At 72.7% G+C, this 57,671-nt stretch carries 43 protein-coding genes, 2 tRNA genes and 1 pseudogene (2 of these 46 only partly in view); 19 read left to right on the top strand and 27 right to left on the bottom strand.

The annotated features are described in order from the left end of the window. Window positions 1-1,351 carry the 5' portion of a bifunctional tetrahydrofolate synthase/dihydrofolate synthase gene (gene folC / locus STTU_RS22325; protein WP_007827101.1) on the bottom strand. It extends 170 nt beyond the left edge of the window, so only the first 1,351 of its 1,521 coding nucleotides appear in the window; its start codon is at window positions 1,349-1,351; the stop codon falls past the left edge of the window. Window positions 1,352-1,459: 108 nt separating this feature from the next. Between folC and STTU_RS22320 the strand changes: the two genes are divergently transcribed. Then, window positions 1,460-2,470, top strand: coding sequence for a rod shape-determining protein (locus STTU_RS22320; RefSeq protein WP_199785036.1), 1,011 nt, complete (start codon window positions 1,460-1,462; stop codon window positions 2,468-2,470). Window positions 2,471-2,563: 93 nt separating this feature from the next. Further along, window positions 2,564-3,112, top strand: a complete 549-nt coding sequence (locus STTU_RS22315; RefSeq protein WP_007827097.1) for a hypothetical protein — start codon at window positions 2,564-2,566, stop codon at window positions 3,110-3,112. A gap of 308 nt (window positions 3,113-3,420) precedes the next feature. On the opposite strand, the gene STTU_RS22310 is transcribed toward STTU_RS22315, so the two are convergent. After that, window positions 3,421-6,042: a valine--tRNA ligase gene (locus tag STTU_RS22310; RefSeq protein WP_007827095.1), complete on the bottom strand. Its 2,622-nt coding sequence runs from the start codon at window positions 6,040-6,042 to the stop codon at window positions 3,421-3,423. Window positions 6,043-6,241: 199 nt separating this feature from the next. Between STTU_RS22310 and STTU_RS22305 the strand changes: the two genes are divergently transcribed. Continuing rightward, on the top strand, window positions 6,242-7,270 hold the full coding sequence (locus STTU_RS22305) for a hypothetical protein (protein WP_043256014.1): 1,029 nt from the start codon (window positions 6,242-6,244) through the stop codon (window positions 7,268-7,270). Window positions 7,271-7,353: 83 nt separating this feature from the next. On the opposite strand, the gene clpX is transcribed toward STTU_RS22305, so the two are convergent. The 5 genes from clpX to STTU_RS22280 form a co-directional block, all read right to left on the bottom strand. Beyond that, the gene (gene clpX, locus STTU_RS22300) at window positions 7,354-8,640 is read right to left on the bottom strand and encodes an ATP-dependent Clp protease ATP-binding subunit ClpX (protein WP_007827092.1); all 1,287 of its coding nucleotides are present in this window, start codon (window positions 8,638-8,640) and stop codon (window positions 7,354-7,356) included. Between the two features lie 194 nt (window positions 8,641-8,834). Beyond that, window positions 8,835-9,506: an ATP-dependent Clp protease proteolytic subunit gene (locus STTU_RS22295; RefSeq protein ID WP_007827091.1), complete on the bottom strand. Its 672-nt coding sequence runs from the start codon at window positions 9,504-9,506 to the stop codon at window positions 8,835-8,837. Window positions 9,507-9,623: 117 nt separating this feature from the next. After that, window positions 9,624-10,229, bottom strand: a complete 606-nt coding sequence (locus tag STTU_RS22290) for an ATP-dependent Clp protease proteolytic subunit (RefSeq protein WP_010271700.1) — start codon at window positions 10,227-10,229, stop codon at window positions 9,624-9,626. A 386-nt stretch (window positions 10,230-10,615) separates the two neighbouring features. Further along, window positions 10,616-12,004: a trigger factor gene (tig, locus tag STTU_RS22285; protein WP_009065295.1), complete on the bottom strand. Its 1,389-nt coding sequence runs from the start codon at window positions 12,002-12,004 to the stop codon at window positions 10,616-10,618. A 253-nt stretch (window positions 12,005-12,257) separates the two neighbouring features. Next, a tRNA-Pro gene (locus STTU_RS22280) sits at window positions 12,258-12,334 on the bottom strand. A 638-nt stretch (window positions 12,335-12,972) separates the two neighbouring features. Here STTU_RS22280 and STTU_RS22275 point away from each other — a divergent pair. Then, window positions 12,973-13,046 (top strand) — tRNA-Gly (locus tag STTU_RS22275). Window positions 13,047-13,829: 783 nt separating this feature from the next. Here the strand turns inward: STTU_RS22275 and STTU_RS22265 are convergent. Together STTU_RS22265 and STTU_RS22260 are read right to left on the bottom strand one after the other, a co-directional pair. After that, the gene (locus tag STTU_RS22265; protein ID WP_007827082.1) at window positions 13,830-14,135 is read right to left on the bottom strand and encodes a hypothetical protein; all 306 of its coding nucleotides are present in this window, start codon (window positions 14,133-14,135) and stop codon (window positions 13,830-13,832) included. Between the two features lie 143 nt (window positions 14,136-14,278). Further along, the gene (locus tag STTU_RS22260; RefSeq protein WP_009065301.1) at window positions 14,279-14,473 is read right to left on the bottom strand and encodes a hypothetical protein; all 195 of its coding nucleotides are present in this window, start codon (window positions 14,471-14,473) and stop codon (window positions 14,279-14,281) included. 594 nt (window positions 14,474-15,067) lie between these two features. Here STTU_RS22260 and STTU_RS22255 point away from each other — a divergent pair. Together STTU_RS22255 and STTU_RS22250 are read left to right on the top strand one after the other, a co-directional pair. Beyond that, window positions 15,068-16,219 (top strand): acyltransferase family protein, encoded by a 1,152-nt coding sequence (locus tag STTU_RS22255; RefSeq protein WP_007827080.1) that lies wholly within the window; start codon window positions 15,068-15,070, stop codon window positions 16,217-16,219. Window positions 16,220-16,371: 152 nt separating this feature from the next. Next, window positions 16,372-17,586 carry a cation:proton antiporter gene (locus STTU_RS22250; protein WP_007827079.1) on the top strand — a complete coding sequence of 405 codons (1,215 nt, stop codon included), beginning with the start codon at window positions 16,372-16,374 and terminating at the stop codon, window positions 17,584-17,586. Window positions 17,587-18,066: 480 nt separating this feature from the next. On the opposite strand, the gene STTU_RS22245 is transcribed toward STTU_RS22250, so the two are convergent. Further along, window positions 18,067-19,176, bottom strand: a complete 1,110-nt coding sequence (locus tag STTU_RS22245) for a PP2C family protein-serine/threonine phosphatase (RefSeq protein ID WP_007827078.1) — start codon at window positions 19,174-19,176, stop codon at window positions 18,067-18,069. Between the two features lie 230 nt (window positions 19,177-19,406). On the opposite strand from STTU_RS22245, the gene STTU_RS22240 reads away from it, so the two are divergent. After that, complete coding sequence (locus STTU_RS22240; protein ID WP_007827077.1) at window positions 19,407-20,639, top strand: GNAT family N-acetyltransferase; 1,233 nt, start codon at window positions 19,407-19,409, stop codon at window positions 20,637-20,639. A gap of 147 nt (window positions 20,640-20,786) precedes the next feature. Here STTU_RS22240 and STTU_RS22235 read toward each other — a convergent pair whose 3' ends face one another. After that, window positions 20,787-21,602: an Fpg/Nei family DNA glycosylase gene (locus tag STTU_RS22235; protein WP_007827076.1), complete on the bottom strand. Its 816-nt coding sequence runs from the start codon at window positions 21,600-21,602 to the stop codon at window positions 20,787-20,789. A 2-nt stretch (window positions 21,603-21,604) separates the two neighbouring features. After that, complete coding sequence (locus STTU_RS22230; protein WP_009065322.1) at window positions 21,605-22,096, bottom strand: ribose-5-phosphate isomerase; 492 nt, start codon at window positions 22,094-22,096, stop codon at window positions 21,605-21,607. A gap of 205 nt (window positions 22,097-22,301) precedes the next feature. On the opposite strand from STTU_RS22230, the gene STTU_RS22225 reads away from it, so the two are divergent. After that, complete coding sequence (locus STTU_RS22225; RefSeq protein ID WP_043256013.1) at window positions 22,302-23,903, top strand: amino acid permease; 1,602 nt, start codon at window positions 22,302-22,304, stop codon at window positions 23,901-23,903. 86 nt (window positions 23,904-23,989) lie between these two features. On the opposite strand, the gene STTU_RS35625 is transcribed toward STTU_RS22225, so the two are convergent. Together STTU_RS35625 and STTU_RS22215 are read right to left on the bottom strand one after the other, a co-directional pair. Further along, window positions 23,990-24,133, bottom strand: a complete 144-nt coding sequence (locus STTU_RS35625) for a zinc-binding dehydrogenase (RefSeq protein WP_234019296.1) — start codon at window positions 24,131-24,133, stop codon at window positions 23,990-23,992. A 275-nt stretch (window positions 24,134-24,408) separates the two neighbouring features. After that, window positions 24,409-24,996 (bottom strand): biotin transporter BioY, encoded by a 588-nt coding sequence (locus STTU_RS22215; protein ID WP_007827066.1) that lies wholly within the window; start codon window positions 24,994-24,996, stop codon window positions 24,409-24,411. Between the two features lie 443 nt (window positions 24,997-25,439). On the opposite strand from STTU_RS22215, the gene STTU_RS22210 reads away from it, so the two are divergent. The 3 genes from STTU_RS22210 (at window position 25,440) to STTU_RS22200 (ending at window position 28,414) form a co-directional block, all read left to right on the top strand. Beyond that, entirely contained in the window at window positions 25,440-27,020 is a 1,581-nt protein-coding gene (locus tag STTU_RS22210; RefSeq protein ID WP_199785035.1) for an amino acid permease, read from the top strand. Window positions 27,021-27,323: 303 nt separating this feature from the next. Continuing rightward, complete coding sequence (locus tag STTU_RS22205; RefSeq protein WP_007827063.1) at window positions 27,324-27,965, top strand: superoxide dismutase; 642 nt, start codon at window positions 27,324-27,326, stop codon at window positions 27,963-27,965. Window positions 27,966-28,192: 227 nt separating this feature from the next. Continuing rightward, complete coding sequence (locus STTU_RS22200; RefSeq protein WP_010271669.1) at window positions 28,193-28,414, top strand: hypothetical protein; 222 nt, start codon at window positions 28,193-28,195, stop codon at window positions 28,412-28,414. 123 nt (window positions 28,415-28,537) lie between these two features. On the opposite strand, the gene STTU_RS22195 is transcribed toward STTU_RS22200, so the two are convergent. Further along, window positions 28,538-29,185 carry a DSBA oxidoreductase gene (locus STTU_RS22195; RefSeq protein WP_007827061.1) on the bottom strand — a complete coding sequence of 216 codons (648 nt, stop codon included), beginning with the start codon at window positions 29,183-29,185 and terminating at the stop codon, window positions 28,538-28,540. A gap of 321 nt (window positions 29,186-29,506) precedes the next feature. Between STTU_RS22195 and pepN (STTU_RS22190) the strand changes: the two genes are divergently transcribed. Then, window positions 29,507-32,077 (top strand): aminopeptidase N, encoded by a 2,571-nt coding sequence (pepN, locus tag STTU_RS22190; RefSeq protein WP_043256010.1) that lies wholly within the window; start codon window positions 29,507-29,509, stop codon window positions 32,075-32,077. A 422-nt stretch (window positions 32,078-32,499) separates the two neighbouring features. After that, complete coding sequence (locus STTU_RS22185) at window positions 32,500-33,582, top strand: hypothetical protein (protein ID WP_043256008.1); 1,083 nt, start codon at window positions 32,500-32,502, stop codon at window positions 33,580-33,582. Window positions 33,583-33,963: 381 nt separating this feature from the next. On the opposite strand, the gene STTU_RS22180 is transcribed toward STTU_RS22185, so the two are convergent. Then, a complete protein-coding gene (locus STTU_RS22180; RefSeq protein ID WP_007827052.1) occupies window positions 33,964-35,763 on the bottom strand; it encodes a TIGR03767 family metallophosphoesterase in 1,800 nt (599 codons plus the stop codon). 383 nt (window positions 35,764-36,146) lie between these two features. After that, window positions 36,147-36,617 carry an NUDIX hydrolase gene (locus STTU_RS22175; protein WP_043256006.1) on the bottom strand — a complete coding sequence of 157 codons (471 nt, stop codon included), beginning with the start codon at window positions 36,615-36,617 and terminating at the stop codon, window positions 36,147-36,149. 426 nt (window positions 36,618-37,043) lie between these two features. On the opposite strand from STTU_RS22175, the gene STTU_RS22170 reads away from it, so the two are divergent. Continuing rightward, the gene (locus STTU_RS22170) at window positions 37,044-38,072 is read left to right on the top strand and encodes an aspartate-semialdehyde dehydrogenase (RefSeq protein WP_043256004.1); all 1,029 of its coding nucleotides are present in this window, start codon (window positions 37,044-37,046) and stop codon (window positions 38,070-38,072) included. 192 nt (window positions 38,073-38,264) lie between these two features. Here STTU_RS22170 and STTU_RS22165 read toward each other — a convergent pair whose 3' ends face one another. Beyond that, on the bottom strand, window positions 38,265-39,602 hold the full coding sequence (locus STTU_RS22165; RefSeq protein ID WP_043256002.1) for an FAD-dependent monooxygenase: 1,338 nt from the start codon (window positions 39,600-39,602) through the stop codon (window positions 38,265-38,267). Window positions 39,603-40,131: 529 nt separating this feature from the next. Here STTU_RS22165 and pepN (STTU_RS22160) point away from each other — a divergent pair. After that, a complete protein-coding gene (gene pepN, locus STTU_RS22160; RefSeq protein WP_007827044.1) occupies window positions 40,132-42,705 on the top strand; it encodes an aminopeptidase N in 2,574 nt (857 codons plus the stop codon). 917 nt (window positions 42,706-43,622) lie between these two features. Continuing rightward, window positions 43,623-44,636, top strand: a complete 1,014-nt coding sequence (gene pssA / locus STTU_RS22155) for a CDP-diacylglycerol--serine O-phosphatidyltransferase (RefSeq protein ID WP_007827043.1) — start codon at window positions 43,623-43,625, stop codon at window positions 44,634-44,636. A 184-nt stretch (window positions 44,637-44,820) separates the two neighbouring features. On the opposite strand, the gene STTU_RS22150 is transcribed toward pssA, so the two are convergent. From STTU_RS22150 to STTU_RS22115, 8 genes are all read right to left on the bottom strand, one after another. Beyond that, window positions 44,821-45,228 carry a PPOX class F420-dependent oxidoreductase gene (locus tag STTU_RS22150; RefSeq protein WP_007827041.1) on the bottom strand — a complete coding sequence of 136 codons (408 nt, stop codon included), beginning with the start codon at window positions 45,226-45,228 and terminating at the stop codon, window positions 44,821-44,823. Between the two features lie 476 nt (window positions 45,229-45,704). After that, entirely contained in the window at window positions 45,705-45,947 is a 243-nt protein-coding gene (locus STTU_RS22145; RefSeq protein ID WP_010272256.1) for a hypothetical protein, read from the bottom strand. A gap of 395 nt (window positions 45,948-46,342) precedes the next feature. Further along, on the bottom strand, window positions 46,343-48,445 hold the full coding sequence (malQ, locus tag STTU_RS22140; RefSeq protein ID WP_007827035.1) for a 4-alpha-glucanotransferase: 2,103 nt from the start codon (window positions 48,443-48,445) through the stop codon (window positions 46,343-46,345). A gap of 36 nt (window positions 48,446-48,481) precedes the next feature. Continuing rightward, window positions 48,482-48,820: a hypothetical protein gene (locus STTU_RS35620; protein ID WP_043256000.1), complete on the bottom strand. Its 339-nt coding sequence runs from the start codon at window positions 48,818-48,820 to the stop codon at window positions 48,482-48,484. A 349-nt stretch (window positions 48,821-49,169) separates the two neighbouring features. After that, window positions 49,170-50,120 carry an SAM-dependent methyltransferase gene (locus STTU_RS22130; RefSeq protein WP_043255998.1) on the bottom strand — a complete coding sequence of 317 codons (951 nt, stop codon included), beginning with the start codon at window positions 50,118-50,120 and terminating at the stop codon, window positions 49,170-49,172. Further along, on the bottom strand, window positions 50,117-50,764 hold the full coding sequence (locus STTU_RS22125) for a cysteine hydrolase family protein (protein WP_043255996.1): 648 nt from the start codon (window positions 50,762-50,764) through the stop codon (window positions 50,117-50,119). Before STTU_RS22125 ends, STTU_RS22130 begins: the two co-directional genes overlap by 4 nt. After that, entirely contained in the window at window positions 50,761-51,993 is a 1,233-nt protein-coding gene (locus STTU_RS22120) for an isocitrate/isopropylmalate family dehydrogenase (RefSeq protein ID WP_007827023.1), read from the bottom strand. The genes STTU_RS22125 and STTU_RS22120 overlap by 4 nt, the downstream gene beginning before the upstream one ends. Window positions 51,994-52,016: 23 nt before the next feature. Beyond that, on the bottom strand, window positions 52,017-52,550 hold the full coding sequence (locus tag STTU_RS22115; protein ID WP_007827021.1) for an EF-hand domain-containing protein: 534 nt from the start codon (window positions 52,548-52,550) through the stop codon (window positions 52,017-52,019). A 367-nt stretch (window positions 52,551-52,917) separates the two neighbouring features. Between STTU_RS22115 and STTU_RS22110 the strand changes: the two genes are divergently transcribed. After that, a complete protein-coding gene (locus STTU_RS22110; protein WP_043257652.1) occupies window positions 52,918-54,693 on the top strand; it encodes a protein kinase domain-containing protein in 1,776 nt (591 codons plus the stop codon). A gap of 53 nt (window positions 54,694-54,746) precedes the next feature. Beyond that, the gene (locus STTU_RS22105; protein WP_007827017.1) at window positions 54,747-55,775 is read left to right on the top strand and encodes an LLM class flavin-dependent oxidoreductase; all 1,029 of its coding nucleotides are present in this window, start codon (window positions 54,747-54,749) and stop codon (window positions 55,773-55,775) included. A 315-nt stretch (window positions 55,776-56,090) separates the two neighbouring features. On the opposite strand, the pseudogene STTU_RS22100 reads toward STTU_RS22105, so the two are convergent. Beyond that, a pseudogene (locus STTU_RS22100) lies at window positions 56,091-56,618 on the bottom strand (HNH endonuclease); the annotation flags it as partial. Between the two features lie 227 nt (window positions 56,619-56,845). Here STTU_RS22100 and STTU_RS22095 point away from each other — a divergent pair. Further along, window positions 56,846-57,671: the 5' portion of a mechanosensitive ion channel family protein gene (locus tag STTU_RS22095; protein WP_007827012.1), read on the top strand. 251 nt of this gene lie beyond the right edge of the window; 826 of the gene's 1,077 nt are visible here — the first part of the coding sequence; its start codon is at window positions 56,846-56,848; its stop codon lies off the right edge, out of view.

Genomic DNA, 57,671 nt, shown 5'->3' with positions numbered 1-57,671 from the left:
CGACGGCGAGCGCGGCGAGCGCGTCCGCGTCCATCGCCCGGTGGCTCGTGTTCTGCGTGATCACGACCTCGGCCATGATCGGCTCGAAGGCTTCGAGGAGCCCGCGCGCGTCCTTGCCCTCGCTCACGCCGACGACCCCGATGAGCCGCGAGAAGTCGAACGCCTCACCGATCGCCTCGGCGGTGACCCGCGCGCCCGCCGGGTTGTGCGCCGCGTCGACGACGACGGTCGGCGACTTCCGCACGGTCTCCAGGCGGCCCGGCGAGGAGACGGCCGCGAAGGCGGCGCGCACGACCTCGCCCGAGAGCGGCTCGGGCCGCTGCGAGCCGACGCCGAAGAACGCCTCGACGGCGGCGAGCGCGACCGCCGCGTTGTGCGCCTGGTGGGCGCCGTGCAGCGGGAGGAAGATCTCCTCGTACTCGCCGCCGAGCCCCCGCAGCGTCAGGAGCTGGCCGCCCACGGCGACCTGGCGCGAGACGACCCCGAACTCCATGCCCTCGCGGGCGACGGTCGCGTTCCGCTCGACGGCCTTCTTGAGGATGACCTGCGCCGCGTCCACGGGCTGCTGGGAGAGGACGACGGTCGCGTCCTGCTTGATGATCCCGGACTTCTCGACGGCGATCTCGCCCGGCGTGTTGCCGAGGCGGTCGGTGTGGTCGAGGGAGATGGGGGTGATGACGGCGACGTCCGCGTCGATGACGTTCGTCGCGTCCCAGCTGCCGCCCATGCCGACCTCGACGACGGCGACGTCGGCGGGCGCGTCGGCGAAGGCCGCGTAGGCCATGCCGGTCAGCACCTCGAAGAAGGAGAGCCGGTACTCCTGCCGGGAGTCGACCATCTCGATGTACGGCTTGAGGTCGCGGTACGTCTCGATGAAGCGCTCGGCGCTGATCGGGGCGCCGTCGAGCGAGATGCGCTCCGTGATCGACTGCACGTGCGGCGAGGTGTAGCGGCCGGTGCGCAGGTCGAAGGCGGTGAGCAGGGCCTCGATCATGCGGGCCGTGGACGTCTTGCCGTTGGTGCCCGTGATGTGGATCGACGGGTACGAGCGCTGCGGTTCGCCGAGCACGTCCATGAGCGCGGCGATCCGGCTCACCGAGGGTTCGAGCTTGGTCTCGCCCCAGCGGGTGGACAGCTCCGTCTCCACCTCGCGCAGCGCCCGGTCCACCTCCGGGTCCTCGGGCCGCGCGGGGACATCGGCCTGCGGCGGCCCGGCCTGGGCGCGCAGGGTACGGCTGCCGGCCTCGATCACCGCGAGGTCCGGGTCCCTCTCGGTCTCGGCGTCGATGATCCGGTCGAAGTGCTCGTCGTCGCCGTCGGTACGGTCGTCGTGCGGGGGCTGCTCACTCACGCCGCCAGTCTACGGAGCGCCGCGGACACTCCGGGCGGCAGCCTCGCCAGGAGTCCGCGGGGACCCCGCGGACCCGTATGACCGGATAATCAGGCACACTTGGCGATCATGGACATAGGCATTGATCTCGGCACCGCGAACACCCTTCTGTATGTGCGGGGCAAGGGCATCGTGCTGAACGAACCCTCGGTCGTCGCGGTGCGCCAGGGCCGCAAGGGCACGACTGTCGCCGTGGGCACCGAGGCGAAGGAGACGCTGGGCCGCTCCCCCGGCACGATCACGGCGGTGCGGCCCCTGGAGGCGGGCGTCATCAGCGACTTCGACGCGACCGAGGAGATGATCCGGTACTTCATCCGCAAGGCGGCGCCGCGCCGTTCGACGCGGATCAGGCTCGTCGTGTGCGTCCCGAGCGGCGTCACGCCCGTCGAGCGCCGGGCGCTCGTGCGGGCCTCGCACTCGGCGGGGGCGCGGAGCGTGTACGTGATCGAGGAGCCGATGGCCGCGGCGATCGGCGCGGGCCTGCCGGTCGGCGACGCGCGCGGCTCGATGGTCGTCGACATCGGCGGCGGTACGACGGAGGTCGCCGTCCTCTCGCTCGGCGGCCTCGTCACGGCACGCTCGCTGCGGGTCGGGGGCCATGTCCTGGACACCGCCGTGACCGACCACGTGCGCAAGAAGCACGGTCTGCTCATCGGCGAGCGCACCGCCGAGAACGTCAAGATCGCGATCGGGTCGGCCTGGCCCGTGCCCGAGGACCCCGAGCTGGAGGGGCGCACGTACGAGGTGCGGGGCCGCGAGAAGATCGCGGGGCTGCCGCGCCGGGTCGAGCTGACCGCCCCCGAGATCCGCCGGGCACTCGACGAGCCCGTGGAGGCGATGATCCGGGCGCTGCGCGAGACGCTGGAGGAGTGCCCGCCCGAGCTGGCGGGCGACCTCATGGAGCACGGGATCGTGCTGACCGGGGGCGGCGCGCTGCTCCCGGGGCTGGATCTGCGGATGTCCTCGGCGACCGGTATCCCCGTGTTCGTCGCCGACGAGCCGCTGGAGTGCGTGGCGCGGGGCTGCGGGGAGTGCGTGGACCACTTCGACACCCTGCGGGACGTGCTCCAGGAGGGGTGAGCGCGCCCTCGCGGTCCGCCACACGGGGTACGGCCTCGCCCGCCTTCGGCGCGGTCACCGGTGTAACGAGCCGATAAATAGTGCAATGCGCCTATGTGGTATGCGCAGAATCCGGGCCGGGCGGCCCGTCAGCTCGCCGGTGACCTGGCACTCCTCGCGTGGGTCACCACATGGGCCTTCGGGGCCGCGGTCCTCCATCAGCTCGCGGGCGGCATCGCCGCGCGCCTCTCGGCGGCGGGGCCGGCCTCGTGGTGGCGCCTGCTGCCGAAACCGGCGCAGGACATGCTGTCCCTCATCGACCCCGTCCAGTGGCCGCACCTCGTCACGGCGGCGGGTCTCGCGGTCTTCCTTCTCGCGAGCGTGCCCGCGATCGGCTGGTGGGTGCCGCGCCGTATGCGCTGGCACCGCCGTGCGAGCGCGGCGCACGCCCTCGCCGCCTCCGAGGACGGCCGCGAACTCCTCGCCCTGCGCGCGCTGATGCGTCCCCTGGACGACGTGGGCCGCACCGCCACCCTGACGGGCGCGACTCCCGGCCGTCTGGCCGAGGGCTGGCGCGACGCCGACCCGGCCACGCTGGAGGCGCTGGCGGGCGCGGAGCTGCGCAGGCTGGGACTGGGGGGCGCGTCCACCACCGAGCACTGAGTCCGGCGTGTCCCGATCGACCCCCGTGCCCGCGAAGGCCCGGCCCCCGCGCGGGAACGCGGGCGCCGGGCCTCCTTACTTCCGCACGCCGAAAGCCGACTCCGGACTTCCGTACGGCGGGGTGCCGGCGCTCAACCTCCGTAGGGGCCGGGTGCAGGCCCCGCACTTCCGTACCGGCCAGGCGTCGGCCCCGCCCTTCCGTGCGGCCGGGTGTCAGCCCTGACCTCCGTACCCCGTACCGGCCCGGTGCCGACCCAGCACTTCCGTACCGCCCCGGTGCCGACCCCCCACTTCCGTACGGCCGGGTGTCAGCCCTGCGGCAGCTTCTCCAGCTGCCCCGTCAGGCGCACGATGTCCTCCTCGGCCTTCCGCAGCCGTCCGCGGATCTTCTCCACGACGGGCTCCGGCGCCTTGCCGAGGAACGCCTCGTTGCCGAGCTTCCCCTCGGCCTGCGCCTTCTCCTTCTCGGCCGCGGCGAGGTCCTTCGTGAGCCGCTTCCGCTCCGCGGCGACGTCGATCGTCCCGGAGAGGTCGAGCGCGACCTGCGCGCCCTCGATCGGGAGCGTCGCGGTGGCCGTGAAGCCCTCGCCCTCGGGCTGGAGGCGCAGGAGCTGGCGGATGGCCGGTTCGTGCGCCGCGAGCGGCGTGCCGTCCAGGTCCAGGCGGGCCGGGACCCGCTGGCCGGGCTGGAGGCCCTGGTCGCCGCGGAAGCGGCGGACCTCCGTGATGACGCGCTGGAGCGTGGCGATCTCCGCCTCGGCCGCGGCGTCCCGGAAGCCGGAGTCCTTCGGCCAGTCGGTGACGACGATCGACTCGCGCCCGGTGAGCGTCGTCCACAGCGTCTCGGTGACGAAGGGGACGATCGGGTGGAGGAGGCGCAGGGTGACGTCCAGGACCTCGCCGAGCACGCGGCGCGCGTCCTCGGCCGGCCGCCCGCCCGCCTGGAAGACGGACTTCGACAGCTCCACGTACCAGTCGAAGACCTCGTCCCACGCGAAGTGGAAGAGGAGGTCGGAGAGCTTCGCGAACTGGTAGTCGTCGTAGAGCGCGTCGGCCTGCGCGGTGACCTCGCCGAGCCGCGAGAGAATCCACCGGTCGGTCGCGGAAAGCCGCTCGGCGGGCGGCAGTGCGCCCTCGACGGTGGCGCCGTTCATGAGCGCGAAGCGGGTCGCGTTCCACAGCTTGTTGGTGAAGTTGCGGGAGCCCTGGACCCACTCCTCACCGATCGGCACGTCGACGCCCGGGTTGGCGCCGCGCGCGAGCGTGAAGCGCAGCGCGTCGGAGCCGTACTTGTCCATCCAGTCGAGCGGGTCGACGGCGTTGCCGAAGGACTTCGACATCTTCTTGCCGTTCTGGTCACGGACCATGCCGTGCAGGACGATCTCGGAGAACGGCGGGGTGCCGTCCATCGCGTAGAGGCCGAACATCATCATCCGGGCGACCCAGAAGAAGAGGATGTCGTAGCCGGTGACGAGCGTGGAGTTCGGGTAGAACTTCGCGACGCTGTCGGTCTGTTCGGGCCAGCCGAGGGTCGAGAAGGGCCACAGGCCGGAGGAGAACCAGGTGTCGAGGACGTCGGTCTCCTGGTGCCAGCCCTCGCCGCTCGGCGGCTCCTCGCCGGGGCCGACGCAGACGATCTCGCCCGCGGGCCCGTACCAGACGGGGATGCGGTGGCCCCACCAGAGCTGGCGCGAGATGCACCAGTCGTGCAGGTTGTCGACCCAGTCGAAGTACCGCTTCTCCATCTCCTGCGGGTGGATCTTGACGCGTCCATCGCGGACGGCGTCGCCGGCCGCCTTCGCGAGCGGGCCGACCTTGACCCACCACTGCATCGACAGGCGCGGCTCGACGGCGGTGCCGCAGCGCGAGCAGTGCCCGACGGAGTGGACGTAGGGGCGCTTCTCGGCGACGATCCGGCCGTCCTCGCGCAGCGCGGCGACGATCGCCGAGCGGGCCTCGAAGCGGTCCAGGCCCTCGAAGGGGCCGGGGACGGTGATGATCGCGCGCTCGTTCATGACGGTGAGGGTCGGCAGCTCGTGGCGACGGCCGATCTCGAAGTCGTTGGGGTCGTGCGCCGGGGTGACCTTGACGGCACCCGTGCCGAATTCGGGGTCGACGTGCGCGTCGGCGACGACGGGGATGGAGCGGTCGGTCAGCGGCAGCTTGATGAGCTTGCCGATGAGGTGCCGGTAGCGCTCGTCGTCGGGGTGGACCGCGACGGCGGTGTCACCGAGCATCGTCTCGGCGCGGGTCGTGGCGACGACGATGGACTCGTCCCCGTCCCCGTACCGCATCGAGACGAGTTCGCCGTCGTCGTCCTGGTACTCGACCTCGATGTCGGAGATCGCGGTGAGACAGCGCGGGCACCAGTTGATGATGCGTTCGGCGCGGTAGATCAGCTCGTCGTCGTAGAGCTTCTTGAAGATGGTCTGGACGGCCTGCGAGAGGCCCTCGTCCATCGTGAAGCGCTCGCGGGACCAGTCGACGCCGTCGCCGAGGCGGCGCATCTGGCCGAGGATCTTCCCGCCGAACTCCTCCTTCCACTGCCACACGCGCGCGATGAACGCCTCGCGGCCGAGGTCGTGGCGGGACTTGCCCTCACCGGCGAGCTGCTGCTCGACCTTGTTCTGGGTCGCGATGCCCGCGTGGTCCATGCCGGGCTGCCACAGCGTCTCGAACCCCTGCATGCGCTTGCGGCGGGTGAGGGCGTCGATGAGCGTGTGCTCGAAGGCGTGGCCCAGGTGGAGGGAGCCGGTGACGTTGGGCGGCGGGATGACGATGGTGTACGGGGGCTTCTCACTCTTCGCGTCGGCCTCGAAGTAGCCGCGCTCCACCCAGCGCTCGTACAGCGGCCCCTCTACGTCGGCCGGCGTGTACTGGGTCGGCAGGTCGGAGGCGGGCGCTGGAGTCTGCTGAGAATTCTCGGTCACCCGGCCAGTTTAGAGCGGCGGGGCAACTGCCCCGTACCGGGTTTCCGGGGCGCCGCCGGGACGCTCCGGCTTGGTAACAGTGCGGTCCCCGCCCGCCCCGCGCGGACGGCTTTCGGACAGGATGGCTGCGGCACGGACTGTCGCGTACGCGACAGGCGGCGCCGGACGTCCGAAGTTCGCAGTGAGAGGGAAGCCCAGCATGAGCGAGCAGCAGCCGGGCCCCTACGGGGGCTCGCAACCGCAGCAGCCTCCGGGGGGCAACGGTCCGAACCCGTACGGGTATCCGCAGCAGGGGCCGTACGGGACACCGCAACCGGGGCCCTACGGCGCCCCGCCGCAGGGCGGGGGCCCACAGGCGCCGAACCCGTACGCGCAGGAGGGCGGCGCCCAGCCGGGGCCGTACGGGCAGCAGCCGGGACCGTACGCCCAGCAGCCGGGCCCCTACGGGCAGCATGTCCCGCAGCAGGGCCACGGCATGCCCGGCCCCCCGCAGGCCGGGGCACCGACCGGCGGCGGCAGGGGCAGGCGGAACGGGCTGATCATCGGCGGGGCCGCCGTCGTCGTGGCGCTCGCCGTGGGCGCGTACTTCGTCCTCGGCGGCTCGGACGGCGGCTCGGGGCTCCCCGACGACGGCCCGCACAAGCTGACCGCTCCGCAGGCCGTGCTCGACACGTACCGGAAGAGCAAGGACGGCGCGGGCGAGGACGACTTCTCCGAGAAGGACGTCCAGGAGATGAAGAAGTACGGGGTCGACGCGGAGGTGGACGAGGTCCTCAGCGCCGACTACCAGACCGCCGACCCGTCGACCGCGCAGACGATGGCCGACCTCAAGGACATCGACCTGCTCAGCTACGCGGGCGCCTACGGGAAGCTCAAGAACCCGGAGAAGGCGGTCGACGCGCTGTTCAAGGTGCTCACGGACCGCTCGAAGAAGAAGGGCGGCACCGAGGGTCCGACGTTCGTCGGGGCGCCCAAGGAGTTCAAGCCGGCGGGCGGCGACGGCGCGGTCTTCAAGTGCCAGCAGGCGACGAGCGAGATGGAGGGCGGCGGGCAGAACGGCGTCCCCTCGAAGATGAAGATCGCGGTCTGCGCCTGGGCCGACCACTCCACCATGGCCGTCGCGATGCCGACGAACCTCGGTGACGTGATGCTGGAGGAGGCGCCGAGCCTGCCGAAGACCGCAGCGCTGACGGCGAAGCTGCGCAAGGAAGTACGGGTCGAGAAGTAGCGGTGGTACGCGGAAGGGGGCGGGCGCCCGCTCAAGGCGCCCGCCCCCTTCTCGTCTCCGCGTTCCTGTGAACGCGGGCGGCCTCAGGCCGACTTCTGCTCGCCCGCGCCCCGGCCGCGCGCCTCGCGCGGGATGAGGGTCGGGTTGACGTTGGAGCGGACGACGTCGGCGGTGATGACGACGCGGCCGACGTCCTGGCGCGAGGGCACCTCGTACATGACCGGCTGGAGGACCTCCTCCATGATGGCGCGCAGGCCACGGGCGCCGGTCTGGCGCAGGATCGCCTGGTCGGCGATGGCCTCCAGCGCCTCGTGCTCGAACTCCAGCTCCACGCCGTCGAGTTCGAAGAGGCGCTGGTACTGCTTGACGAGCGCGTGGCGCGGCTCGACGAGGATGCGCAGGAGGGCTTCGCGGTCGAGGCTGTGCACCGAGGTGACGACGGGCAGGCGGCCGATGAACTCGGGGATCATCCCGAACTTCACGAGGTCCTCGGGCATGACCTCGCGCAGGTGGTCGCTCGACTCGATCTCGCGCTTGGAGCGGATCGTGGCGCCGAAGCCGATGCCCTTGGCGCCCGCGCGGGCCTCGATGATGCGCTCCAGACCGGAGAAGGCGCCGCCCACGATGAACAGGACGTTCGTCGTGTCGATCTGGATGAACTCCTGGTGCGGGTGCTTGCGTCCGCCCTGCGGGGGCACGGAGGCCGTGGTGCCCTCCAGGATCTTCAGGAGCGCCTGCTGCACGCCCTCGCCGCTCACGTCGCGGGTGATCGACGGGTTCTCGCTCTTGCGGGCGACCTTGTCGATCTCGTCGATGTAGATGATCCCGGTCTCGGCCTTCTTGACGTCGTAGTCGGCCGCCTGGATGAGCTTGAGGAGGATGTTCTCGACGTCCTCGCCGACGTAGCCGGCCTCGGTGAGCGCGGTCGCGTCCGCGATGGCGAACGGGACGTTGAGCATCCGGGCGAGGGTCTGGGCGAGGTGGGTCTTGCCGGAGCCGGTGGGGCCGAGCAACAGGATGTTGGACTTGGCCAGTTCGATCGCGTCGTCCCGGCCCGTGGGCCCGCCGTTCTCACCGGCCTGGACGCGCTTGTAGTGGTTGTAGACCGCGACCGAGAGGGCCTTCTTCGCCGGCTCCTGGCCGACGACGTACCCCTCCAGGAACTCGTAGATCTCGCGGGGCTTGGGCAGTTCCTCCCAGCGCACCTCCGAGGTCTCGGCGAGTTCCTCCTCGATGATCTCGTTGCAGAGATCGATGCACTCGTCGCAGATGTACACACCGGGACCTGCGATGAGCTTCTTTACCTGCTTCTGGCTCTTCCCGCAGAACGAGCACTTGAGCAGGTCGCCGCCGTCACCGATGCGTGCCACGAGGTGCTTCCCCTTCGCCTGGGAGACGCGCTCGACGCGCGGACTCCTGGTCCCTCAACTCGACGGTACCTTGCCGGGAGCCCGGTCCGGGCCCCCCTCGGCACGGATCACACGGACTGTGACCGAACCGGGAGGGGGCCCGGTACTCGGGAATCCCGCTGAAACCACCGCTCGGGCGGCGGAATCCACCACACTCAGGCGGCGGAACCCACCACCTTACGCGGGGTGGTGATCTGGTCGACAAGCCCGTAGGCGAGGGCGTCCTCGGCCGTGAGGATCTTGTCGCGCTCGATGTCGTCGCGGATCTTCTCGATCGGCGTCGTCGAGTGCTTGGCGAGCATGTCCTCCAGCTGCGTACGCATACGCATGATCTCCTTGGCCGCGATCTCCAGGTCGGAGAGCTGCTCGCGGCCGGTCTGGCTGGAGGGCTGGTGGATCAGGACGCGGGCGTTGGGCAGTGCCATCCGCTTGCCGGGGGCGCCGGCGGCGAGCAGCACGGCGGCGGCCGAGGCGGCCTGGCCCATGCACACGGTCTGGATGTCCGGCTTCACGAACTGCATCGTGTCGTAGATCGCGGTGAGCGCGGTCATCGAGCCGCCGGGGCTGTTGATGTAGATGGAGATGTCCCGGTCGGGGTCCATCGACTCCAGGCACAGGAGCTGCGCCATGACGTCGTTCGCCGAGGCGTCGTCGATCTGCACGCCGAGGAAGATCACGCGCTCCTCGAAAAGCTTCGCGTACGGGTCGTACTCGCGCACGCCCTGCGAGGTGCGCTCGACGAAGCGCGGGACGATGTAGCGGTTGTCCACCTGGGGGCCCGTGTAGAGGCCGCTGCCGGGGAAGTTGTTCATGTGTGTGTTCACCATCCTGTGGCGTTTCGGGCGGGGGGTCTCGTCAGGAGAGGCACGGACCGGGGGCGGGTCCGGGCGGGACGGAGGAGTCCCGGTGGGACCGCGCGGGCCCCGGTACCGGCGGGGCCGGGATCAGGCCCCGGTGCCGCCGCCGCCCGGGACGCCGGAGGCGACCGTGATGATCTCGTCGATGAGGCCGTAGTCCTTGGCCTCTTCGGCGGTGAACCAGCGGTCGCGGTCGCCGTCCCTGATGATCTTCTCGATCGTCTGGCCGGAGTGCCGGGCGGTGATCTCGGCCATCCGGTTCTTCGTGCGCAGCAGGTACTCGGCCTGGATCTTGATGTCCGAGGCCGTACCGCCGATTCCGGCGGAGCCCTGGTGCATGAGGATGTCGGTGTTCGGCAGGGCGAATCGCTTGCCGGGCGTGCCGCCGGTGAGGAGGAACTGGCCCATGGAGGCCGCCATGCCCATCCCGATCGTGATCACGTCGTTGGGGATGTACTGCATGGTGTCGTAGATCGCCATGCCCGCGGTCACCGAGCCGCCGGGGCTGTTGATGTAGAGGTAGATGTCCTTCGACGGGTCGGCCGCCAGGAGGAGCATCTGTGCGGTGATCTTGTTGGCGATGTCGTCGTCCACCTGCTGGCCGAGGAAGATGATCCGCTCGCCGAGCAGTCGGCTGTAGACCTGGTCGCCGAGACCACCACCACTGAAGGCTTCGCCGGCGGCGGAGGGCATCAGATTCGTCACGTATCCACCTGCTCGTCTTGACGACGGCACCGGGCCGTCTTACGTCGTCTGCTGGAGCCTGGGACCCCGGCCGCCCGCCGTGCTCGACGGGGCTTCGGGGACTCCCCTGCCCTCGTATTCAAGGACCCTAACGCGCGGGTCGGCGCAGGCCATCCCGCATTCGGAACTGTTCGCTGTGAGCGCAGGTTCCGCCGGCGGGGGACGGAGATCGGCCCGGCCCGGCGGTCGGCCCCGTCCTCGAGCGCCGGACGGGCCGGTTTCGCGGGCCGGGGCGCGCTTCGGGGCGGACGCCGGTTAGGGGCGCGCTTCGGGGCGGACGCGTGAGGGGCCCCGGGATCGGTGTGATCCCGGGGCCCCTCATGTCGTACCGGTGCTTACTTGGACTCGGCCTCGGGCTCGGCGGCGTCCTCGGCGGACTCGACGGCCTCGGTGGCCGTCTCCTCCTCGTCCTCGTCGTCGCTGAGGTCGACGACCTCACCGTTGGTGTCCTTGACCGTGGCGGCCTCGACGACCGTCGCGAGGGCCTTGCCGCGGGCGACCTCGCCCACGAGCATCGGGACCTGACCGCCCTCGACGACCGCCTGGGCGAACTGGTCGGGGCTCATGCCGGAGGAGGCGGCACGGCGCAGCAGGTGCTCGGTCAGCTCTTCCTGCGAGACGTTCAGCTTCTCGCGGGAGACGAGCTCGTCGAGGACGAACTGCGTCTTGATGCCCTTGACCGCCTGCTCCTCGGTCTCGGTCTTGAACTCCTCGGCGGTCTTGCCCTGGATCTCCAGGTACTTGTCGAGGTCCAGGCCCATCTGCGGGAGCTGGTGGTGCTCCAGGTTGTGGCTGCGGGTCTCGATCTCGTCCGCGAGCAGCTTCTCGGGGATCGGGACCTCGACCAGCTCCAGGAGCTTGTCGAGGACGCGCTCCTGGGCCTGCGTGGCCTGGTCGTACTGCTTCATGTTCTCGAGGCGCTTGCGGCTGTCTGCGCGCAGCTCCTCGAGGGTGTCGAACTCGCTCGCCATCTGGGCGAAGTCGTCGTTCAGCTCGGGAAGCTCGCGGGCCTCGACCTTGGAGACCTTGACGGCGACCTCGGCCTCCTTGCCGGCCGCGGAGCCGCCCTTCAGCTCGGAGGTGAAGGTGGCCTCGCCACCGGCCTCCAGGCCCTTGACGGCCTCGTCGATACCGTCGAGCAGCTCGCCCGAACCGATCGTGTACGAGACCTCGCTGGCGATGCCGTCCTCCAGGACCTCGCCCTCGACCTTGGCCTCCAGGTCGATCGTGACGACGTCGCCGTCCTCGGCGGCACGCTCGACGGCGGAGGTCGAGGCGAAGCGCTCGCGCAGCTCCTCGACGGCCTTGTCGACGTCCTCCTCGCTGACCTCGATCGGGTCGACCTCGACCTCGATGCCGCTGTAGTCCGGGATCTCCAGCTCGGGGCGGATGTCCACCTCGGCGGTGAAGGAGAGCAGTTCGCCGTCCTTCAGCTCCTTGATGTCCACCTCGGGCTGGCCGAGGACGTTCAGCTCACCCTCGTTGACGGCCTCGGTGTAGAACTTCGGGAGCGCGTCGTTGACGGCCTCCTCCAGCACGGCACCCCGGCCGAAGCGCTGGTCGATGACGCGGGCCGGGATCTTGCCCTTGCGGAAGCCCTTCACCGTGACCTGCTGGTTGATCTTCTTGTACGCCGCGTCGAGGCTGGACTTGAGCTCCTCGAAGGGCACCTCGACAGTGAGCCGAACCCGGGTCGGGTTCAGGGTCTCCACGGCGCTCTTCACGGTTAGGTCTCCTTGGTGGCTGACTTCTGGGTGGTGCGCGGCCACACCGTTCGTGCGGACCGGACGATGAGGGCCCGGGGGCATCCGGCACGTTCTTCGATGGGCACGACGCTCCAGGGCCGTTGAGGCTCTGGGCACGTTCACCGGAAACGCGGACACACGGGCACGCAGCTTGCATAGTAACCGTGCGCGTGAGGAGACCCGCAATGCGATCCTGCCGCTGGTACGGCAGCGATCTTGCTGCTGGTGCTGATGGTCGGGGTGGCCGGATTCGAACCGACGGCCTTCCGCTCCCAAAGCGGACGCGCTACCAAGCTGCGCCACACCCCGCTGGTGCGGATCGTAGGGTACATGGCTCGCGCCCGCGTAGCTCACGAGCGGCACGCGGGAGGGGATGTGGGGTGATGTGGGGGGTTGGGGGGTGGGGGTGGGGTGAGGGGGTGGAGGGACGTGCGGGCGGGGCGGGGGTGATGTGTGGGCGTGGGGTTGGGGCGGGTCGGGACTTGGCGTGGGGTGCGGGCGGGGCACGGGGTGACGCTCGGACGGGACGCCGGGTGATGTGCGGGCTGGACGCAGTGTGACGTGCGGAGGGAACGCGTGGACGACGTGCGAGCAAGGCACGAGCGACGTGCGGACGGGACGCGGGGCGACGTACGGAGGAAGCACGTGCGCGACGTGTGGGCGGGGACGTGGGTGGGGTGCGGGCGGAGCACGGGGTGACGCTCGGAGGGGGCACGGGTGACATGCGGACGGGACGGGGGCGACGTGCGGACGGGACGCCGGGTGACGTGCGGGCAGGACGCGGGGCGACGCGCTGAGGGAGCACGCGAGCGACCTGTGGGCGGGGCACGGGGTGAGGTGGGGCGGGTGCGGCGGACGCGCGGGAGTGGAAGGGGTGTGCGCCGGGCCCCGGCGAACCGCTACGATGCTGCCCGTGCCGTGCGGCGGAAGCCGTCACCGGACGTGATGCGGGCGTAGCTCAATGGTAGAGCCCCAGTCTTCCAAACTGGCTACGCGGGTTCGATTCCCGTCGCCCGCTCCAGGCAGGACAACAGGGCCGCCCCGGAAGTTCGCTTCCGGGGCGGCCCTGTTGTGTGTGGGAGGCATGGGCGAGTGCGGTACGGAGGTGGGCGAGTACTGCGCGGGGCGGGAAGACCGGGAGGCTCGCGGAGTGGCTCGGTGGGTACGGGCACGAGGTGACGAGGCCCCAGGATGCGGAGGTTCGCCTGACCGATGCCGCCTTGTCGCCTTCCGGCCCGCTTACCGGTCGTCGCTCATGGGCAGGCCGAGGTCCGTCCCCTTGTCGTCGGCGAACTGGCGGCCCCGGCAGTACGGGTTCACCTCGGCGAGCGTCCTGGGGGCTCCCACGTCTTCGGGTCGTCCTCGCGCGGGGCCGCCACTTCGACCCCGGGGCCCACAGCGCCAGCCACTCCTGGCAGATCCCGCAGGGCGGCAGGATCAGCACGCGCCCGTGCTCCAGGTCACGGCACACGCATACGGAGGCGACCACGTCCCGGTCCCGCGTATGTACGCCTGAACGAACGCGCCGGTCTCCTGGCACAGGGCGACCGAGCCGTGCAGCTTGTCCAGCCCGACGCCGGTAAAGACCCCGCCGTCCGCGAGCCGCACGGCCGCCGCCCCACCCGGCTCCGCCGCCGGCCACCGCCGGTCCATCAACTCCACGGCCGCGTTCACCAGCCCTCGATCGAGGTGCATGGGCGCCGACGGCAGACGGCCGCGCGGCAGAGGCCACGGGGGCCAGGAGGCGGGGTTCACCAGGGCGGGGGTCACGGACTCACCGGGGCTGGGGCGTGAGTCGGGCCCCTCAGTCCTCGGCGATCAGGTCCGGGTGTGCTGCGACGTACACGAGGTAGGCCGTGGCAGCCGCCGCGCCGAGCACGGAGAGCACAAGGCCGAGGACGGCCTTCCCCACCGCGGCCGCCGCGCGGCGGGCGGTCCGGTACTCGCGGACGCCTCGGAAGGCTCCGGCCAGCGCGAGGGGCAGCAGCACGGGCGAGGTGACGATCCAGAGCGGGCAGCAGAACCAGCCCCCGACCGAGAAGGCGCCGAGCCACAGGGACCAGGGGACCGGGGTGCTCCGGGAGGAGGGCGCGGGAGCGGGGAGTGTCACGCCCGGATCACATCAGAGCGAAGGAGCGGTCTCCCCGGGGGGCTTCACTCGGGCGCGGCCGGGCGGACGGTCTGCCCGGGGCCGGTTTGGCACGGACCGGTCTGGCGCGGACCGGTTTGGTTGGAGCCGGTCCTCGCCCCGTCTCAGAAGCTGATCTGGTTGATCGTCTGCGCTATCGAGTCGAGGAAGCGCTGGATCGAGGGCGCCATGCCGCTGGAGGCGAGGAAGAAGCCGAAGAGCACCGCGACGATGGCGGGACCGGCCTTGATGGAGCCGCCGCGGAGCAGCACCACCAGGATGACCGCCAACAGCACCACCACTGACAGCGAAATGGCCATAACTGATCACACCCTCGGTCGGTCTGCTCCCGGCCCGGGAGGTGCACAGCCGCACGCCCCCGCCAGAACCATCGTGCCACCAACAGGGCCCTCCTATGCGGCGAGTGAGGCAACGTCGGCCAAGGGGGGTCCACCGGCCCAGGCGTTCAGGCCATATGTGAGGCGGCGGACGCCTTCTGAGGTATGTGGGGCAGAACGGGGGCGCGCGAGATGACGGGCAGCGCACGCGAAGCCCCGCACGCCGGTCGCGCGCCGGTCGGAAATGAGCGGTAAAGCCCGGGAAAAAAGCGGAACGCGAGCCGCCGGAACGGCGGGGATTTTCCGGCCGCCCCGCCCGGCCCCCTGCCGCGTCCCGGCTCGCACAGGCAGAGCGCGGCGCGGGCGCGGGCGTAGGAGAAGTGACGGGGAAAGGGTGCGGAATACCGCTGGTCCGTGGGGGTGTGACGGGAGTCGCGTGGCGTTCACCCCGGGCGGGCGGAAAGTCGGGTAGACGAAGACAACGACAACAGGTGAGCCAAGAAACGAACAAAGTCGATCAGTCGCCATCTCGTATCGATCGTAGAACCGGCGGGGCGCGGCGGCACCGAGGTACCCATGCATCACGACCCCGCGGAATCCGGCCAGCTCAGCGCGGTACCGGCGGACCCGGCGGCGCGCCGCCCCCTGCCGCCCGAGTCGTCGGCCCGCCCCGTCGGACCCGATGCCGCGAAGGGAGCCGGGACAGCGGACACCGGGGGCGGAAAAGCCCGCGACCCGTTCTTCGACAACGCGAAATACCTCGCGATCGTCCTCGTCGCGCTCGCCCATTCCTGGGAACCGCTCCTCGCGTCGAGCCGCCCCCTGCGCGCGCTCTACCTCACTGTCTACGCCTTCCACATGCCGGCGTTCATCATCATCTCCGGCTACTTCTCGCGGACTTTCACGCTCGGCGCCCCGCAGGTACGGAAACTGATCACCGGGGTGGCCGTGCCCTATGTGATCTTCCAGTACGCGTACACGCTCTTCGCCCGCCTCGCGGGCCCCGAACCCGTACCGCCATGGAGCGTTATCGACCCGTGGTGGCTCAACTGGTTTCTCGTCGCGCTCTTCGCGTGGCGCCTCACGACGCCGCTGTGGCGCCTCGTGCGCTGGCCCCTCCCGCTCGCCCTCGCCTTCGCCGTCCTCGGCTCGATGTCCCCGGAGATCGGCGCTGACCTGGATCTTCAGCGTGTGCTCCAGTTCCTTCCGTACTTCGTGCTCGGTCTGCTGCTGCGCCCGCACCACTTCGCGCTCCTCGCCCACAAGTGGCCGAAGATCGTCGCTGCGCCGGTGCTGCTCACGGGCCTCTGCGCCGCCTGGTGGCTCGCCCCGCGCATGCCCTACGCGTGGCTCTACCATCGGGAAAGCGCCCAGAACCTCGGCGCACCCTGGTGGAGCGGGCCGCTCATGACCTTCGCCCTGCTCGCCGCCTCACTCGTCCTGACGGCCGCATTCCTCGCCCTCGTGCCACGCCGCACGACCTGGTGCACGCGACTCGGCGCGGGCACATTGGGCGGCTACCTGCTGCACGGCTTCCTGATCAAGGCCGTCGAGTGGGGCGGCTGGTACGACAGCGCCTTCGCGCACTCCCTCCCCGGCGCGTTGCTCTTCAGCGCGGGCGCAACACTCGTGGTGACGCTGCTGTGCACGCCTCCCGTGCGTCGCGCTTTCCGCTGGGCGCTGGAGCCCCGCCTCGACTGGGCTTTCGGTGAGGCGCGCGGAGCCTGAGCATCCACAACTCCCGCACCGGACAACGCACTTCAATCGGGCAACTCTTCCTCTTTCAACCCTTTGGTAGGGTAACTTTTGACTTTCACTTGACCATTCCTTGACTTGATGCGGAGGTCGGGCTCATCGGACACGCGGAGACCCTCATAGCGATGGGCGGCGCTTTTCTCGCCGCCGCCGTGCTCGCCCGCGCGGGCGGGCGCATCGGACTCCCCACCATCCCCCTGTTCATCCTGGCCGGCATCCTGCTCGGCCCGCACACCCCCGGAGTCGTGCTGGTCTCGGACCCGCACGACCTGGAGATGCTCAGCGCCCTCGGCCTGGTGCTGCTGCTCTTCTACCTGGGGCTCGAATTCCATCTCGACGACCTCAAGGCGGGCGGGCGGCGCATGGCGCTCGCCGGGGCCACGTACCTCGCTCTGAACGTCGGCGCCGGCCTCGGTTTCGGATTCGCCCTCGGCTGGGGCACCTCCGAGGCTCTGGTCCTCGCCGGGGTGCTCGGCATCTCGTCCTCGGCGATCGTGACGAAGGTCCTCGTCGACACAGGGCGCCTCGGCAATCCCGAGACGCGCCCGATCCTCGGCATCATCGTCGTCGAGGACATCTTCCTCGCGCTCTACCTCGCCGCCCTCCAGCCGATCCTGTCGGGTGCCGACTCGCTCGCCGCGGCGGTGCTCGACGGAGCAAAAGCGTTCGGCTTCCTGCTGCTGCTCGCGCTGGCGGCGCGCTTCGGCACGAAGCTCGTCGGCCGGCTCATGCACACGCGAGACGACGAGCTTCTCGTCATCTCCTTCCTGGGTATGGCGGTGTTCGTCGCCGGGGTCTCGGAGTGGTTCGGGGTCGCGGACGCGATCGGGGCCTTCATGGTCGGCCTGATGCTCGGCAGCACGTCGTCCGGTGCGCGTATCCGCACCCTCGTACACCCCCTGCGGGACGCCTTCGGGGCCATCTTCTTCTTCGCCTTCGGCCTGTCCATCAACCCGGGCGACCTGCCGAGCGTGCTGTGGCCCGTCCTGCTCGCGGTCCTGCTCACCTTCGCCATGAACGTCCTCGCGGGACTGCTCGCGGGCCGCATGTACCGCTTCGGCAGGGGCCCGGCCGCGAACATCGCGACCACGCTCCTCGCCCGCGGCGAGTTCGCACTGATCCTCGCCACGATGGCGGCGGGCGCCGGCCTGGACGAGCGGCTCTCGCCCTTCATCGCCGGCTACGTACTGCTGCTCGCCGTCCTCGGCCCGTTGGCAGCAGGCCGCGCGCACTGGCTCGCGCGCCTGCTGCCGAGGGCCGAGAGGGACTCCGAGGAGGAGTCCGGGACCGCGCCGCCGACCGAGCCCGTCTCTCTGGTCAAGGCCGGCGGCGCGGGGTGAGTGCGGGACGCGGGGCAGCCGACCTCGGGGGCCGCTGCGTCCCGTACTCATGGCGGTTGAGGTTGCTGCCTCTCCGGGATGAGGTGGACCCGTGAGGCAGTAGAGCCCTCGTAGGGGGAGAGACGAACCCCGTACGGATGCCGCGATCCGAGCTTGGCCAGTGGGCTTCCCCGATCGCTGAGGAAGACAGTGGCACACATCGGCGACGGCTGCGAAATCACGAAAAAACCGTTCACTCGGAGGAGTGAGCGGTTTTGTGACTTGAGCGAAGTTATCCACAGATCCGCGGAATTGGCGCGGAAGGCGGGGCGGGGTGCGGAAGACTTGTAGCAGGGGTGCCCCCCAGGGAGGGTGGGGGCTGCCCGCGTGCACCACGTGAAGACCCGCCCAAGCCCCACCCCGCCTCGACCGTCCTCACCTCGGCCTCACCCCGGCCTGTCCCCAAGCCCCACCCCGCCCCCACTCAAGCCCCCCGCTCCCCTACGCCCCCACCTGATCCCGGCAAATCAGCACCAGCGCCCGGTCATCGTTCACATCCTTGGCCACCGCCTCGATGAGGTGCCACGAAGCGCCCACGAAACCGCCCGCGACGTAGCGGTCGGCCTCGCCGGTGAGGCGGTCGATGCCCTCGGAGATCTCGCGTTCGGCGGTCTCGACGAGGCCGTCGGTGAAGAGCATGAGGACGTCGCCCGGGTTCAGGCAGCCTTTGGCCGGGTCGAACTCGGCGCCGCCGTAGACGCCGAGGAGGGGGCCTTCCGCGGTCATCTGCTCCCAGCGGCCCGTCCCGGCGTGGAGCTGGACGGCCGGCGGGTGGCCGGCGGAGTAGACCTCGTACTCGCCGGTCTCCAGGTCGAGGACCAGGTGGATCGACGTGGCGAAGCCCTCGTCCCAGTCCTGGCGGAGCAGGTAGCCGTTAGCCGCGGGCAGGAAGTCGGCCGGGGGCAGTGAGCCGAGGAGGCCGCCGAAGGCGCCGGACAGGAGGAGTGCGCGCGAGGCGGCGTCCATGCCCTTGCCGGAGACGTCGGTGAGGACGACTTCGAGGACGCGGCCCTTCTTCGTGCGCGCGGCGACGACGAAGTCGCCCGAGAAGAACTGCCCGCCGGCGGGCCGCAGCGACATCTCGCGGTGCCAGCCGCGCGGCAGGCCCGGCAGCTTGCTCTGGACCCGGATGCGTTCGCGCAGGTCGAAGAGCATCGTGCCGCCGCGCCGCCACGGCACGCCGACGCGGCTGCGGAACTGTGCGACGAGCAGGCCGATGAAGCCGCAGCCCGCGACGACGAGGATCGAGCCGGGGGTGACCCGCGCGGGCCCGTCGGTGTACGGGCCGAGGACCACCGATTCCACGATGAGGGCCGCGGCCGACCCGGCGTAGAGCCCGAGCAGGCTCGCCGGGCGCAGGACGAGGCCGCCTATCGTGATGGGCACCGCGAGCATCGCGGGATCGCACCAGACGGGGGCGACGACCGTGAGCCAGCCGATGAGCGGCACGCACAGGAGCAGCCCGGCGAGGGCGATCCAGTCCGAGCCGTCGCCCCGGAAGTAGTCGACCCCGGCCCGGCGCACGGCGATGCGGACCCGGTGGTACCGCATTCGCCACCGTGCCGCGGGGGTCTGCGCCGCAACGCGTTCGCCTGTCATTGCTCGGGACCCTACCGAGCGGCGATACCTTCGCGCACCGAGGGGTCCACTTTGTCCAGGTAGCGCACACCGCACATTTTCCGCACAGATGATCGGGCGCAGGGAGTGCACAGCGGGCGCACACGGCGCACCCACGGGAAAATGCCCTCGCGGCGCGGCGGCGGCCTTGGTAGGGAGGCGGTATGACGACCGAGGTGCGCAAGCTCGACAAGGCCCATTACCCCCAGTGGTACGACAATCTGACCCTCGCTTTCGGCGGGCTGCACGAGGCGGAGGAGGAGCGCGCGCTCTGGGACGAACTCGTCGAGTTCGCACGCGCGTTCGCCGCCTGGGACGGTGACGAGCTGATCGGCACGGCGAGCGGCTTCGCGTTCCGGATGACGGTGCCGGGCGGGGCCTCGGTCCCGGCGAACGGCGTGACGATGGTGAGCGTCGCGGACACGCACCGCAGGCGGGGCGTACTCACCGCGATGATGCGCCGTCAGCTCGACGAGGTGCGCGCGCTCGGTGAGCCGCTTTCCGTGCTCACCGCCTCCGAGGCGCCGATCTACGGTCGTTTCGGGTACGAGGCGGCCACGCGCATGGTGCGGGCACGCATCGACGCGCACCGGGTACGGGTGGCGGCGCCCGAGGGCACCGAGCGGGTCCGGGTGCGGCGGGCGGGGCTCCTGGAGTCGCTGCCCGCCTGCGAGGCGGTGTACGCGGCGCTCGTACCGGGGCGTCCCGGGCTCTTCGCGCGGCAGCCGGGCTGGGAGCGGCTGGGGGTGCTCGATCCCGAGGCGGACCGTGCGGGTTTCTCGGCGTTGCGTGTCGTGCTCGCGGAGCGGGACGGCGAGGTCGTGGGTTACACCCGCTTCCAGGTCAAGCCGGTGTGGGACGCGGCGGGTACGCCGCACGGCGAGGTGCGGGTACGGGCGCTGGAAGCGCTTGATCCGGCGGCGTACGCGGCGCTGTTGCGGCACGTGCTCGCGCTCGACCTGGTGGAGACGGTGGAGCTGAGCCGGACGCCGCTCGACGCGCCGTGGCAGACGCTCGTCAGCGACGTGCGCCGCTGCCGGCCGACGCTGCGCGAGGAGCTGTACGTGCGGCTCGTCGACGTGGGCGCGGCGCTCGCGGCGCGTACGTACCAGGTTCCGGTGGACGTCGTCGTCGAAGTGCGGGACGACTTCTGCCCGTGGAACGCGGGGCGTTGGCGGCTGCGGGGCGGTCCGGAGGGGGCGGAGTGCGTACGGACCGAGGACGCGGCCGATCTCGCGCTGTCGGTACGGGAGCTGGGCGGCGCGTACCTCGGCGGCACGTCCCTCTCGGAGTTCGCCGCGGCCGGGCGGGTGCGCGAGCTGAGGGCGGGCGCGCTGAGCCCCGCGTCGCTCGGCTTCGGCAGCCAGGTGGCGCCTTTCCTGGCGCACGGGTTCTGAGTCGCCTACGGGAGCGGGAGGGGGGCGGGGCGCACGGGTGACGCCCCCGCGTTCCGCCCCGCGCCGAGCTCCCGATACGGGCCGGCCCCGCTCCCGTAACGGGCCACCCCCGCCTGCTCCCCTTGCGGGCAGCCCCCGGCCCGTCGCCTACGCCCCGCTCCCCTGGCAGCGCGGGCACCAGAAGAGGTTGCGGCCCGCCAGTTCGCGTGTCCTGATCTCCGTGCCGCAGATCAGGCAGGGGAGGTGGGCGCGGCGGTAGACGTAGACCTCGCCGCCGTGGTCGTCGCGGCGGGGCGGGCGGCCCATCGCCTCGGGGGTGTGTTCGGGGCGGACCGTGTCGATGCGGCCGAGGCGGACGCCCTCGCGCATGAGCACGCGCAGGTCGGCCCAGAGCGCGTCCCACTCGGCGCGGCTGAGCGAGCGGCCGGGGCGAGCGGGGTCGATGCCGTGGCGGAAGAGGACTTCGGCGCGGTAGACGTTGCCGACGCCCGCGACGATCTTCTGGTCCATGAGCAGCGCGGCGATCGTCGTGCGGCTGCGGGAGATACGGGCCCAGGCGGCCTCTCCGTCGTCGGCCTCGCGGAGCGGGTCGGGGCCGAGGCGGGCGTGGACGGCGGCCTTGGCGTCGTCGTCGATCAGGGCGCAGGCGGTGGCGCCGCGCAGATCGGACCAGCCGCCGGGTCCGGTGAGGCGCAGCCGGATCGTGTCGGTGGGCGGGGGCGGGGTGCCGGGGCCCTGGGCGACCTTGCCGAAGAGGCCGAGGTGGATGTGGACCCAGCCGAGCGGGCCGAAGCCGAGGAAGAGGTGCTTGCCGTGGGCCTCGGCGCCGTCGAGGACGGCTCCGTCGAGCAGGGCGGCCGACGCGGCGAACTTGCCCTGCGGCGAGTCGGCCCGCACCGGCCGGCCGCCGAACCGCTGGTCGTGGTCGGCGGCGAGCCGGTGCAGGGTGTGGCCTTCGGGCACGGTCAGGCTTCGGGCTGCGGGTGGTGGGCCGGGACGGGGGGCAGGACGCCGCTCTTCTCGTACGCCGTGAGCATCTCGATGCGCCGGGTGTGGCGCGGCTCCTCGGAGTACGGGGTGCTGAGGAAGACCTCGACGAAGGAGGTGGCCTCGTCGGTCGAGTGCATCCGGGCGCCGACCGAGACGACGTTGGCGTTGTTGTGCTCGCGGCCGAGCTTCGCCGTCTCGACGCTCCAGGCGAGGGCGCAGCGCACGCCCTCGACCTTGTTCGCCGCGATCTGCTCGCCGTTGCCGCTGCCGCCGATGACGACGCCGAGGGCCTCGGGGTCGGCCGCGGTGCGCTCGGCGGCGCGGAGGCAGAACGGCGGGTAGTCGTCCTGGGCGTCGTAGAGGTGGGGGCCGCAGTCGACGGGCTCGTGGCCGTGCTCGGTGAGCCATTCGACGAGGTGGTTCTTGAGTTCGTAGCCCGCATGGTCGGAGCCGAGATACACGCGCATACCCAGGAGTGTGGCACGTCGGGAACGGGGTAGCCGCTCCCGGGTCCGGGTGGGGCGCGTCCCCCCGTATCCGTGCCGTCCCGGACCGTGACCAAGCCAACTGAGCGTGTCCTTGACAACAAACCGGACGCGGGGGTTCCACTAAGCGCGCGCTTTGTGGTCCTCTTCCGGGACCCACGCTCGGATGAAACGAAGGACTCAACGTATGACGCAGTCGATCAGCGAGCCCGGACACAAGGACGGCCCCGAAGGGCCGGGCGGCAACGGCGGACCGGGCGACCCGGGTGGTCCCGGCGGCGACGGGGGACCCGGCGGGCCGCGGGGCGACGGCGGCGGTCCCGAGGGAGGCGAGGGCCGTCCCGGTGGAGGCGATGGCGGCGGTCCCGCGAAGAACGCGGAGGGGCTGCAACAAGGGCTCAAGGGCCGCCACCTGTCGATGATCGCCATCGGGGGCGTGATCGGCGCGGGTCTCTTCGTGGGCTCCAGCGCCGGTATCGCCGCGGCGGGCCCCGCGATCCTGGTCTCGTACGCGCTGGTCGGGCTGCTCGTCGTCCTGGTGATGCGGATGCTCGGCGAAATGGCCGCCGCGCGGCCGTCGTCGGGCTCGTTCTCGGCGTACGCGGACATGGCGCTCGGGCGCTGGGCGGGCTTCTCGATCGGCTGGCTGTACTGGTTCTTCTGGGTCGTGGTGCTCGCGGTCGAGGCCACGGCGGGCGCCGTGATCCTCAACGGCTGGGTTCCCGGGATACCGCAGTGGGGCTGGGCGCTCATCGTGATGTTCGTGCTCACCGCGACGAACCTGGTCTCGGTCGGCTCGTACGGGGAGTTCGAGTTCTGGTTCGCGGGGATCAAGGTCGTCGCGATCGGCGCGTTCGTGATCATCGGACTGCTCGCCGTCTTCGGCATTCTGCCCGGTTCGGACAATCCTGGTTCGGGGTTCGACCACCTCACCGATACGGGCGGGTTCCTGCCCAACGGGGCGGGCTCGATCCTCACCGGCGTTCTGCTCGTCGTCTTCTCCTTCATGGGCAGTGAGATCGTCACCCTGGCCGCCGGTGAGTCCTCGAACCCGCAGAAGGCCGTGACGAAGGCGACCAACAGCGTCATCTGGCGCATCGCGATCTTCTACCTGGGCTCGATCTTCGTCGTGCTCACGCTGCTCCCCTGGAACAGCGAGTCGATCCAGGACGACGGTTCGTACGTGGCGGCGCTCGATTCCATCGGCATCCCGCACGCCGGTCAGATCATGGACATCATCGTGCTGACCGCCGTGCTCTCCTGCCTCAACTCCGGCCTCTACACCGCCTCCCGTATGGCCTTCTCGCTCGGCGGGCGCGGTGACGCGCCGAAGGCCTTCGCGCGCGTGACGCGGCGGGGCGTGCCGCAGGCCGCGATCCTCGGCTCGGTCGTCTTCGGGTTCGTCGCGGTGTGGTTCAACTACCAGTGGCCCGAGAGCGTCTTCGAGTTCCTGCTCAACTCCTCGGGCGCGGTCGCGCTCTTCGTGTGGCTCGTCATCTGCTTCTCCCAACTGCGCCTGCGCCGGAAGATCCAGCGCGAGTCGCCGGAGAAGCTCGTCGTGCGGATGTGGCTGTACCCGTATCTGACGTGGCTGACCATCGCCATGATCCTGTTCGTGGTCGTCTACATGCTGTTCGACGACGACGGCCGCGTGCAGATGCTCCTCTCGCTGCTCGTCGCGGCACTCGTGGTCGGCTTCGCGCTGATCCGCCAGCAGGTGCGCAAGAAGCAGGGGCCCGGCGCGGGCGCGGGCCCGGACGTACGGGAGACGGCGGCGGTACGGGAGTGACGACGTCCGTACGCTGACGAGCGCCACGTGGGGGCGGGCCCGGACGGGGCCCGCCCCCACCTCGTGTCAGGCGCCGGCAGTACGGGTCAGGAGAAGTCGAGTACGTACCGGCCCCGCGTCCCGCCCGCTTCCAGGGCCGCGTGCGCGCGGGGGGCCTGCTCCGGCGGGACGATCCCCGCGACGCGCGGGCTCAGCCGCCCGGCGCCGAGCGCGGCGGCGATCTCCGCCATCAGGTCCGTCCTGCCGAACCAGTCGTGCACACCGAAGCCCCGGTACGACATACCGGGCGGCGCGGGCGGCAGCGGTTTCGTACCCGGCTCGCCGAGCTTGCGCAGCCCGGCGTAGGCACGCCGCCGCCCATCGGGCCAGGCCGGGCCGGGCTGGGCCAGGCCGGGCCGGGCTGGGCCGGGCCGGGCTGGGCCGGGCCGGGCCGGGCCGGGCCGCGTACGCGAGCGCCGCCCGGCGGCCGGTTCGGCCGGGGCGGCGCTCGCGTCGGGAGTGGGGGTCAGTCCTGGTTGCGGCCGATCAGCTTCCAGGCGGTGGGGAGGGCACCGGTCGCGAGGGCGGTCTTGAGGAGGTCGCCGAGGATGAACGGGGTGAGCCCCGCGGCGATGGCCGCGCTCGCGTCGAGGTGGGCGGCGTACGCGAGGTAGGGGACACCGGTCGCGTAGATGATCACATTGCCGAGGAGCATCGCGCCCGCGGTGCGCAGCGGCGAGCGGTCGGCGCCGCGCCGGGCGAGCGTGCCGACGACGAGGGCGGCGATCATCATGCCGGGGATGTAGCCGAAGGAGGCCATCGCGGCACCCGACTGCCCCTCGGAGAACCACGGCATCCCGAGGACACCGGCCACCGCGTAGAGGGCGAGGGCGAGGAAGCCGCGGCGGGCCCCGAGTGCCGTGCCCACGAGGAGCGCGGCGAAGGTCTGGGCGGTCACGGGGACCGGGGAGCCCGGCACCGGGATCGCGATCTGGGCGGCGAGCCCGGTGAGCGCGGCACCGCCGAGCACGAGGACGGCGTCCCGGGTACGGCTCGCGGGGAGCAGGTCCGCGAGGACCGCTCCCGGGCGGTGGACGGCAGAGACAGAACTCATCGCATAACTCCGGTTCTCGGGTGGTTCCGTGGGGACGGGGCCGTTCGGCAGGCGCGGCGCCCGGAGGGGCGCAGTGCGACCGTACCGAGGAGTCAACGGGCGTTCACCGGCCGTCGCGGACAAAGCCGCGAGGAGAGACTTGGTGGGGATCTCACAAAGGGCCCCCTTCACACCCTTTACCCCGCCCCTTCGGCGTGAGCCTCGTCACCTTCCGGGCAAGCCCTGCATGACGGCACACGCTTCCGGTGAGGCGGGTGAGGCGGGAGGGTCCACCTCGCGCAGCCCCGGAACTGACGGCTGTGGAGTTCCGCCAAAGCCGCTCGGCAAGCGCGATCTCACCCCGCGTGAGCCGTGTGTCCGCATTACGGACGTGGCATTCCAGAATGCGGACCGCGCGAGAGAATCCCTCCGCGTCCCCGTCCCCCACTCCACGGATCGTGTTCATGACCCCGCGTACCCCACCACCGGCCGGAAGCTCGACCGCACCGGCCGGAGCACCCACGTCCCCCGAGACGAAGGCGTCCTCACCCGCCGCCGCCCCTCCCGACCCGGCCTCTTCCGCTCCCACCGGCAGCGATCTCGGCAACGGCCTCAAGCAGCGTCACCTGTCGATGATCGCGCTCGGCGGGGTCATCGGCGCGGGGCTCTTCGTCGGCTCGGGCGCGGGCATCGCGTCGGCCGGGCCCTCCGTCGTCCTCGCCTACGCGCTCTCCGGCGCGCTCGTCATGCTCGTGATGCGGATGCTCGGCGAGATGTCCGCCGCGCATCCCGCCTCCGGCTCCTTCTCCGTCCACGCCGAGCGTGCGATCGGCCCGTGGGCCGGGTTCACCGCCGGGTGGATGTTCTGGATGCTGCTCTGCGTCGGGGTCGCCGCCGAGGCGATCGGCGCGGCCTCGATCATGACGGGCTGGTTCCCCGGCTCCCCCGACTGGCTGTGGGTCGCGCTCTTCATGGTGCTGTTCTGCGCGACGAACCTCAGCGCGGTGGGCAACTTCGGCGAGTTCGAGTTCTGGTTCTCCGCGCTCAAGGTCGCCGCGATCGGCGCCTTCCTCGTCCTCGCGGTGCTCGCCATCGCCGGGGTGCTGCCCGGCAGCGACGCCCCCGGGGCGCGGCACCTCACCGGCGAGGGCGGTTTCTTCCCGCACGGCGCCGACGGGCTCGTGACCGGGCTGCTCGCCTCGGTCTTCGCGTACGGGGGCCTGGAGACCGTGACGATCGCCGCAGCCGAGTCCGAGCACCCCGCGCGCGGGGTCGCGAAGGCCGTGCGCACCGCGATGTGGCGCATCGCCGTCTTCTACGTCGGTTCGATGGCCGTCATCGTCACGCTCGTCTCCTGGCGCGACCCGGAGGTCTCCACGAAGGGCCCGTACGTGGCGGTGCTCGACAACCTCGGCATCCCGGCGGCCGGGCAGGTCATGAACGTCGTCATCCTCGCCGCGCTGCTCTCGGCGATGAACGCGAACATCTACGGCTCCTCGCGGATGGCCTACTCGCTCGTCGCGCGCGGCCAGGGCCCCTGCTTCCTGCGGCGCCTCTCGCGCGGCGGCGTACCGAGCCCCGCCGTCGTCGCCTCGTCGGCCTTCGGCTTCCTCGCGGTGCTGCTGAGCTACTGGTGGCCGGACACGGTCTTCTCGTGGCTGCTCAACATGGTCGGCGCCGCGGTCCTCGTCGTGTGGGGGTTCATCGCCGCGGCCCAGCTCCGTACCCGCCGCCGCCTCGAACGCGAGGCGCCCGAGCGGCTCCTCGTCCGCATGTGGGGCTTCCCCTGGCTCACCTGGGTCGCGCTCGCGGCGATGGTCGCCGTACTGCTGCTCATGCTCCGCGAGCCGGACACGCGCACGCAGCTCTACTTCACCGGCGGTCTCGCGGTGGTGCTGAGCGCGGTGGGAATGGCGCGGTACGGGAGGGGACGCGGCGCGGCGCGAGGAGACGACTCCGGCGTGCGAGGCGAAGGCGAAGCCGTACCCGCGCAGGCGACGCCCGCGCGCGGCGGCCGGGAGGGAACCCGGGCGCGTACCGACTGACCAGCCGTCCTCTTCCCTGCCCGACGGGCCTCCGGTGTTCTCGCCGGGGGCCCGTTCCCGTTGCCGGGGGCCCGTTCCCGTTGCCGTGGTGGGCGAGGGGCCGCCTCCCGTGCCGGGCGGGGCCCGTCCCCTGCGCGAAGGGGGCTGTTCGGCCGCTCCCGGGGCCGGGCCGTCGCGCGCCTCTGAGCGGCGGCATGTCGCGTACGCCCGCATGATCCACCGACGACTCTCGCTGATAACGTGCACTTGCAAGCCATTCGCAATAAGCTCGGCGCAACAAGAAGTCTTGGAGGGCGTCTCCGCATGGCCGTCTACACACTCCCGGAACTGCCGTACGACTACTCCGCGCTGGCCCCGGTGATCAGCCCGGAGATCATCGAGCTGCACCACGACAAGCACCACGCCGCGTACGTCAAGGGCGCGAACGACACCCTGGAGCAGCTCGCCGAGGCGCGGGACAAGGAGTCCTGGGGGTCCATCAACGGGCTGGAGAAGAACCTCGCGTTCCACCTCTCCGGGCACATCCTGCACAGCATCTACTGGCACAACATGACCGGTGAGGGCGGCGGCGAACCGCTCGCGGCCGACGGTGTCGGCGACCTCGCGGACGCCATCAAGGAGTCCTTCGGCTCCTACGCGGGCTTCAAGGCGCAGCTCACCAAGGCCGCGGCGACCACGCAGGGCTCCGGCTGGGGCGTGCTCGCCTGGGAGCCGGTGAGCGGTCGTCTCATCGTCGAGCAGATCTACGACCACCAGGGCAACGTCGGTCAGGGCTCGGTGCCCGTCCTCGTCTTCGACGCCTGGGAGCACGCCTTCTACCTGCAGTACAAGAACCAGAAGGTGGACTTCATCGAGGCGATGTGGCAGGTCGTCAACTGGCAGGACGTCGCCGCGCGCTACCGCGCCGCGAAGGCCCGTACGGACTCGCTCATCCTGGCCCCCTGAGGCCCCGGCTCCCTCCCCGAGCCCTGCGCACGTCCTGCTCGTGATCGTCTTCTCACCCTTCACGCGGCAGGCCGGTAGAGAGGAGAACCCCCGCGAGGACATGACTCGCGGGGGTTCTCCGCGTCCGGACGCGTGACGATGGGGCGTGCGGGTGCTTTCCGGGGGCTTACGGGCCCACGTCGCCGCGCGCCCTTACGCGACCCGTTCCCGTGCCGCATCGTGGGCGGATGCAGCCCAAGGACACGTATTGCGTCTTCTGCCGCAGCACGGAGCGGCACGTCCCCCTGACCGAGAACCAGCAGCGCTGGGTGCGTGAGAAGAAGGGCGCCACTCTCTACGTCGGCGATCTGATCATGTGCGCGGGGGGCACCTGCCGAAAGGTCCGCTCCTCGGGAAACACGCGCCGCTTCCACCCGGAGTTCCTGCGAATCCCGGAGGGGGTGGACTAGCGGGCGTGAAGTAGCGGGGCCGGTCTCCGGAGGGGGTCTGTCGCGGGGAACTCCGGAAGGGGCAGTCGCCGGGCGCCCGCACCGTGGGTCCATGGACCCGTGCGCGGGCGCCCGCCGCCGTGATCAGTCGAAGATCGGGCCCTGGGTACGGGTGCGCTTCAGCTCGAAGAAGCCCGGGACCGAGGCGACGGCGAGGGTGCCGTCCCACAGGCGGGCCGCCTCGTCGCCCTTCGGGGCCGGGGTCACGACGGGGCCGAAGAAGGCCACGCGCTCGCCCGTGGCGCCGGGGACGGCGATGACCGGGGTGCCGACGTCCTGGCCGACGAGGTCGATGCCCTCCTTGTGCGAGGCGCGCAGCTCGGTGTCGTACGTGTCCTTCTCCGCGTAGTCCGCGAGCGAGGCCGGCAGTCCCACCTCTTCCAGCGCGCCGATGATCGCCTCACGCGTCGGGCCCTCGCCCCGGTTGTGGAAACGGGTGCCCAGCGCCGTGTACAGCTTGCCGACCACCTCGTCGCCGTGCAGCTCACGGGCCGCGATGACGACGCGGACCGGGCCCCAGGCGGGACCCGCCATCATGTCCCTGTAGTGGTCGGGCAGCTCGTCGAGCCGCGGCTCGTTGAGCACGGCCAGGCTCATGACGTTCCAGCGCACGTCGACCGGGCGGAGCTTCTCCACCTCCAGCATCCATCGCGAGGTCATCCATGCCCACGGGCACAGCGGGTCGAACCAGAAGTCCGCGGTCACCCGGTCCTGCGTCTGCTGCTCGCTCATCTCGCTCCTCGTAGTGCCGTCCCGCGGTCACGGGCACCGGACATTCTTCGATCAGCCTTCACCGCTGGCAACGTGCCTTCGCCGCCGGGGATTCCTGCACCGAGCGATCTCAGGGAAAAACTCAGGGTCACGGCCTTTCGACCCTGAAAAATCTCCGGGTTGTTTGTCCGGGGACTCCCTGATGTCCTCCCTCCCGGCCTCGTGCGAGGATCGTTGGCGTATCCCCACAGTGCGCCCGCCGTGCGGCGCGGTGCGGCAGCACCGCACGCCATGTCACGCAGCGCGACCTCAGCCACGCCCCACAGTCACGAAGGAGTGCCGGTGCCCGGAGAGAACCTGACCCGCGAGGAAGCCCGTACCAGGGCGGAGCTGCTCTCCGTCACCTCGTACGAGGTGGAGCTCGACCTGCGCTCCGCCGTCGGCGAAGGCCCCGCTTCGGGACCCCGTACCTTCCGCTCGCTCACCACGCTCCGCTTCACGTGCGCGGAGCCCGGCGCGAGCAGCTTCGCCGACCTCGTCGCGCCCTCCGTGGACTCCGTGACGCTCAACGGCCGCGCCCTCGACCCCGCCGAGGTCTTCGACGGCACCCGCGTCGCGCTCGACGGGCTCGCCGCCGAGAACACCCTCGTCGTCGACGCGCGCTGCGCCTACTCGCGCACCGGCGAGGGCATGCACCGCTTCGTCGACCCCGAGGACGGCGAGGTCTACCTCTACACGCAGTACGAGCCGGCCGACGCCCGCCGGGTCTTCACCAACTTCGAGCAGCCCGACCTCAAGGCCCCGTACCGCTTCCGCGTCCAGGCCCCCGCGGACTGGCGCGTGTGGAGCAACGGCGCGGGCGAGCTGACGTCCGGCGTCTGGGAGTTCGCCGAGACCGCGCCGATCTCGACGTACATCACATGCGTCGTCGCCGGTCCCTACCACTACGTGACGGACTCCTACAGCCGTGCGCTGCCCGACGGCTCGACGCTGGAGATCCCGCTCGGCGCCATGTGCCGCAAGGGACTCGCCCCCTACTTCGACGCGGACGACATCTTCCTCGTCACCAAGCAGGGCCTCGACTTCTTCCACGAGAACTTCGACTACCCCTACCCCTTCGGCAAGTACGACCAGGCGTTCGTCCCCGAGTACAACCTCGGCGCGATGGAGAACCCGGGCCTCGTCACCTTCCGCGAGGAGTACATCTACCGGGGCAAGGTCACCGAAGCCTCCTACGAGCGGCGCGCGAACGTCATCCTGCACGAGATGGCGCACATGTGGTTCGGCGACCTCGTCACCATGAAGTGGTGGGACGACCTGTGGCTCAAGGAGTCCTTCGCGGACTTCATGGGCGCCTTCTCGATGGTCGAGTCCACGCGCCACCGCAACGGCTGGATCACCTTCGCCAACAACCGCAAGGCGTGGGCGTACCGGGCCGACCAGCTCCCCTCGACGCACCCGATCACCGCCGACATCCGCGACCTCCAGGACGCGAAGCTCAACTTCGACGGCATCACGTACGCGAAGGGAGCGAGCGTCCTCAAGCAGCTCGTCGCCTACGTGGGCCAGGACGCCTTCCTGGAGGGCGCGCGCCGCTACTTCAAGCGCCACGCCTACGGGAACACGACGCTCGGCGACCTGCTCTCCGCGCTCGCCGAGACCTCCGGACGGGACATGACGGGCTGGGCCGCGGCCTGGCTCCAGACCGCCGGCGTCAACACGCTCACGCCCGAACTGACGCTGAGCGAGGGCAAGGTCGCCGAGCTGGCCGTGCGCCAGGAGGCCGCCCCCTCGCACCCCGAGCTGCGGCCCCACCGCGTCGCGATCGGCCTCTACCGGCGTGAGAACGGCGCACTCGTGCGGTACGCGCGCGCCGAGGCGGACGTCGCCGGACCCCGCACGGTCATCACGGAGCTGGCCGGGCAGGACGCGCCCGAGCTGGTCCTCGTCAACGATGACGACCTCACCTACTGCAAGATCGGCTTCGACGAGACCTCGCTCGCCACGCTGCGCGCGCACCTCGGCGACATCACCGACCCCCTCGCCCGCGCCCTGTGCTGGTCGGCGCTGTGGGGGGTCACCAGGGACGGGCTGCTCCCCGGGCGCGAGTTCATCGCGATCGTGCTGCGGTTCGCCGGACGCGAGAGCGACATCGGCGTCCTGCAGATGCTGCACTCCTGGGCCCGCACCACGCTCGCCCACTACGTGGCGCCCGCGCGCCGCGAGGAGACGGCCGCCGCGCTCGGCGCCGGTGCGCTCAAGGAGCTGCGGGCCGCCGAGCCGGGCAGCCAGCACCAGCTCACCTGGGCGCGCTTCCTCGCCACCACCGCCGCCTCGGCCGAGGAACTCGCCCTGGTGGCGGGGCTGCTCGCCGGTACGGAGTCGGTCGAGGGCCTCGAGGTGGACCAGGAGCTGCGCTGGGCCTTCCTCGAACCGCTCGTCGTGGACGGGCGCGCGGGCGAGAAGGAGATCGAGGCCGAGCTGGCCCGCGACCACACCGCCTCCGGCAAGCGTCACCAGGTGCGGCTGCTCGCCTCGCGTCCCACCGAGGCGGTCAAGGCGCAGGTGTGGGCGCAGGTCGTGGAGTCGGACGAGCTGTCCAACGCGCTCGTCGAGGCGAGCATCGACGGTTTCGAGCAGTCGAGCCAGCGGGCGCTCATCGCGCCGTACGCGGAGAAGTACTTCGCGGCGATCGCGCGGGTATGGAGCGAGCGGTCCATCCAGATCGGGATGGACATCGTGCGGGGGCTCTTCCCCTCGCTCCAGGACAGCGCGGCGACGCTGGAACAGGCCGACACCTGGCTGCTCCAGCACCCGGAGGTCTCACAGGCGGCGCGGCGGCTCGTGGCCGAGTCGCGGGACGACCTCGCGCGGGCCCTGCGGGCGCAGGAGTGCGACGCGAAGGCGGGCTGAGGCGGTTCCGGGACGCCGGGGCGGGGTTCGCGCCCTGCCTCGGCGTGCCTGTACGCGTGGAGGAGCGGGACGAGCCGGGCGTGCGGGCCCCCAGTGCCCGCGCCGGGCCTGCGGGCCCCCGGTGCGCGGGCTTTGGCTGGCGGGCTGGCGGGCTGGCGGGCTGGCGGGCTGGCGGGCTGGCGAAGGCTCTCCCGCCCCGGTTGGCGCGGGCCGGTAGTCCGCGCAGCCGGGCGCGGTCACTGCCACCGAGGCCGAGAGGTGTGTGGTCGGCGCTGTTGTCGCAGGCCGGGCGGCTCTCACCCGTTCGGCCCCGCTCCCGTCTCGGCACTCGAACATGCGTACTTTAGGACGAAGTTGTCCGGTTTCGTCGACGGAATCGTTACAGCGGTTAGCCGGAGGGGTGGAGGAGGAAGACCCCCGGCATGACTCATCTCTCCTCTGCCGTCCCCGCTTCCTCAGCCGCCCCCGCGGCCCGCGAGTTGCCCGTCACGGGGCCGCACCTGGTGGCCGACGCCGCGCAGTTGCGCGCCCGGGGCATCAGCACCGCCCGGCTGACGGCCCGTTGTGCCCCCGGCGGGGGCTGGCAGCGCCTGCTGCCCGGCGTGTTCCTGCTGCGTTCCGGGCGGCCCACGACGGAGGAGCGGCTGCACGCCGCCGTGCGGTACGCGCGGCGGCCCCCGGCCGGGCGGGCGCGCGGGGTCCCGGCCCAGCCCACCTCCGAGGAGTCACGCGACCCCGGCACGGTCGCGATGATCACCGGCCCGGCCGCGCTCGCCCTGCACGGCTTCCCGCTGGAGGGCCCGGTGGGCTCGCTCGCGACGGCGGAGCGCTACGACGTGCTCGTGCCGCGCACGCGCAGGCTGCGCTCGACCGCGTTCGTACGGATCGTGCGCGGTGCCGAACTGCCCGCCCCGCAGCAGGTGACGGGCGTGCCGACGGCCCCCGTGACGAGGGCGCTCGCGGACACCGTCGCGGAACTGAGCGACGCGGGCGCGGTGACGCGGCTGCTGGGGCGCGCGGTCCGTGAGGGGTACTGCGGCACCGGGGCGCTCCTGGCCGAACTGCGCCGCTGCGGGCTCATGAACAGGCCGTGCGTACTGGACGCCATGGAGACGTTGTTGCGCGAGGACCGGGGCGTCGCCGAGGAACGTCTGTACCGCATGGTCGAGGAGAGTGGGCTCCCGGACCCGGCGTGGAACGTCGAACTGCGGCTCCCGCAGGGCCCCTCGCTCGGCACGGTCGACGCGTACTGGCCCGAGCAGGCGGTCGCGGTGGAGCTGGACACGCGGGTGCACCGCCCCGGCGAGGCGCACGAGCCGGACGCGACGTGGACGGAGTCGGCGCGCAAGCGGGAGCGCCTGGAACTGCTCGGCATCACGCTCCTCCACCTCACCCCGCGCAAGCTGCGGGACGCAGCCGAGCAGCAGTCCTGCGTCGTGCGCACCGCGCTGCTCACGGCGGCGGACCGCGAACCGGCGGCGTACGTGGAGGTGCTGCCGCGCTGAGGGCGCGCGGACGCCCGGGGACGCCCCGCCCCGAGGTGTGCCGTGCCCGGGACGACGCGGGGACCCGCCGCGACCGGGGCGGCGCGGTGACCCGTACCGGCACGACGGCCCGTACCGGCACGACGGCTTGTATCCGCACCGCGCCCCGTTCCGGCACCGCGCCCCGTTCCGGCACCGCGCCCCGTATCGACACCGCGCCCCGTATCGACACCGCGCCCCGTTCCGGCGCGCCGCCCGGAGCCTCGTAGCCGCGCGAAGGCTCCCCTTCTCCCCCTCCCGCGTGAGGCTTCCGAACACCCGCACGAGACGACTTCCGGACATATGTCGACAAGGCGATGTGGTCACTCGTCGGCGGGTGTACGGCCGTTCGGGGGACGGGGCTCAGCGGGTGGGGAGCAGGAGTTCGGTGTTGCGGTCGGAGGGGCGTCCGGCGAGGGTCGTGCGGGCGCCGGGGGCGTTGAGGGCGAGTTCGCGGTAGAGGGAGGCGAGGCCCCGGGGGCCGAGGTCGGTGAAGTCGGTCGTGGCCGGGGCGTCGGACTCGACGAGGGTGGTGAAGAGGGAGAGCGTGCCGTCGCCGTTGGCCGTCAGCTCGACGACACGGGCGAGCTGAGGGTGGTCGATGTGCGAGGCGGTGGAGATCTCCCAGAAGCCGGGGTGGGGGGTGATCGCGTTCTTGTGGCTGTGGCCGTTGATCCACGCGAGGACGCGGGGGCTGCGGCTCAGCAGGGCCCGTACCGCCGCGCCGTCCCTGCGGCGTTCGCCGGGGCGGGCCGGGTCGGGGCGGGTGTTGCGCATCGTGGCGCTCGTGTGGTGGCTGAAGACGAGCGCGTAGGGCTGCTCGGCGCGTGCGAGGGTGCGTTCCAGCCACCGGAACTGTGTCTCGTCGAGCGAGCCCTCGTAGTGGCCGCCGAGGTCGGTCGTGTCCAGGCTGATCCCCAGGACGTCGTCGCCGATCGGGAAGGCGTAGTAGCGGACGCGGCGGTCGAGGGAGTTCTCCGTGTAGCCGTGGCCGTGCGGGCCGGGGCCGGTGTGGCGGGGGTCGAGGTGGGCGCGCAGGTACTGCTCGGGGGTGACGGGGGCGCGGCGCGGGTCGGGGGTGACGCGGCGGGTGCGGCGGCGCTGCTCGTGCAGGAGGGCGCGGAAGAGGTCTCCCTTGGGGTCCTGTCCCGCGGTGACCTTGCGCCAGAAGCCGGCTCCGGTTCCGGCCGGGAGGCTCATGAGCTTGCGGTCGCCTGTGGCGATCTCGTGCGCCCAGCCGTCCCCCGGGGCCCAGCAGCCGCCGGGAAGGAAGTCGTGGTTGCCGACGGTGGAGTACCAGGGCAGGTTGAGTCCCGGGCTGCGCAGGGGGCGGGTCGCGGCGGCGAGATAGCCCGGCAGGTACGGGAAGCCGTGGCGCTTGTCGGCGTCGGCGCGGCGCTCGCCCGGCTGCCAGTACAGGTCGATCCCCGCGCTCTGCACGCCCTCGAAGTGGCCGCGGAGGCCGGTGTCGGGGGTCACCTTGCCGCCGCTCATGAGGCCGAGGAACCAGTCGAGTTCGCAGGCCGCGTTGTTGTCGGTGTTGTCGCCGGTGGTCATGACGAGGTCGAGCGGGGCCCCTGTCGCGGGGACGCCGCGCAGCCCGTTGACCCGTTCGACGAGCGCGAGCGCCCCGACGACGGACAGCGCCTCCTGCGGGCGCCAGGCGCTCGCGGTCGCGGCGCGCAGGTACTCGTACCGCAGCGGGTGCTGCACATCGACGAGGTGCAGGTCGGTGAACTGGACGAGGGCGGCGAGCGTACGCCGCCGCTCCTGCCGTCCCGCGTGCGCGGTGGCGAGGTCCTCGCGTACGAGCCGCTGCCAGCCGGGCCCCTCGGCGAGCCGCCGGTAGCCTCCCGGGCCGCCGCGCGGGGTGGCGACGGAGTCGAGGGTGGTGCCCTCGGTGTAGGGGGTGAGGGGTCCGGGCGGGGAGGGGCGGGAGGAGAGCCGGGTGACGGGGACGGGTGCCGCGGCCGGTCCGGCAGCGGGGGGACGGGGTGGGCTCCCCCAGGCGCCGAGCGCGCCCGAGAGGCCGGCGGCCCCCGCGGTGAGCCCGGCCGCCGACGCGGCGAGCAGGAGAGTGCGGCGGGCGGGGGCCGAGCGCGGGGCGGGGGTGTGGGGAGCAGGGGTGCTGTGGGGGTTACTGCTGGAGTGCGTACGCGACATGCGCGTCCCTCCCGGACGGCGGGAGGGAGCGGCTCCCCCTCCTCACCAGGGAGGTTCGGCAGCGCGCGTGGCCACGACGTGAACGCCGCCGCACGGCTCGCCGCCGCTTGGGCTACGGGGATCACCCGGCACGCCCGCCCGTCCCCACCCCGCCGGACGACGGCCTTCCCCGGGCAACGAGGGGTTCATGTACGGGGGTAGGAGCGGCCGGGCCCATGTGTCGGCGCGTCCGCGCCGGGCGTCGGCGAGCGCGGGCGTATCGCCGGGACGGGGGACTTGAGCCGTTCGCCGGGACGGGGGACTTGAGCCGTACGGAACGGGCCACCAGCGACCGCGGGGCCCGCGCGGTCACGGGCCGCCAGCGACCGCGGGGCCCGTGCCGCTCACGTCTCCCGGGGCACTCTCCCCACGGCGGGCCGTTCGCGCCACAGTCGCATCCCCACCTCGACGAGTTCCACGTGCGGGAGCTCGGCGATCCCGGTGACCGGGTGCCAGGCGGCGAGGTCGGTGGAACCGTTCTCCTCGTTGCGGAGGCTGCCGCCCGTGATCGCCGCCTCGTAGACGAGGCGGAGGCCGTGGAAGGCGGAGCGGGTGCCCATGCGGCTGTGCTCGCGGCGGATGGAGTCCGTGCCGAGGAGCGAGGTGGGCTCGGCCTCGTAGCCGGTCTCCTCGGCGACCTCGCGGATCACCGTGTCGTACGGGTCCTCGCCGGGTTCCATGCCGCCGCCCGGCAGGGTCCACAGACGGCGGCCGTCCGCCGCGACCCAACGGGCGAGCAGGATCTCGGGCCTCGCGTTCACACGGTTCTCGCGGACACACACGGCGTAGGACGCCACCCTCAATTCCCAGCGCATCCATCGACGTTAGCCGCTCCGCGCGGAGGCGGCCCAGAGATCGGGAATGCGGCCGGGTGGTGATCACTCCGGTTTTCGGCACGGCGACGATCGGAAAATCGCCCTGGAAACCGGCCGGGCAATGATCCGATGATCGCCCGGCAAACCTGCACGGCGATCGTCCTACCATCGCCCGGCAATCCGGCACGGCGATCATCCTCCCCTCGGACGGCAGCCGGGCGATCATCGGACGATCGCCCGGCCCGCAGTGTCAGCTCCCGCCGCCCCCGAGTGGCCCGCCTCACTCCGTCACGCCCGCCCCGCCGCCGCCCGCCTGTGGCACGTCCCACGTAGTGAACATTGCATTGGACAGAGCGGCCCCGGGCAGTCGCATCATGGTCGTATGTCCGCAGGCCAGCCAAGGCCGCAGCAGTGAAGGAGTCCCCCGTGAGGGTCGGAATCGTCGGAGCCACCGGTCAGGTCGGCACGGTCATGCGCAGGATTCTCGCCGAGCGGGAGTTCCCGGTCACCGAGCTGCGGCTCTTCGCCTCCTCGCGCTCCGCGGGCTCCACGATCGACTGGCAGGGCAGCCCCGTCACGGTCGAGGACGCGGCCACCGCCGACTACCAGGGCCTGGACATCGTCCTCTTCTCCGCGGGTGGCGCGACATCGAAGACGCTCGCCGAGAAGGTCGCCGCTGCCGGTGCCGTGGTGATCGACAACTCCTCCGCCTGGCGCCGCGACCCCGAGGTCCCCCTCGTCGTCTCCGAGGTCAACCCGCACGCGATCGCGGACCGCCCCAAGGGCATCATCGCCAACCCGAACTGCACGACGATGGCCGCGATGCCGGTGCTCAAGCCGCTGCACCGCGAGGCGGGGCTCGAAGCGCTCGTCGTCGCCACGTACCAGGCCGTGTCGGGCTCGGGGCTCGCGGGCGTCGCCGAGCTGCACGGGCAGGCGCAGAAGACCGTGGCCGAGGCCGACAAGCTGACGCACGACGGCGAGGCGGTCGACTTCCCCGAGCCCGGCGTCTACAAGCGCCCCATCGCCTTCAACGTCCTCCCCCTCGCGGGCAGCCTCGTCGACGACGGTTCCTTCGAGACCGACGAGGAGCAGAAGCTGCGCCACGAGTCGCGCAAGATCCTGGAGATCCCCGGGCTGAAGGTCTCGGGCACCTGCGTGCGCGTCCCGGTCTTCTCCGGCCACTCCCTCCAGATCAACGCCCGCTTCGCCCGCCCGTTGACGGTCGCGCGCGCCGAGGAGCTGCTCGGCGAGGCGGAGGGCGTCGAGCTGTCCGAGATCCCGACGCCGCTCCAGGCCGCGGGCAAGGACCCCTCCTACGTGGGCCGCATCCGCGCCGACGAGACGGTCGAGAACGGCCTCGCGCTCTTCGTCTCCAACGACAACCTGCGCAAGGGCGCGGCGCTCAACGCGGTGCAGATCGCGGAGCTGGTCGCGGCCGAGCTGAAGGGCTGAGAATCCCGCCGGGACCCGTGTGACGAGTCGAGGCCCCGCCGGCATCGGCGCGAGGCCGGGACTCCCGCCCGATGCCCGGCGCACGTACCGCCACGGGGCGGTCCCGCCACACGCGGGGCCGCCCCGTACGTGTCTCGCGCCCCGGCGCGCCCCAGCCCCCGCCCGCTGGCACGCGAGCGCGCCGCCGGGCGGTCACCACGCCTCCGCCGCCGCTTCCAGCGACCGGTGCGCCGCCGTCCAGTGGTGCAGCTCCTCGGCCGTCAGTACGTCCCCGACCTGCGCGAATCCGTACGGTGCCCGCTCGGCGACGAGGTCGAGGAGGCCGTCGCAGGGCAGCGGTCGTGCGATGTCGAGCGCGGCGACGCGGGCGGCGCGGTGGCTCTCGTAGAGGCGCATCCCGGCCGCGCGGTCGGGGGTCGTGCGGGCGAGGCAGCGCGCGAGGACCGCCGCGTCGAGCACCGCGAGCCCGGTGCCGTCCGGCGCGGCGGGCAGCAGCGGGTGCGCGGCGTCGCCGATGAGGCTCACGCGGCCCTCGCCCCAGCGCGTGAGCGGCGCGCGGCCGACGAGCGGGCTGCCGTGGATACGGGGTGTGGCGGCGAGCAGCGCGGGCACGTCGAGGTCGCCGATGCGCCAGCCCGCGTAGTGCGGCAGCACCTCGGCGAGCCGCCCCCTGCGGTTCCAGTCGGCGGCCCCCGCGCCGCCGGGCAGGACCTCCGGGTCGAGCCGCACGCTCGCGGTCCAGTGCAGGAGCGCCTGCCCGCGTCGCGGCAGGCTCTCGTGGGGATACGGGGTGCGCGGGCCGCCCGGGTACGGGGCCCCGGGGCCGCTCTCGTACCCGTAAGGGGACCGCGCGCCGTTGTCGTACGGGTACGACACGGGGTGGACGTGCAGCCGGATTCCGCCGCCGCCCGCGACCACGACGGTGCGCCCGCCGAGGACGGGCTGCCAGGGGACGAGCCCGCGCCACAGCCACACGCCGCTCCAGCCCGGGGGCGCCTCGCCGGGGTGGAGCCCGGCACGGACGGCGGAACGCAGGCCGTCGGCGCCTATCAGGGCGAGCGCCGTCTCGGTGCGGACCCGGCCGCCGCCTCGCAGGGTGACGCGGACCCCTTGGCTCTCGCTCTGGTGGAAGCGGACAACGGCGGTCGAGGTGCGGACCGCGTCGGCGCCGAGTCTGGCCCGTACCGCCTGGAGGAGGAGGTCCTGGAGGACGGCGCGGTGGATGCTGTACTGCGGCACGGGGTGCCCCAGGCCGAGGCCCCGCGGCTCGCTCCACAGGTGGCCGCCGTGCCGGTCGTAGTGGGAGAGGACGGCGGGGGCGACGGCGTGGTGGGCGAGGGTCTCGCCGAGGCCGAGCGCGGTGAGTTCGGCGACGGCGCTGGGCGGCAGGCTCACGCCGGTGCCCGCGGGCAGCGGGAGGTCGGCGGCCTCGACGACGGCGGCCCTGATACCGGCGGCGTGCAGGGAGAGCGCGAGGGTGAGGCCGCCGATCCCGGCCCCTGACACCAGGACGTCGTGGTCCACGGGCACAGGCGCGCACCGCCTCTCGTACGGGGCCCTCGGCGCCTGGCGCCGGGCGGGCCCGCGGGTCCCGGTCGCGGCCCGGGACGGGGCCTCGGCGCGCGGATAGTACCCCGGGTGGCACGGGGTGCAGAACGGCCGGAGGGGGCGGAGGGTTCCCTTCTGTGCGGAGAAAGGGGTTTCTGGCCCCCTCGGACGGAACTCGGGGAAATATCAGGGCAGCCGGACGGGCATCCCGGGGCGGTGGCGGGGGAAGGGGCGGACGGGACAAGGAGTCTCGGGGACATCCCCCACCGCCGCCTCAGGGGTGGCTCAGGGACGGGTTCGAACAGAACCCGGGGACCCTCTCGGGGAAAACCCGGAGCGCCCCCGGAGAGCCGGTGGCCCTCGCGCGACCGGCGCGGGAATCCGTGGTCCTCCCGGGCCCCACCAGGGCCTGCCCGCGTGGAAGGATGGGCGGCATCACACACCGAACCCGACATTCGGCGCGGCGGGTCATCCCCCTCCCGCACCGGACCGAGCAGGACGAGGAGCGAGCGTGCCTGGCACGAATCTGACCCGCGAAGAGGCGCAGGAGCGGGCGCGGCTGCTGACGGTCGACGCCTACGACATCGACCTCGACCTCAGCGGCGCGCAGGAGGGCGGTACGTACCGCTCCGTGACGACCGTGCGCTTCGACGCGGCCGAGGCGGGCGCGTCGACGTTCATCGATCTCATCGCGCCCGCGGTCCACGAGGTCGTCCTCAACGGCGAGTCCCAGGACCCCGCCGAGGTCTTCGCCGACTCCCGCATCGCGCTGAACGGCCTGCGCGAGGGGCGCAACGAGCTGCGGATCGTGGCGGACTGCGCGTACACCAACACCGGTGAGGGCCTGCACCGTTTCGTCGACCCGGTGGACCAGCAGGCTTATCTGTACACGCAGTTCGAGGTCCCGGACGCGCGCCGCGTCTTCGCCAACTTCGAGCAGCCCGACCTCAAGGCCGCCTTCACCTTCACCGTGACGGCCCCCGAGGGCTGGACGGTCGTCTCGAACTCGCCGACGCCCGAGCCGAAGGACAACGTCTGGTCCTTCGCGCCGACGCCGCGCATCTCCTCGTACATCACCGCGCTCATCGCGGGCCCGTACCACGCGGTGCACAGCGAGTACGTCAACGGCGAGCAGCGCGTGCCGCTCGGCATCTACTGCCGTCCCTCGCTCGCGGAGCACCTGGACGCCGAGCACATCTTCGAGGTCACCCGGCAGGGATTCTCCTGGTTCCAGGAGAAGTTCGACTACCAGTACCCGTTCGAGAAGTACGACCAGCTCTTCGTCCCCGAGTTCAACGCGGGCGCGATGGAGAACGCGGGCGCGGTGACCATCCGCGACCAGTACGTCTTCCGCTCCAAGGTGACGGACGCGGCCTACGAGCGGCGCGCCGAGACCATCCTCCACGAGCTGGCCCACATGTGGTTCGGCGACCTCGTGACGATGGAGTGGTGGAACGACCTGTGGCTCAACGAGTCCTTCGCCACCTACACCTCGGTCGCCTGCCAGGCCCACGCGCCGGGCACGCGCTGGCCGGCCTCCTGGACGACCTTCGCCAACACCGAGAAGACGTGGGCCTACCGGCAGGACCAGCTGCCGTCCACGCACCCGATCATGGCGGAGATCAAGGACCTCGACGACGTCCTCGTCAACTTCGACGGGATCACGTACGCGAAGGGCGCGAGCGTCCTCAAGCAGCTCGTCGCCTACGTGGGCATGGACGAGTTCTTCGCCGGGGTGCAGGCGTACTTCAAGCGGCACGCCTTCGGCAACACGCGGCTCAGCGACCTGCTCGGCGCCCTGGAGGAGACCTCCGGCCGTGACCTGTCGACGTGGGCGGAGAAGTGGCTCCAGACGGCCGGGATCAACGTGCTGCGCCCGGTGATCGACGTCGACAGCGAGGGCCGCATCACCTCCTTCGCCGTCAAGCAGGAGGCGCCCGCGCTGCCCGCCGGGGCGCGCGGCGAGGCCGTGCTGCGCCCGCACCGCATCGCGATCGGGCTCTACGAGCTGGGCGCGGACGGCAAGCTCGTGCGCACGGACCGGGTCGAGCTGGACGTGGACGGGGAGCTGACGCCCGTCGAGGCGCTCGTCGGCAAGCCGCGCCCGTCCGTCGTGCTCCTCAACGACGACGACCTCTCCTACGCCAAGGTTCGGCTCGACGAGGACTCGCTGAGGGTCGTCACCGAGCACCTGGGCGACTTCGAGGAGTCGCTGCCGCGCGCCCTGTGCTGGGCCGCGGCCTGGGACATGACGCGTGACGGCGAGATGGCGGCGCGCGACTACGTGGAGCTGGTGCTGCGCGGGGTCGGCAAGGAGTCCGACATCGGTGTCGTGCAGTCGCTCCAGCGGCAGGCGAAGCTCGCGATCGACCAGTACGCGGACCCGGCCTGGCGCGACCGCGGGCTGACCCGCTGGACCGACGCGACGCTGGCGCACCTGCGGGCCTCGGCCCCAGGCAGCGACCACCAGCTCGCCTGGGCCCGTGCCTTCGCGGACACCGCGCGCACCCCGGACCAGCTCGACATCCTCGTCGGCCTCCTGGAGGGCACGCAGAGCATCGAGGGACTGGCCGTGGACGCGGAGCTGCGCTGGGCCTTCGTGCAGCGGCTCGCCTCCGTGGGGCGGTACGACGTCGAGGAGATCGACGCCGAGTTCGCCAAGGACCGTACGGCGGCCGGCGAGCGGCACGCGGCGACGGCCCGCGCCGCGCGGCCGACCGAGGAGGCGAAGGCGGAGGCGTGGGCCTCGGTCGTCGAGTCCGACACGCTGCCGAACGCGGTGCAGGAGGCCGTGATCTTCGGCTTCGTGCAGACGGACCAGCGTGAGCTGCTCGCGCCGTACACGGAGAAGTACTTCTCCAGCGTGGGCGCGGCATGGAACAGCCGCTCGCACGAGATGGCGCAGCAGATCGCGGTGGGCCTCTACCCGGCGCTCCAGGTGAGCGAGGAGACCCTCGCGGCCACGGACGCCTGGCTTGCTTCGGCCGAGCCCTCGGACGCCCTGCGCCGCCTGGTGACGGAGTCCCGCGCGGGCGTCGAGCGCGCGCTGAAGGCGCAGTCGGCGGACGCGGCCGCGGGCCGCTGAGCCGAAGCCCCGGCGGGGCGGGGCCGGGCGGCCCGGCCCCGCCCCGCCGGGGGCGAGACGTCGGGGGGCGATCCGCTGGGGGCTGTGGGTGGTTCGCCCTGCCGGGGGCTGGTTGCCCCTGGCACGGGGAAATGGTGATCTGCGCCCAGGTGCGGACGCCGGTTCCGGCCAACGGCCGACCCGCGCCATATCCGGGAGGCAGGTCCCTTGGGCGGCCGGGAGCCGGTCGACCGTCGAGGGGCCGGTCCAGCCCGCCCAGGGGACCGTCCGACGCCCAGGGGATCGGTCGGGGGCCAGAGGAACGGTCGGGGGGCCGGATAGGTCGAGGCCGGAGCCGGTGCAGGGCCCGCCCAGAGGGCCGGTCCGGCCCGAGGAAGCGGTCCAGGCCGGGGAAGCGGTCCAGGTCGAGGGCTGATCCGCGCCCGGTGGATCGTTCAGCACCCGATAGGCCGATCCGCGTCCGATGGATCGTTCAGCGCCCGAAAGGCCGATCCGCGCCCGGCGGGCCGTTCAGCGCCCGCCCAAGGCATTGCTCCGCCCCAGACCCGACGCACGGCTTCCGGAGGCCGGGCGCGGGTCGGCGCCCACGCCCGGGAGTGGCAGGTGGGGCGGCGGTGCGCGGTGAGGTCTCGTCCCGGACGGGTCGTGTGAGCCATATCGCTTACCCGGCAAGGGAACTGACGAAGCATCAGCAAGCGTCTTATCGGGAGAATTCGGGGGGTCGTGGAGAGGTCGGTGGGTGCCCGGAGTCATCCGAGCGCACCCCCGCTCGCTACAGTGGCCACTTCGCGATGACGAGCCGTCAAGGTTCGGGCGCGTCCGTCCCCCTTTGGTGACGTGCCTCGTCGCGACTCCCGGAGCAGCGCGGCGCAGTGGCGTCCGCCGCTCCGGAACACCTTCAAGTTCCCCCAAGGAGCATGATCTTGAGCGTCACCGAACCGGAGACGACCACCAGGACCTGGCGAAGGGGCCGGCGTACGGCCCGCCTCTCCCGCCTCCCCCGTCAGGTCCACCGCCCCGCCGCCGGGGCAGGCCGCACCCCGCTCAGCGCGTCCGCTCCCTCCCCCGCCCCGGCCCGCCCCGCCGCGGGCACCGGCACCGCTCTCGCCGAGGTGCCCTCCCCTCCCTCCCCCGGCACCCCGCCCGGCGCGCCCTCGGTCGGCAGCGGGGGCGAGGAGGAGGTCCGGATGCGGCTCTCGCTCGCGGACCTGCTCACGCTCGGCAACGCGGTGTGCGGTTTCGCGGCGATCTACTGCGTCACCACCGCCGTCCTCATCCCGCACCTGCTCGACGGGACGAGCGGCGACGGGGTGCGGCAGGGCGGTGCGTCGGCGGTGATGTTCATCCTGCTCGGCGCGCTCTTCGACCTGTGCGACGGGATCGTCGCGCGCCGCTTCGGCGGCTCCGGGATGGGTCCCGAGCTGGACAACCTCTCGGACCTCATCAGCTTCGGCCTCGCGCCCGCCTACTTCGTCCTCGTGTGGGGTCTCGTCGGTGGCGGCGAGAACCACCTCGGGCTCGCGACGGTCTCGGCCGTCGCGGTGCTCCTCGGCGGGGTGATGCGGCTCGCGCGCTTCTCCATCACGACGATGCGGGACGGGATGTTCGAGGGGATGCCGATTCCCTTCGCCGCGCTCACCGTGCTCTCCGTCGTGCTGCTCCAGCTCTCCTTCGTCGTGACCGTTCTCGCGGTGCTCGCGATCGCGTACCTCATGGTCAGCCGGGTCGCGTACCCGAAGCCGAGCGGGCGGCTCGCCGTGGCCACCGCCGCGTGGGGCGCCGTCAACATCGGCTGCCTCGTGGCCTGGGCGCTGGACTGCCCGGGCGGCGAGACGCTGCTCGTGACGGGCTGCTGCCTCCAGGTCGCCCTCGCCGCCGCGCTGCCGGTCACGGCGGGCGTGCGCCGGGTGGCGGGCCGGCGCTTCGCCTGACCCCGTACCGCCGAGAGGGGCCCCGGAGCTGACTGCTCCGGGGCCCCTCTCGCGTCGGCACGGCCCACCTAGGACCCGGCCCCGCGCACCCCGCCGGACTCACGCACCCCGCCAGGCCCGCGCATGTCACCGGCCCCGCGGATGCCACCCGCCCCGCGCACCCCGCCGGGCCCGTGCCGCGGTGTCAGCGCGCGTTGCCCGTGACGCGTTCCGGGGTGATGCGGAGGACGACCCGGACGTCCTCCGGCGGCTGCTTGAGGAAGTCCTCGCCCGCGCCGGGGCCCGCGTACCGCTCGGCGAGGCGGACGGCGAGGGCGCGTCCCTCGTCCTCGGAGACGAGCGCCGTGCCGCGCACCTCGACGTAGCGCTGCGGGTCCTCGGGGTCGTAGACGCACAGGCTGACGGCCGGGCGCCGCTGGGCGTTGCGGACCTTGAGGCGGCCCTCCTGCGAGGAGACGACGATGTCGTCGCCGTCGAGGCCGTACCAGACGACGGAGGTCGCGGGTGCGCCGTCGCCGTCGGTGGTGGCGAGGACGGCGTAGAGGGGCCGCGCGAGCAGCGCGCGGGCGGAATCGCTCAGCTTGATGGCCATGCGCCGGATGCTATGCCCGGTGGCGGTGCGGGGGAACGGGAGGACAACGCCCGTACGCCGGGGGCGCCGGAGAGGGAAGCCATGGCGGGGCATCAGTCAGCGGTGAGGCGGCGCGACGGCGAGGCGGCGCGGCAGGCGCTGGCCGCTGGTCACTGATCGCGCTGGTGTGCGCACGTGCCGGTCTCGCGTCGAACGCGGGGCCGGCGGGGCCGGCGGGGCCGGCGGGGCCGGCGGGGCCGGCCGGAGGCGGTGGAGTGACGCGGGACGGAGTGAGCTGAGCCGTCCTGAGCGTCTGTCCGGTGATGCGGCTCTGCACGCTCCACGTGCGGAGGCACCCGCGCGGGACACGCCGTAGGCGGGCCGAGCCGGGCCCGCCGCGCTCGCGGAACTCCGGACACGCCACGGGCCGGACCCTTGCCCTCACCCGTGGCGAGGGAACGGTCCGGCCGGCCCGGCGGACGGGGAAGCGGTGCGGCTCAGGCGTGCGGCTGCTGGCCCGCGCTCTTCTTGGTGCCGACGATCACGAGGCCCGCGATCACCAGGAAGGCGAGGATCGGGATGCCGACGAACAGACCGAGGGTCTGGATCACGCTCAGACCTGAGCCGGGGTCGTCGCCGTCGTCGCGGGTGAGCGCGAGAGCGGGGGACGTCATGGCCAGCATGAGCAGCGTCGTACCGGCGGCGATGGTGCCGGCGCGCAGGGAGTTCTTCTTGTCCACGGGCTTCTTGTCCACGCTCCCAATTTAGCCGGGCCGCTTGGGCGCCGCGCGGGCGGGGGGCCGTATGGGGAGGTACTTCCGCAACACGCCGGGAACCCGTGCCCGGCGGAAGCCCGCGCGCGACGCAACCCCGTTCGCGCGGGACCCGCGCCCCGACCGGAGCCGCCGTTCGCGCCAGAGCCCGCGCCCCGGCGAAGCCCCCGTGCACCGAGGCCCAACACCCCACCGTCCGCCCACGCCCAACGAAACCCCGCGCCCCCACGGAGCCTCGCCGCACCGGAGCACTGCCCGCGCCGAAGGCCACCGTTACCGAGGCCCCACCGTTACCGAGGCCCCACCCTCACTGAAGCCCCGTCCTCACCGAAACCGCGCCCGCGCCCGCGCCGAAGCCCCCCTCACCACTCCCCCGGCTCCCCCACCCCGTCCCGCAGCCCCGCGAAGAACTCCGCCACCCGCTGTGAAGCCGTCAGTTCCTCCAGGCTCAGGGCGCGCGCCTTCGCGTCGGCGAGCGGGAGGCGCCAGTTGGGGTACTCCGTCCAGGTCCCGGGCAGGTTCTGCGGGCGGCGGTCGCCGACGGTGTCGGGGAGCCAGATGCCGGTGAGCGCGGCCGGGGTGCGCAGCAGGAAGCGGTGCACGGCGCGGATCACGCCCTCCTCGTCCTCGGGCCCTTCCGGCAGCAGCCGCAGTGCGCCGAGGCGGTCGAGCCACTCGCGGAGGTCGGCCTCGGCCCGCGCGCGCTCCTCCTCGTAGGGGCCGCTGAGCAGCCCGAGCCGTTCGCGCAGGACGACGTCGTCGCCCGTGAAGCGGGCCGCGGTGGGCGGCAGGTCGTGCGTCGTGGCGGTGGCGAGCGCGCCGGGGCGCCACTCCTCGGGGGCGAGCGGGCGGGCCCCGTCCTCCCAGTCGCGTTCGAACCACAGCACGGACGTCCCCAGGATGCCGCGCCGCGCGAGCGCGTCGCGCACGCCCGGCTCGACGGTGCCGAGGTCCTCGCCGATGACGAGCGAACCCGCCCGGTGCGCCTCCAGGCACAGCACGGCGAGCATCGCCTCGGCGTCGTAGCGCACGTACGTACCGGCCGTCGGCTCCTCTCCCGCCGGAATCCACCACAGCCGGAAGAGGCCCATGACGTGGTCGATGCGGACGGCGCCCGCGTAGCCGAAGAGGGCGCGGAGCAGGGCACGGTAGGGGGCGTAGCCGGAGGCGGCGAGGCGGTCGGGGCGCCAGGGCGGCAGGCCCCAGTCCTGGCCGCGCGCGTTGAAGGCGTCGGGCGGGGCGCCGACGGAGATCCCGCCCGCGAAGACGTCGCGCTGCGCCCAGGCGTCCGAGCCCTCGGGGTGGACGCCGACGGCGAGGTCGTGGACGAGCCCGACGGGCATCCCGGCCTCGCGGGCGGTGCGCTGCGCGGCGCGCAGTTGTTCCTCGGTGAGCCAGGCGAGGTGGCGGTGGAAGGCGACGCGCGCGGCGAGGTCGCCGCGGGCGCGGGCGGTCGCGGCCGAGCGCGGGTCCTGGAGCCCGTCCGGCCAGGCCGCGCGCTCGGGCCCGTAGGTGTCGACGAGCGCGCACCACGTGGCGTGGTCGTCGAGCGCCTCACCGTGCTCCGCGTAGTAGCTCTCGCGCGCGGCGGCGCGGCCGGGATCGAGCGGTACGGCGCAGACCTCGGCGAGCGCGGGCCGCTTGAGGGCCCAGACGGCGTCGCGGTCGATGAGCGCGTCCTCGCGCAGGACGGCGTGGCGCAGCCCGGCGGCGGCGTCCAGGAGCGGCGCGGTACGGGCGCGGGCCGCCGCGTCGAGGTAGGCGTACTCGGGGACGTCCTCGACGCGCAGGTGCACCGGGTCGGGGAAGCGGCGCGAGGAGGGGCGGTACGGGGACGGGTCGGTGGGCTCGCCGGGGACGGCCGCGTGGAGCGGGTTGACCTGGACGAAGCCGAGGTCGTGGGTGCGGGCGGCCCAGCCGGCGAGCGCCCCGAGGTCGGCGAGGTCGCCCATGCCCCAGGAGCGCGCGGAGAGGAGGGAGTAGAGCTGGACGAGCAGCCCGGTGGCACGGCCCGCGGGTGCGGGGGCGTGGTCGGGGGCGACGACGAGGTGGACCTGTGCCGCGCGGCCGTCCGGGGTGAGCACCTGGAGGCCGTGCACGCCGAGCGGGAGTGCGGGGACGGCCTCGCCGGGCGCGGCCGTCCACTCCGTGACCCCGCCGTCCTCGGTGCGGGCCGAGCATCGGGTGCCCGCGGGGAGGCCCGCGAGGGCCTGCGGCGGGGCGACGGGGCCCTCCGCCTCGTCCGGGGGGCTCCACACGACGACGGTCGGCGGCAGCACCCGGCGCTCGCGCTCGGCCTCGGCCGCCGCGAGCGCCGCCGCCGCCGACTCGGGCGTGGCGGCGTCCACGCCGAGCGCGGCGAGCGCGGCGACGACGGCGGAGCGGGGCACGTCGACGGTCTGCTCGGGCCCCTGCGCATAGGAGGTGGCCACTCCGTGGAGCGCGGCGAGCCGGGCGAGTGCCATGTCGGGTCCGCTTTCTCTCGGTCGCGCGGCCGGAGGTCAGACGGCCACGCAGGGCCTTCCGGGCGCGTAGGTCTCGGCGGGGTGGGGGTCGGCGAACGGGGGCTCGCTGGTGAGGGGGACCGCCTCGGCGAGCGGGGGTTCGCTCGTGAGCGGCGCGGTGTCGGTGAGGGGAGGTTCGCTGGTCAGCGGGGGTTCCTGGGCGCCGTGCGAGGCGGCGCCCGGGAGGCCGGCGTCGGGATCGGACACTGCCGACAGGTCGGGCCGTGCGGGTCGCGGACGCCGGAAGTCAGCGAGGCGGTGGCGGTCGACCGGGGATGCCGGCAGGTCCGGGCGTTTGGAGAGGGCGGACAGAAGCAGTTGAGCCGGTGTTCCCACGGGGGCCTCCTCGGGTGGGGTGCGTGGTAGACGCAGCCCTACCCGCTGGCGGCGGGGACACCCTTGATTGGGGGCGGGAGGTGGCGCGGGTCACATTTTGACGCGGGGGGATGCGGGCGGGGGACGTGGCGCGCCGTCCGCCGGGAGGTTCCTGGGGCCCCGCCCCGGACCTCCCCCTCCCCCACCGAAGGGGCAGGGAGGGGCGGGTCCGGAGCGGAGATCGCTCTTCACCGGCACGGGCACACGTACGGGCACGGGCACCGGCACGGGCACCCGCACCCGCACCCGCACCGGCACTCGCACCCGCACCGGCACTCGCACCCATATCGGCCCCCTTCGTCGCGGTGTCTCACTTCAGGGCGAACACCCACCGGTTCGCCGCCAGGGCGTCGTTCTTCTCCGGCATCGGGCCGCGGCCCAGGGCGCGGCTGTGGGCGAAGGGGCTGCGGGTCTCGGTGCGCCAGCCGAGTGCGGCGAGGGTGGAGGCGGAGTCGGGGCGGGGTTCGGTGTCGAAGAGGTCGAGGAGGTCGATGCCGAGGCGCTCGCGCGTGTCGGCGTAGACCGGGGAGTCGCGGACGGCCGCCGTTTCGAGGCCGAGCTTGATCTCGTACGCGAGGCTGCTGCCGGGCGCGCTGTGGGCGTGCAGGTCGGCGAGGATACGGGCCTCGGCGGCTGCGGGGAGGTAGAGGAAGAGTCCCTCGGCGAGCCAGGCGGTGCGCTGGGTGGGGTCGAAGCCCGCCTCCTTGAGCGGCCCGGCCCAGTCCTCGCGGACGTCGGCGGCGAGAATCCGGCGCTCGGCGGCTCCCGGCACGGGCGGCAGCGCGTCGAGCACGCGCTGCTTGAAGGCGAGGACGGGGGCCTGGTCGATCTCGTACACGACCGTGCCCTCGGGCCAGGGGAGCCGCAGGGCGCGGGTGTCGAGCCCGGCGCCGAGGAGCACGACCTGCCGTTCGCCGCTGTGCGCCGCGTGTCCGAGGTGGTCGTCGAGCACGCGGGTGCGCAGCGCGAAGTACCTGCCGAGCCGCCCCCACAGCGGATCGTCCTCCCCGCCGGGCACGTCGTCGGGGTGCAGCGGCCAGCCCGTGCAGCCCCCGGCGGCCCGGACGAAGTGCTCGGCGTAGGGGTCGCGGGCGAGGGCGTCGGGGCGGTGGGTCTCGATGGCGCGCGCGGCGGCGACGAGCAGCGCGGTACGGGCCACGCCGGTCTCGGCCCCGCGCACGGCCACTCCGGTCTCGGCGCCGACCGCTCCGGTCTCGGCGCAGCCCGCGCCGGACGGGCCCGTGCCCGTGGTGTCGCTCATGAGGAGCCTCCCGGTACCGGTACCTGGGGTCCCGGGATCGCCTCCGGGTGGCGGGTCCAGGTCTCCGCACGCGCGTGCGGGACGACGCGGGCGCCGTAGAGGCGGTGCATGAAGGTGAGGATCTGCGTGTCCGGGGTGTGCAGCGCGGTGGTGCAGTCGGCGAGAAGGGTGAGGTGGAAACCCTTCTGGAAGGCGGTACGGGCGGTGCTGTCGACGCAGATGTCGGTGAAGACGCCCGCGAAAACGAGGTGCCCGGCGCCGAGGCGGCGCAGGTGGTCCTCGAAGCCCTCGCAGAGGAAGGCGTCGAAGCAGGCGCGTTTGGTGAAGTCGGCCTCGTGCGGGGCGGCTTCGAGCGGGGCCGCGAGTTCGGCGCCCCAGGAGCCTTCGAGGCACTTGGGCGGGCGCCCCCTGGCGCGGTCGCGACTGCGCCAGGCGGGGCCCTGGTGGGCGGGGTCGCCGAGGAAACGGACCCAGACGACGGGGACCCCGGCGTCGCGCGCCGCGGTGACGGCTCTGGCCGTGTTGTGGACGACGGCGGTGAGCACGGCGGGCTCGCCGGGGTAGCGCGAGGCGGCGAGCGGACCCTCGCAGAAGTCGTTCTGGAGGTCGACGACGACGAGCGCCGTGCCGTCTTGGCCGCTCACCTCGCGAGCCCCGGCGCGAGGTCCTGCCCGGGAGCGGGCACGACCGCCTGCGCGAGGGACGCCGCAGCGAGGGCCACGCCCGACGCGGGCGACTCGGGCGCTACGGGCACGTGGGCGGCCCCGAGTTCCTCGAGGAAGGCGTCCACGACCCCGGTGGTCGAGTGCTTGCCGCCCTGGTCGGGGGTACGGATTCCGGCCTCGCCGAGCCGGGCGAGCGCCGCCTCGGTGGCGGCCTCGGCGCCCGTGCAGCCCACGTACCGCTCCGCGATCGCGGCGGCGGCGCGCAGGGTCGCGACCGGGTTGAGGAGGTCGCGGCCCTCCAGGTCGTCGGCGGAGCCGTGCACCGTCTGGTACTCGACGAGTCCGGCGACGTCCGGGTCCAGGTGCACGTTGCGCGTGCAGTGGTCCTCCTGGCGGCCCGATCCGTACCGGTCGAGGAGGACGAGGTGCATGATGTCGGCCCACTCGTTGCCCGCGAGGAGGACGGTGCGGTCCTCGGGGCGGTGGGCGACGAGGTTGCGGTTGACCGTGTCGGGCTGGAAGACGCCCACCTCGATGCCCTCGCGCGCGGCGAAGTCCCGTACCCAGGCGTCGAGTGCGCCGTCGAGGAGGTGGAACTTGTACGCCATGACGATGCGGGCCGGGCCCTCGGGCCACTCCTCGCGGGCGCGGCGCAGCGCGTAGGCGAGGAGCTGTTCGGTGATCTCGCGGCTGAACTCGGTGGTGCGCGAGACGTGGCCGGGGGTGTGGGTGTTCCCTCCGGTGTAGAAGCCCTGGGCCTCGTCGCGGACGAGCAGCATGCGGGCGCCGTCCGCGTCGAGCGTGTCGACCTTCACGGCGCGCAGCCGCTGCCGTACGAGGTACAGGCTCTGCGCGTTGATGGCGGTGCGGAAGACGACCCGGGTCCCCGCGGCGGCCCGTGCGCGCAGCCAATCCTCGTAGTGCGCGGCGTCCTCCGCGCTGAGGCGGCGGATCTCGGGGACGCCCGCCCCGCCCGGCTCGATGGCGAGCGGGCGCAGCGAGACGTACGAGTGGTAGACGCGCGGGGAGCGGACGAGGGTGACGGGCCGTTCGTGGCGCGTCGCGAGGTGGCCGAGGACGCGGGTGAAGACGGCGGCGACCTCCTCGCCCGTACCCCGGCCGACGGCGAGGCCGACGGTGGGGGCGGGGCCCGCGAGGGGGCCGGTGCCGGCCGGGGCGCCGGGTGTCTGCTCGCTCATGTCGTTCATTTCGGTGATTCGGGCTTCCCGGCTCAGACCGTGACCCCGCCGACCAGCTGGTCGCCGGGGATGTCGGCCTTCTCGGGCGCGTAGAAGTCCTTGATGCCCTCGACCCAGACGGGGACGGGGAGCTGATCGGCCGTCGTGGGGCCGAAGGCTTCGAAGAGCGCCTCGGTGTTGACCGGCGCGAAGCCGATCGCGGTCATGAGGGCGAGGAAGTCCTGCCGGTCGATGAGCCCGTCCCCGTCCGGGTCGCCGAGGGCGGCGAGGGCTTCGGCGAACTCGGTGACGGTCGCGTCGAAGCGCTCGGGCGAGAGCACGCAGGCCGCGTACTCCTCGAAGTCGATCTCGCCGTCGCCGTTGGTGTCGAGCGTCGTGCGCAGGGTCGTCCAGTACTGGGCGAAGGCGCCGCGCAGCCGGTCCTTGGCCGGGGCGGCGGCCTCGGGCGCCGCGGCGACGACCCGGTCGGCCATGAGCGTGAAGTCCTCGGCCTCCAGGACGCCGCTGTGGTTGGCGTCCAGCAGGGAGAAGACGAGCGCGACCCGCTGGGTGGCCTCAGCACGCATGTTCTGCTCACTCTCGTGCGGCGGGACCGGTCGCTCCGGCGGTCCGGCAACTCCGGCGGCCCGCTCCGTACGGCCGGACGGTGCCCGGCCAGGACCGGACGTCGTCCGGCCCGGGGGATGACTGCCCCGCCGCTCCGTCCCCACACGAATAGCGGGAGATTTAACTGAATGGGGTGAAGTGCCGCTGTTTTCAGGTGCGTTCACTCTCCCGTGTGCTGTACGAAAGAACGCCAGGTGAGGGGTGGTGCGGGGCGGTGGATTCGGGCAGGCGCCACTGGGCGCGGGCCGCTCTGAAATTCGTACAAGTTATCTTGTTGTTTCCGTGTGTCCAGGGATGGTTGAGCGGATGGTCGAGGGGAGCAGGCACGTGTCCGAACCGGACCGGCTCATCAGTGGCCGCTACCGGCTGCTCGAACGGGTCGGCAGCGGGGGCATGGGCACCGTCCACCTCGCCGAGGACACGATGCTCGGGCGCCGCGTCGCGCTGAAGAAGCTCCATGTGCCGCCGCACCTCGCCGAGGACGAGCTCCAGCGCATGTACGCGCGCACGCGGCGCGAGGCGCGCAGCGCCGCGATGATCACGCACCCGCACGTCATCGTGGTGCACGACGTCGTGGACGACAGCGGCCTGCCGTGCATCGTCATGGAGTACGTGCCGTCCCGGACGCTCGCCGACGTGCTCCGCGAGGACGGCCCGCTGCCCGTCGCGGAGGCCGCGCGCATCGGCGGGGCGATGCTCTCCGCGCTGCGCGCCGCGCACGCGGTGGGTGTGCTGCACCGCGACGTGAAGCCGGCGAACGTGCTCCTCGGCGAGGGCGGGCGCGTCGTGCTCACCGACTTCGGGATCGCCGTCGAGCCGGGCACGCCCTCGCTGACCCGGACCGGGGAACTCATCGGCTCCGTGCAGTATCTGGCGCCCGAGCGGCTGCGCACCGGCATCGCCGTGCCGGGGCCGCCGGCCGACCTGTGGGCGCTCGGGGCGACGCTCTACCAGGCCGTCGAGGGGCAGCACCCCTTCGACCGGCCGACGCCGATCGAGACGGCGTACGCGATCTTCGAGGCGGCCCACCCGCCGCCCCGTCAGGCGGGCGGGCTCGCCGCGGTGCTCGAAGGGCTCCTCGTCAAGGACCCCGCGCGCCGGATGGACGCGGCGACGGCTGCGCGGCTCCTGGAGCGCGCGGAGCGCGAGGTCGGCGGCTGGCCGGAGCCGCTGCGCGGCGGCGGGGACGTCACGGCGCGGGTGATCGACGCGACGCCCTCGGGCGGCAGTCCGTACCCGGGGACCGGCGCGGTGGAGGCACTGCCGACGGCGGGAGCCCCGCCCTTCCCGGGTACGGATACGGGTACGGGTACGGGGCCGGTCGCCGCGACGGCCGCGCGGCAGCCCGAGCCCGGCCACCCCTCTCCCGGCCGGACCGCCTACCCCTCCCCGAACCTCGCGGCCACCTTCCCCGGAGAGGCCCCCACCTTCCCGTACCAGCCGACCCCGCCGCACACGCGGCTGCCCGGCGAACCGGCGCGGGCGTCCCGGCGCCGGGTGCTGTGGTGGACGCTCGCCGCCGTGGTCGTGGCGGGGGTCGTGACGGCGGGGCTCGTCGTGAGGCCCTGGGAGGGCGACCGCACGGGGTCCGGCTCCGACCGCAAGCAACCGGTCGCGGCCACGGGCCCGGCGTCCCCGGCCCGGCAGGACGTCCCGCCGGTGCCGGAGGGCTACGTCCTCGCGCAGGTCCAGAAGGGCCGGGTCGCGGTGCCGATGCCGAAGGGGTGGAAGGTGCGGTCCTCGGGCGAGGGCGCCTTCCTCGCGTACGCGCCGGGCATGGCCGCGAATCTGCGTGTCGATGTCAGTACGTACACGGGCGACCCGCTCCAGCACTGGCAGGAGACCGAGGAGCCCCAGACCTCGCACGGCGTGGCGGCCTACCAGCGCGAGAAGATGTCGCGCACGACGTACCGGGGCCACGACGCGGCCTACTGGGAGTACACGTACACCGACGGCGGTGTGCGCACGCGCGCGGCCGAGCTGGCCTTCAAGGCGAAGGACGGCACGCTGTACGAGCTGTACCTCGCCGCCCCGAACGCCAAGTGGCAGACGTACCGCCCGACGTTCGACGCGGCCCTGGACGGCTTCCGCTTCCCGGAGTGACGCCGAAGCGGAGCCGCCCCCGCCCCCCTCCTCCCTTCCCCCGGAGTCCGCCCATGCCCCGGCTCAGCAAGCTCGGCTTCCTCACGATCGGCCTCTTCGACCCCGCCTCGCCGCGCGCGGGCCACGAGTCCACGCTCGGCCTCATCGCACACGGCGAATCGCTCGGACTCGACTCCGCCTGGGTCCGCCACCGCCACCTCCAGTACGGCATCTCCTCCCCCGTCGCCGTCCTCGCCGCCGCGACCCAGCGGACCTCGCGCATCCAGCTCGGCACCGCCGTCACGCCGCTCGGCTGGGAGAACCCGCTCCGGCTCGCGGAGGACTGGGCGACGGTCGACGTGCTCTCGGGCGGCCGGCTGAACCCCGGCTTCAGCGTCGGCCCGCCCGCGCGGTACGAGGAGGTCAAGGACGCCCTGTACCCGGACACGGCCGAGGCCGAGGACTTCTCCTACGCGCGCGTCTCGCGCCTCCTCGCGTGCGTACGCGGCGAGGCGGTCACGACGGGCGGCGCCACGACCGGCTTCGAGGCCCGCTCCGACCTCGTGCAGCCGCAGTCGCCCGGCCTCGGCCGACGGCTGTGGTACGGGGCGGGGAGCCTGCGCTCGGCGCGGTGGGCGGGCGAGCAGGGGCTCAACCTGCTGACGAGCAGCGTCGTGAAGTGGGACCCGGAGGTCGCCCCGGACACGGGCGTCCCCCCGTTCGCCGCGATCCAGCGCGCCCAGATCCGCGCCTTCCGCGCGGCCCACCCGGACGGCGCGCGGGCCCGCGTCTCGCAGGGCCTCGTCGTCGTCCCGACCGACTCGGCGACGCCCGCGCAACGGGAACGCTACGCGGCGTACGCGCGCGAGCGCCTGCCCCGGACGACGGCGCCGCAGGGCCCCGCCGGACTCCTCTTCGCACCCGACCTCGTGGGCCCCTCGGCCGAACTCGCCGAGCGGCTGCACGCCGACGCCGCCTTCCAGGAGGTGGACGAGGTCGCCTTCGCGCTGCCCTTCGACTTCGCCTACGAGGACTACATCCAGATTCTCGGCGACTTCGCGCACCACCTGGGCCCGGCGCTGGACTGGAAGCCGGGCGCCTGAGGGGAGGTGTGCCGCTCCTGAGACGGCTGAGCGGGGAGGCGCGCCGCGTCCGGGGGGCGCCGCGTCCGGGGGGCGCCGCGTCCGGGGGGGGCGCCGCGTCCGGGGGGGGGGGCGCCGCGTCCGGGGGGGCGCCGCGTACTGCGGAGGCGGGAGGCGGGCTCAGGCGGTGGCGGCGGGCGACACCTCTCCGAAGGGCTGCGCGCCCCCCGGGCCGCTGCCCCGGCTCCCGGAACCCGGGCCCTGCCCCCGGGAGCCGAGGCCCTGGCCCGCCACCGTCCCCCAGCCCTCCGCCGCCTCCCCGGCCTGCTGCCCGCCGAGCGCCTCGATCCGCGCGAGGGCGTCGTCCGCGCCGAAGGGGCGCAGGTAGGGCAGCCAGCTCGGGTCCCTGTGCCCCGTCCCGATGATGCGCCAGGCGAGCCCGGTCGGCGGGGCGGGGGCGTGGCGCAGGCGCCAGCCGAGGTCGGCGAGGTAGCGGTCGGCCTTGGTGTGGTTGCAGCGGCGGCAGGACGCGACGACGTTGTCCCAGGCGTGCCGGCCGCCTCTGCTGCGGGGCACGACGTGGTCGACGCTCGTGGCGACGGACCCGCAGTAGGCGCACTTGCCGCCGTCGCGGGCGAAGAGGGCGCGCCGGGTGAGCGGCACGGGGCCCCGGTAGGGCACCCGGACGTAGCGCTTGAGCCGGACCACGCTGGGTGCGGGGACCGTGCGGCTCGCGCTGTGGAGGAAGGCGCCGGTCTCCTCCAGGCACTGGGCCTTGTTCTCCAGCACGAGGACGAGCGCGCGGCGGAGCGGTACGACGCCGAGGGGCTCGTACGACGCGTTGAGGACGAGGACGTGCGGCACGTGTGCCTCCTTGTACGCCGGCGGCGCGTGGCTCGCGCCGGGACGATCCGCTCCAGTCTCACCCCGGGCCGGGTGGCGGCGCCACCATGGACGGGTAACGGGCCCGACGTGTTTTCGCCCACAGCGGGCCCCGCCGCGGGGCCGCTGCCTGGGGCGGAGCGGCCCCGCGGCGCACGAGCGACGGAGCGTCGGCGCTGCCCCGTTAGTGTGGTGAATCGTCCCCGAACATGGAGGTCCCCGTGGTGTCGCCCGTCCTCTTGGCCACCGGTGCGAGCCCTGATCCGGTCACTTTCCAGGACGCCCAGGAGAGCGCCACGGACGCGGCCGGCTGGGTGCGCGAGAACTGGTCCGACTGGCTCGGCGTGGGACTGCGCATCGTCATGATCGTGGTCATCGCGCTCGTCCTGCGCCAAGTCGTACGCCGTACGATCACCCGTTTCATAGCCCGGATGAACCGCCCCGGCGAGAACGCGGCGACCAGCGCGCTCGGCGGTCTGCTCGTCAACGCGGAGCGCCGCCGCCAGCGCTCGGAGGCCATAGGGTCCGTCCTCCGCTCCGTCGCCTCGTTCCTCATCCTCGGCACGGCGGCCCTCATGGTCCTGTCCACCTTCAAGATCAACCTGGCGCCGTTGCTCGCCTCGGCGGGTGTCGCGGGCGTCGCGATCGGCTTCGGGGCGCGGAACCTCGTGACGGACTTCCTCTCGGGCGTCTTCATGATCCTGGAGGACCAGTACGGGGTCGGCGACACGATCGACGCGGGCGTGGCCAGCGGCGAGGTGATCGAGGTCGGGCTGCGCGTGACGAAGCTGCGCGGGGACAACGGCGAGATCTGGTACATCCGCAACGGCGAGGTCAAGCGGATCGGCAACCTGAGCCAGGGCTGGGCGACGGCGGGCGTGGACGTGACCGTCAAGACGGAGGAGGACCTGGACAGGGTCAAGGCGACGCTGGCGTCCGTGGCCGAGGCGATGAGCAAGGAGGAGCCCTGGAGCGAGCGGCTGTGGGGCCCGGTGGAGACGCTGGGCCTGGAGTCCGTGCTTCTGGACTCGATGG

The organism is Streptomyces sp. Tu6071, assembly GCF_000213055.1.
Taxonomy (GTDB): Bacteria; Actinomycetota; Actinomycetes; order Streptomycetales; family Streptomycetaceae; genus Streptomyces; species Streptomyces evansiae.
The sequence above is the reverse complement of the archived record's forward strand: the minus strand, read 5'-3'. Positions and strand labels throughout refer to the sequence as shown.

Excerpts from the sequence above, each read along its gene's own strand:
- STTU_RS22240 (WP_007827077.1), top strand. The coding sequence starts at position 19,407 with ATGACGACCGAGGTGCGCAAGCTCGACAAGGCCCATTACCCCCAGTGG.
- STTU_RS22115 (WP_007827021.1), bottom strand. The coding sequence starts at position 52,550 with ATGCGTGCTGAGGCCACCCAGCGGGTCGCGCTCGTCTTCTCCCTGCTG.
- STTU_RS22250 (WP_007827079.1), top strand. The coding sequence starts at position 16,372 with ATGGGCGGCGCTTTTCTCGCCGCCGCCGTGCTCGCCCGCGCGGGCGGG.
- STTU_RS22120 (WP_007827023.1), bottom strand. The coding sequence starts at position 51,993 with ATGAACGACATGAGCGAGCAGACACCCGGCGCCCCGGCCGGCACCGGC.
- STTU_RS22315 (WP_007827097.1), top strand. The coding sequence starts at position 2,564 with ATGTGGTATGCGCAGAATCCGGGCCGGGCGGCCCGTCAGCTCGCCGGT.
- STTU_RS22255 (WP_007827080.1), top strand. The coding sequence starts at position 15,068 with ATGCATCACGACCCCGCGGAATCCGGCCAGCTCAGCGCGGTACCGGCG.
- STTU_RS22175 (WP_043256006.1), bottom strand. The coding sequence starts at position 36,617 with ATGCGCTGGGAATTGAGGGTGGCGTCCTACGCCGTGTGTGTCCGCGAG.
- STTU_RS22180 (WP_007827052.1), bottom strand. The coding sequence starts at position 35,763 with ATGTCGCGTACGCACTCCAGCAGTAACCCCCACAGCACCCCTGCTCCC.
- STTU_RS22260 (WP_009065301.1), bottom strand. The coding sequence starts at position 14,473 with ATGGCCATTTCGCTGTCAGTGGTGGTGCTGTTGGCGGTCATCCTGGTG.
- STTU_RS22105 (WP_007827017.1), top strand. The coding sequence starts at position 54,747 with ATGCCCCGGCTCAGCAAGCTCGGCTTCCTCACGATCGGCCTCTTCGAC.
- STTU_RS22320 (WP_199785036.1), top strand. The coding sequence starts at position 1,460 with ATGGACATAGGCATTGATCTCGGCACCGCGAACACCCTTCTGTATGTG.
- pssA (WP_007827043.1), top strand. The coding sequence starts at position 43,623 with ATGATCTTGAGCGTCACCGAACCGGAGACGACCACCAGGACCTGGCGA.
- STTU_RS22205 (WP_007827063.1), top strand. The coding sequence starts at position 27,324 with ATGGCCGTCTACACACTCCCGGAACTGCCGTACGACTACTCCGCGCTG.
- STTU_RS35625 (WP_234019296.1), bottom strand. The coding sequence starts at position 24,133 with ATGGCGGAGATCGCCGCCGCGCTCGGCGCCGGGCGGCTGAGCCCGCGC.
- STTU_RS22210 (WP_199785035.1), top strand. The coding sequence starts at position 25,440 with ATGACCCCGCGTACCCCACCACCGGCCGGAAGCTCGACCGCACCGGCC.
- STTU_RS22215 (WP_007827066.1), bottom strand. The coding sequence starts at position 24,996 with ATGAGTTCTGTCTCTGCCGTCCACCGCCCGGGAGCGGTCCTCGCGGAC.
- STTU_RS22225 (WP_043256013.1), top strand. The coding sequence starts at position 22,302 with ATGACGCAGTCGATCAGCGAGCCCGGACACAAGGACGGCCCCGAAGGG.
- STTU_RS22290 (WP_010271700.1), bottom strand. The coding sequence starts at position 10,229 with ATGCCCTCCGCCGCCGGCGAAGCCTTCAGTGGTGGTGGTCTCGGCGAC.
- STTU_RS22150 (WP_007827041.1), bottom strand. The coding sequence starts at position 45,228 with ATGGCCATCAAGCTGAGCGATTCCGCCCGCGCGCTGCTCGCGCGGCCC.
- STTU_RS22185 (WP_043256008.1), top strand. The coding sequence starts at position 32,500 with ATGACTCATCTCTCCTCTGCCGTCCCCGCTTCCTCAGCCGCCCCCGCG.
- malQ (WP_007827035.1), bottom strand. The coding sequence starts at position 48,445 with ATGGCACTCGCCCGGCTCGCCGCGCTCCACGGAGTGGCCACCTCCTAT.
- STTU_RS22245 (WP_007827078.1), bottom strand. The coding sequence starts at position 19,176 with ATGCGGTACCACCGGGTCCGCATCGCCGTGCGCCGGGCCGGGGTCGAC.
- STTU_RS22295 (WP_007827091.1), bottom strand. The coding sequence starts at position 9,506 with ATGGTGAACACACACATGAACAACTTCCCCGGCAGCGGCCTCTACACG.
- STTU_RS22305 (WP_043256014.1), top strand. The coding sequence starts at position 6,242 with ATGAGCGAGCAGCAGCCGGGCCCCTACGGGGGCTCGCAACCGCAGCAG.
- STTU_RS22230 (WP_009065322.1), bottom strand. The coding sequence starts at position 22,096 with ATGCGCGTGTATCTCGGCTCCGACCATGCGGGCTACGAACTCAAGAAC.
- STTU_RS22200 (WP_010271669.1), top strand. The coding sequence starts at position 28,193 with ATGCAGCCCAAGGACACGTATTGCGTCTTCTGCCGCAGCACGGAGCGG.
- STTU_RS22195 (WP_007827061.1), bottom strand. The coding sequence starts at position 29,185 with ATGAGCGAGCAGCAGACGCAGGACCGGGTGACCGCGGACTTCTGGTTC.
- STTU_RS22130 (WP_043255998.1), bottom strand. The coding sequence starts at position 50,120 with ATGAGCGACACCACGGGCACGGGCCCGTCCGGCGCGGGCTGCGCCGAG.